The organism is Epilithonimonas sp., from assembly GCF_056329745.1.
In genome coordinates, this window is the sequence record NZ_JBWEYV010000022.1 from 1 (window position 1) to 54,276 (window position 54,276).

Consider the following 54,276-nt stretch of genomic DNA (forward strand, 5'->3'; position numbering starts at 1 on the left):
ATTATTAACAAAAAACTCTACTTTTGAGTGTGCCTAAGATGGGTGAGATTACACCCTAATCAAAAATATGAAAAATAAAAAAGGTGAAATTTTTGATGCTTTTATTATACTGGATGATTATAAAATAGCAAGGTTTAAATTTCCCTAAAAAGCAAAAATAATAATTGGTTTCATATGAATTACAAATTTTTCTTATGTTAAACGCAATTACTCATTACATTTTTGTTCTTAACCTACTTACACCTTGAGAATTTACAGTTTTTGCTATTAACAAATATTACTTTTCATTAATACTGATTGCTTTAGCTTTGGTGGATGACAGTTGTAAGGCGAAGTTTACATTTTTTGCAAAAAGATTTATGAATTTTGCTTGTAATATATACATTTGCAACATAAAATCAGACTTTGAATAAAATCTTAATCATAGACGACGAAGAAAAAATCAGGACTTTACTTTCCCGGATTATTGGTTTGGAAGGATTTGAGGTTTTTCAGGCCTCGGATTTGAAAAATGCCGCAAAAAAACTGGAAGTTGATGATATCGATGTAGTCATCAGTGATGTGAAGCTTCCGGACGGCAGCGGTGTTGCGTTTTTAAAAACCGTAAAAGAAAAGTATCCCGCCTCTGAAGTGATTCTCCTCACGGCTTTTGGGAATATCCCCGATGGCGTTCAGGCGATTAAAAACGGAGCGTTTGATTACATCACTAAAGGCGATGATAACAACAAAATCATTCCGCTGGTTTACAAAGCCATCGAAAAGGTAGCGCTGAATAAACGCGTCTTACAGCTCGAGAAACAACTGGGCGACAGGCAGTCCTTCGGCAATATTATCGGAAAATCGATGCTTATAAAGTCAGCCATTGATTCAGCCGGGAAAGTAGCTGGCACAGACGCAACCGTTCTATTGACCGGCGAAACAGGAACCGGAAAAGAAGTTTTTGCACAGGCCATTCACAACGCAAGCCATCGCAGCAAGCAAAACTTTGTTGCCATCAATTGTTCTGCATTCAGTAAGGAGTTGCTGGAAAATGAACTGTTTGGTCACAAAGCCGGTGCTTTTACCGGTGCGCTGAAAGATTCTAAAGGGATTTTCGAAGAAGCCAATAACGGAACTGTTTTTCTGGACGAGATAGGAGAGATGCCAATGGACTTGCAGGCCAAATTACTCCGTGTTCTGGAATCTGGCGAATTCCTAAAAGTGGGCGACAGCAAGCCCACAAAGGTCAATGTAAGGATAATTGCCGCTACAAACCGTGATTTGCAAAATGAAATCGACAAAGGGAACTTCCGGGAAGATTTGTATTACAGGATTAATATTTTCAGTATCATCCTGCCTTCTTTGCGGGAAAGGTCTGGTGATATTGAGGAGCTTGCTGCTTTCTTTTTGAGGAAATTTAGCCAGAAAATAGGCAAAAAAATAACCTCCATTTCCAATAACTATAAGGAAGCCTTGAAAAAACATTCATGGAAGGGTAACATTAGAGAGCTCAGAAACGTGATTGAGAGAAGCGTTATCCTGGAAGAAAGCCCGGAATTGTCGTTTGAAAGCTTACCTTTTGATTTGCAGCAGATTTCGGCCGCTCAGGAACCAGCAGACAAAACCCTATCGGCATTTTCTATGGCAAGTGCAGAAAAACTCCACATTCAGAAAATCCTGAATTATACCAAAGGCAACAAAGCAGAAACCGCCCGGTTATTAGAAATCGGGATTGCCACGCTTTACCGCAAGGTAGAAGAATACAAATTATCATAAAAATCTTATCATATTGATAACGAGCCTATCATTTTGATAGGCTTTTTTGTGTCCGAAAATCCCGGAAATAATTTTATCAGTTTGATTGATAGTTGTTTATATCTTTTCAATTCTCATCGGAATACATCTTGGCATTAGTGATTCAAAACCAATATAAAAATGAATCACACAGAAGCCATACAGGAAATCATCAAAGTAGCGCCCGAGGCTGAAACAGATTTTAAAGAAACGTACAAGACCAAAAACTCTTTTATGGTCATCAATGTCTTTACAAAACAAATCCAGAAACTCATTAGGAAAAAGGAAGAGAAGCTTCTTGTCAAAAGTTTGAAAAAGATGAATGAACTCTATCAAAAAGGAGATGCAGCCCTCAAAAATGCCATAGAATCTGTCTTTGTCTATTCTTTGGACAGCCTGACGTTCGGCTGCGATAATGCTTACAAAAATTTAATCTTCAAAAAAATACCCACCAAACTTCATCAGGCTTACCTGTATCAGGTTTATAAATCCGGAATTTAAAATGAAAAGAAGAATCTTCAAACAAGACTGGGAAGAATTAGAAACTACCCGTCACAGACATAATCTCGTCATCGTAACCGTGAATGTTGCTGTGATTTTAGGTGTCTTCGTAGCAGCAGCAATTATTCAGTTCACATAAAAAATAAAAAAATGACCACAGTATTACTCCTCACAGGAGCGGCCTTGTTCGCCCTCTTTTTTCTAACGGTAAAATATTTTGAAAAGATATGATAGCATTATTCATCATCGCCATCGCCGTATTTGCTTATATGTGCTATGTGCTCGTAAAACCGGAAAAATTCTAGAATAGCAACACCAGTTTTTATGGCAGCTTTTCCGTCCTCCGTTCCCGCTTTTTTTTATGTCATTGCGAAAGAAGGGAAGTCCATCCACTAGAACATTTCTACTATCGCAATAACAGAAAAAGAGCTCAACTCAGGCCGGGCTGCGAGCAATTCGACGTTCCGGTTATCAAGAATTAAACAAAACAATATTCAAAAAAAAAATGAACTCAGAAATTTTAGGAATTATACTAATGTTTGCCCTCGTTGTAGCCCTTGCCATCCCATTGGGAAGATACATCGGGAAAATATTCAGTAATGAGAAAACCTGGCTGGACAAACTATGGAATCCGGTAGATACATTATTTTATAAACTTTCAGGCATCAATCCCGAAAAAGAAATGACCTGGAAACAGCATCTGATTGCATTGCTCACTATCAATCTGGTTTGGTTTCTGGCAGCAATGTTTGTTTTGACCAATATGGGCTGGCTCCCGATGAATCCCGACCATAATCCTTCGATGGGTGGCGATTTGGCATTCAATACAGCAGTCAGTTTTGTCACCAATACGAATCTCCAGCATTATTCCGGAGAGACAGGGATGTCCTATCTTGGGCAATTGATATTGATGTTGTGGCAGTTTATCAGTGCCGGCTGCGGAATGTCAGTTGCGGCAGTCGTTTTTATGGCGATGAAAGAAAGAACTACCGAAAAATTAGGAAATTTTTATTTCTTTTTTGTCCGAAGCTGCACCAGGATTCTGCTCCCGATTTCAGTTTTGGTCGCATCTTTATTAGCATTTAACGGAGTTCCGATGACGTTTGAAGGGAAAGATGCTGTCACCAATCTCCAAGGCGACAAAATAGAAGTCAGCCGTGGACCCGTTGCCGCATTTGTAGCCATTAAACATTTGGGAACTAACGGTGGTGGATTTTTCGGTCCCAACTCGGCGCATCCGCTGGAAAATCCGAATTATTTTACCAATATCGTTGAGATGGTCACCCAGATGCTGATTCCGTTAGCAATGATTTTTGCGATGGGCTATATTGTCAAGAGACGAAAACTGGCCTGGACGATTTTTGGCGTGATGACCATCGGCTTTCTGATTCTCACGGTTCCTACAATCATATCTGAAGTCAACGGCAATCCTGCGATTTCAAAAATGGGAATTGCCCAGACAATGGGAAATATGGAAGGGAAAGAAGTCCGTTTTGGTTCAGCAGCATCGGCGTACTGGAGCATTGCGACAACCGTTATCTCTACAGGAAGCGTCAATGCGATGCACGATAGCTTTATGCCGCTCAGCGGAATGAATCAGTTGCTTGGGATGATGGTGAACTGTTTCTATGGCGGCGCAGGCGTAGGCTTTCTCAATTTCTATGTTTTCATCATTCTGGCGGTTTTCATCAGCGGACTGATGGTAGGTAGAACCCCCGAGTTTCTGGGCAAGAAAATAGAAGCCCGGGAAATGAAAATCGCAATGATTATCGCCCTTCTCCATCCTTTATTGATTTTGGCAGGAACAGCAATAGCTAGCTACACTTACGCCCATAATCCCGAAGCTTATGCAGGCTGGCTCAATAATCCGGGCTACCACGGCTTCAGCGAAATGTTGTATGAGTTTACATCATCCAGTGCCAATAACGGAAGCGGTTTCGAAGGTTTGGGAGACAATACCCCGTTCTGGAATATTGCATGCGGAATCGTAATGCTGATGGCACGATACCTTCCCATCATCGGTCCTGTGGCAATTGCCGGAAGCCTGGCTGCTAAAAAATACATCCCGGAAAGTGCCGGAACACTGAAAACCGATACTTCAACCTTTGGATTGATGGTGTTTGCAGTTATCGCATTGGTGGCGGCCTTATCATTCTTCCCGGCGTTGGCATTGGGTCCGATTGCAGAATATTTTTCACTTAAATAATAAAATTTGAAATGAAAGGAAATAACAATAATTTGTTTCAGGCAGATTTGATTAACGAAGCATTGAAACAATCTTTTATAAAACTGCATCCTGCCAAGATGTTCCGCAACCCGGTAATGTTTATGGTGTGGGTGGGAACTTTGGTAATGGCAGGCGTCTGCATCTGGATTGCATCAGGAGAGCAGAATCAGGGCAGCTTAACCTATAATATCATTGTAACGGCAGTGCTGTTTATCACATTACTGTTTGCCAATTTTGCAGAAGGGATTGCAGAGGCCAGAGGCAAGGCACAGGCAGATTCTCTCAGAAAAACAAGAGAAGAAACCCCTGCGAAATGGATAAAACCAGTTGGAGAGATTTTTAATGATGAAATCACAATAGTTCCGTCTTCTCAACTGAAAAAAGGCGATGTCTTTCTTTGCGAATCCGGCGATATTATTCCTTCAGACGGAGAAATAATAGAAGGTCTTGCCACGATTGACGAAAGTGCCATTACCGGCGAAAGTGCACCGGTCATCCGGGAAGCAGGAGGCGATAAAAGCAGTGTTACAGGAGGAACCAAAGTGCTTTCTGATATGATAAAGGTAAAAGTGACCACAGAGCCGGGAGAAAGTTTTCTGGATAAGATGATTGCTTTGGTAGAAGGTGCTTCCAGACAAAAAACACCCAACGAAATCGCTTTGACGATTCTTTTGGCAGGTTTCACACTCGTTTTTATCATCGTTACAGTAACGCTCAAACCTTTCGGGGATTATGCACATACACCAATTACGATTGCGGCCTTCATTTCATTATTTGTTTGTCTGATTCCGACTACGATTGGCGGATTGTTATCAGCCATCGGGATTGCCGGGATGGACAGAGCACTGAGAGCCAACGTGATTACAAAAAGCGGAAAAGCAGTAGAAACTGCCGGCGATGTGGATGTTCTTTTACTGGACAAAACAGGAACAATCACCATCGGAAATAGAAAAGCAACCCATTTTCATCTGGCAGATGGGATTGATGAAAAACATTTTACAAAAGCAGTAGTACTAAGCTCGATGGCGGATGAAACGCCGGAAGGTAAATCAATCCTGGAGCTGGCAGGTGTCAATCCTTTGAGTTATGAGGTCAATAATCCTAAATTCATCAGTTTTACGGCAGAAACCAGAAGTTCCGGGGTCAATTTTGATAATATCAGAATCAGAAAAGGCGCATCCGATGCTATTAAAAATATAGTTGAAAAAGCAGGCAATCCTTTCCCTGCAGAAATGGCAGAAGCGGTAAGAATCATTTCCAGCAACGGCGGAACCCCTTTGGTAGTTTCCGAAAACGAAAAAGTACTGGGAGTGGTAGAGCTGCAGGACATCATCAAACCGGGAATACAGGAGCGTTTTGAACGTTTGAGAAAAATGGGAATCAAAACGGTAATGGTAACAGGAGATAATCCTCTGACTGCAAAATATATCGCAGAAAAAGCAGGCGTGGACGATTTCATTGCGGAAGCAAAACCCGAAGATAAGATGAATTACATCAAAAAAGAACAGGCCGAAGGCCGATTGGTCGCAATGATGGGAGACGGAACCAATGATGCGCCGGCTCTTGCACAAGCCGATGTAGGTGTGGCAATGAACAGCGGAACACAGGCCGCCAAAGAAGCAGGAAATATGGTGGATTTGGATAACGACCCCACCAAACTGATTGAAGTGGTGGAAATCGGGAAGCAATTGCTGATGACCAGAGGAACGTTGACCACTTTCAGTGTTGCGAATGACGTAGCAAAATATTTCGCCATTGTTCCGGCTTTATTCATCGCTTCAATTCCGGCTTTGCAGGGGCTTAATGTTATGAACCTTCATTCTCCGGAAACGGCCATCCTGTCGGCAGTTATTTTCAATGCGATTATTATCCCGATGCTGATTCCTTTGGCTCTGAAAGGCGTAGCTTATAAACCCATCGGTGCCAGCGCATTATTGAGAAGAAATCTCCTGATTTATGGTTTGGGAGGCGTGTTGATTCCCTTCATCGGTATCAAGATTATCGACCTGATTGTATCACTATTTATTTAAAATTTAAAAGAAATGAAACAGAATATTCTTCCTGCAATACGACTGACTTTGGTTTGCTTATTGGTTTTTTCAGGATTTTACACATTAATGATTTTCGGTGTCGCCCGGTTTTCTGCTAACAACGGAAAAGGTGAAATACTCAACTTCAACAACAAAACATACTATACGAATGTAGGTCAGAAGTTTGACCAGGACCGCTATTTCTGGTCACGCCCTTCCACTGTAGATTACAACGCAGCAGGAGCGGGCGGAAGCAACAAAGGCCCTTCCAATCCCGATTATCTGAAAACCGTCAAAGAAAGAATCGACCAATTCATCAAGCATAATCCGGGAGTGCAACTATCAGAAATCCCGTCTGACCTGGTGACCGCCAGCGGCAGCGGACTGGACCCCAATATTTCCGTTCAGTCGGCTGATGTCCAGGCAAGAAGAATTGCAAAAATCAGGAATATCAATGAAAATGAAATTCAGGAATTGATAAGCTCTAACACAGAAAAACCGCTTTTGGGATTATTCGGGACAGAAAAAATCAATGTTCTGAAACTCAATGTTGCTTTGGACGGTTTAAAACAATAAAAAATTATAATTTAGAAATGAAAAATTCTACTTTTAAAATCTTAGCAGTGTATTTATTAGCATCTGCTTCTGCATTGGCACAAAAAACTACAGATTCTATCAAAGTTAATTCGATAAAAAAAGATTCCGTCATCGAGCCCTCGAAAATTCCATTTGATGGCTACGATTTATCTTGGGTAAACGGGCAGAACAGGCAAACAGATTTTCCTCTGACCCTGAAAGACAAAGACGGAGAAACTATCCTAACCGGTGTTGCTTATGTAGATACTTACTACAATTATAATTTCAACAGGCCGAAGGATAATACCCAGACCATCTCCTCTGCCATAGGAAGAACCAATGAGTTCAACATCAATATGGCAAGTGTGGGACTGGAAACGAACTATAAGAATGTAATTGGTCGCCTTTGGCTTCAGTTTGGCCAGATGGGATCTATTGTTCAGGATTTGGATGGAACCGTCAATCACGGAAAAAATACGAATACCAGCAATTTAAAATATATCCGGGAAGCGGCGGGAGGCTACCATTTCAACTTGATGCACGGCCTGAATGTAGAAGCCGGTATTTTTATGAGCTACATCGGACTGGAAAGTTATGTCCTGAATGAAAACTGGAACTACCAGAGAAGTTTGGTCTGTGATTTTACGCCGTTCTATTTTCAGGGTGCAAGAATCCAGGCTTATCCTTCAAAAAAATTTAAAACAGAAGTCTGGGTTATGAACGGCTGGCAAAGCTACAACTCCTGGAACACAGGGCTGTCTATCGGAAACTCCAACTATTACCGTCCTAATGAAAATATACAATTGGTTGCCAATTTTTATCTCAACGGAAAAGATACAAGAAATAATCCGGGCGTAAGAAGATTTCATCACGATAATAGTATTGTGGCAAGATATTACAACAGAAAAAATAGCAAAGGTCTTTCACAGGCCGCTTTCAGCCTGAATACCCATTACGGGTTCCAGTCAGGGCCAGGTGTTAGAGCTAAGGATAACTATATGGCAGGAACATCTTTGGCTAACAGATTATGGTTCTATGAAAATAAACTGGCATTAACACTTCGTGGAGATGTGGTTACTAATCCCGGAGCTTATCTTGCATTTTCACCTTCACCAGTTACGAACAATGATTTTAATGATGCTTTGGCGGCGGGTAAAAATCTGAAAATGTTTCAGGGAACGGCGACAGTAGATTATATGCCTAACCAATTTTGTACCTTTAGGCTGGAATATGGTTTCAGAAAAAGTAATCTTCCTTATTTTGCAGGCAGTGGGGGAACTACCAGTCCGGACGGATGGGCAGATACACCCATCAATAACTGGAGACCTGATCTTAGAAAATCGGATAGCAGATTGACATTAGCTGTCATTTTCAGACTCTAAAAAAATGATTTTTATTAATAATTAATATCATAAAATTATTCCTGATGCGGAGATTCTGTGTCAGGATAATTGTTTCTACTGATTAAATGCCAAATCCAATGAAGCCATCACATACAGCAGAAGATTTTCTTAACCTCATAAAAAAATCAAGGCGGGGAAAATTCAAAATCTACATCGGGATGAGCGCTGGTGTAGGAAAAACCTATCGTATGCTTCAGGAAGCGCATTCGCTTTTGTCCAACGGGATTGATGTAAAAATCGGCTACATCGAGACGCATCATAGAAAGGAAACGCATGCTCTGCTGGACGGACTTCCCATAATCCCCAGAAGAACCCTGTTCTATAAAGGAAAGGAGTTGGACGAGCTGGATGTGCAGGCGGTCATCAGCCTCCACCCGGAAGTGGTCATCGTAGATGAGCTGGCACATACGAATATCGCAGGGAGTAAAAATGAAAAACGCTGGCAGGATGTGATGGAAATCCTGGAATCCGGTATCAATGTCATCAGCGCAGTTAATATTCAGCATATTGAAAGCCTGAATGAAGATGTAAAATCGATTACGGCCATTGAAGTAAGAGAAAGAATCCCCGATAGTGTTTTGGCTCAGGCCGATGAGGTGGTGAATATCGACCTCACCGCAGAGGAGCTGATTGACCGTCTAAAAGCTGGCAAAATCTATGGCCAGTCCAAAATCAATTTGGCACTCAGCCATTTCTTCAAAAGTGAAAATATTCTTCAGCTTCGGGAACTGGCTCTGAAAGAAGTGGCCTCTCAGGTACAAAGAAAAGTAGAGTCGGAGGTTTCGCCCATCAAAAATTTTCGCAAAGAAAAGATTCTCGCCTGTATCAGTTCCAATGAGAAAACGGCAAAAAACGTAATTCGAAAAGCCTCCAGGCTGGCCAATTATTACAACAGCCAATGGTTTCTTCTGTATGTGCAGATTCCGAGAGAAAGCGCCGACAAAATTGCGCTCGATAAGCAGCGGCATCTCATTAATAATTTTAAATTAGCAACGGAATTGGGAGCGGAGGTTATCAAGGTAGAAGGTTCCAATGTGACCCATACGATTATGGAACAGTGCGAAGAACGGAAAATCACAACGGTCTGTATCGGGAAACCCCACCTTAACCTTTGGAAAATAATTGTGGCTACAGATACTTTCAACTCCTTGCTCAACAAATTGTCAAAAGAAAATATAGATTTAATTATTCTTTCCTGATGAAAATTAAAACAAAACTTAATATAGGCGTTGGTCTGCTATTTATAATGATAATCGTATTGTCCGTTTTAAGCGGATGGTATATCAACCAACTGAAAAAAGATACCAGCAATATCCTGAAAGCCAATTACAACACGCTGCAATATTCACGCAATATGCTTCTGGCGCTGGAAGAAATCAATACAGACCCACTGGCATTTAACGTATTCGAAAAACATCTGGAAAAACAGCAGAAAAATGTGACCGAGCCGGGAGAGAAGGTGGCTACCGACAATATTGCCGTTCATTTTCGTTCATTAAAAAAAGATTCGGAGAATGTGGCGCAGCAGTCATCTATCAGAAAAGATATTGCCGAACTGATGCAGCTCAATATGAGTGCCATTGAACATAAAAGTAGTATCGCCGATTCTACTGCCAAAACTGCGATAATGACCATTTCTGCCACCGGAATGATGTGTTTTATCATTGCATTCATCCTATTGGTGAACCTGCCTTCCAATATTGCGAACCCAGTTAAAAGTTTAACCGAAAGTATTAGGCAGATTGCCAACCAAAATTACAAGGAACGGGTTCATTTTGAAAGCAGGAGCGAGTTTGGCGAGCTGGCAAAATCCTTTAACACGATGGCGGAGAAACTTCAGGAATATTCCGAAAGCAGGCTCGATAAAATCATCAGAGGCAAAAAGCGCATCGAAACATTGATAGACAATATGCACGACCCCGTTATCGGTATTGATGAAAACAAAAAAGTTCTTTTCGTGAATGACGAAGCACTGAAAATCACCGGGCTGAAGAAAGAGCATCTGGTCGGGAAATTGATTCAGGATGTTGCCGTGAGCAATGATTTAATCCGGGATTTGATTAAAGAACTGATATTTCCGGGAGATAAAAATCCGGGTAAAGAACCGATGAAAATTTATGCCGATGGCAAAGAAAGTTATTTTGAAAAAGAAATAGTAGACATCAATATTATCCCAACCGGAGAGCAGGAAAGCCGCTTCATCGGGCAGGTAATTATGTTGAAGAATATTACGCCTTTCAAAGAGCTGGATTTGGCCAAGACCAATTTCCTGGGAACCGTTTCGCACGAGTTCAAAACACCAATTTCTTCCATCCAGATGGGATTGCAGCTACTTGAAAATGAGCAGATTGGAACTATGAATGACGAGCAGAAAAATCTCGTCAGCGGAATCAGGGAAGACTCTAACCGGCTGTTGAACATCACCAAAGAATTACTGAATATCACGCAGGTAGAAAGCGGTTTTATCCAGCTGAACAGTAAACCGTCTACAATAAATGAAATGATTGATTATGCGGTCAATGCCAACAAATCTGCTGCAGAGCAAAAGCATATATATTTTAAAATCACTATAGAAAACGGGCTTACAGAAGTACTTGCCGATGAAGAAAAAACCTCGTGGGTGCTGAATAATCTCCTGTCCAATGCGGTGCGCTATTCTTACGACCATTCTGAAATCGATATCAATGTCAGAAAAGAGAACGATAAAGTAAGGTTCTCTGTAAAAGATTATGGCCGCGGAATAGAAGGTCAGTATCTGGATAAAATTTTTGAAAAATACTTCAAAATTCCCGGTACCAAACAAGAAGGAACAGGTTTGGGCTTGAATATCAGTAAACAATTAATTGAAGCGCAAGGTGGTGAAATTACTGTTAAAAGTGAATTGGGCGCAGGAAGTGTTTTTATATTTAATTTAAAAAAAACGATAACTTGTTAACTCGATTTAAATGAAAAAACAAACCGCATTTTCCCAACATTAGAAACTATCAACAAATCTTTAAAAACTCTTATTGTATTTTCAACACTATTGGAAGGCGAATTCATCCTTTGCTTACTATAGCTGTTAATTTTTTAAATTTGCTTTTCAATTGAAATAACCTTCTAAGTCTACCCTGAAAAGCATTAATGTTTTTCACTTTCACCTTTCATTTGTAAAAACGTGGCAAGCCCTTTTTCTATTAATTTAAAATCAGATTTTTGAGTTGTTCATTAAGGACTAATTTTTACATCCATTTTTAGCCATACTTATTTTCAATTACAATAAGCTAAATATGTCAGAACTAAAGCAATTAAAGCGGGTAGACCTTGCATAAAAAAGATTTTTTTAGAAGCAGAAATCGCTCCATAAATCCCTGCTACAACAATACACCCTAAGAAAAACATTCTTACGTTGAAAGCCCACTCTGGTGCATCAATCAAAAAGGACCAAACAATTCCTGCTACTAAGAACCCGTTATAAAGGCCTTGATTTGCAGCCAATCCTTTGGTTGGTTTGAATAATTCTGTGGGCAAAGATTTTCCAAAAACTTTTTTACCTGCTGTTTCCCAAGCAAACATTTCCATCCATAAAATATAAATGTGCTCTACTGCTGAGAAAACAGTAAATATAATTGCTAAAGTTGACAACATCGTTAATCGTTTGTTACGTTAAGGGTTACTTCGATATTACCTCTTGTTGCATTAGAATAAGGACATACTTGATGTGCTTTTTCTACCAACGATTGTGCTTCTTCCAAAGTTACACCATTCACATTCACATTTAAAACTACAGCAAGGCCAAAACCTCCTTCACCATTAGAACCAATGCTCACTTCTGCTTTTACTGTAGTCACCGTAGCCGCAGATTTTACTTTACCGATTACCAAATTCAAGGCGCTATCAAAACAGGCGGCGTAGCCACCCGCAAATAACTGTTCTGGATTGGTATAATCGTCATTCGCTCCACCTAATGCTTTTGGAGAACGAACATCTAAATTCAAAATGCCATTATCTGATTCGACATGACCATTTCTTCCACCTTTTGCTGTAACCACAGCGGTATACAATGCTTTCATATTATATTGTTGTTTATTATTTTTAATAAGTTATAAGTAATCGCTCTTAGTCTTCACCAGTTTTAATAAATTGGATCCAAAGCGATTTCAAATTATTTATTTTTTTCTATTTTATTTAAAACTTTAGATACTGAATTTTTTAAATCTTTCAAATCCTGAATATCTATATCCAGTTTATTGATTAATTGTTTTGGAATGTCGCAAGCGGCATTTTGCATCACTTTCCCTTCTTCCGAAAGAAAAATTTGAACCACACGCTCATCTTCTATTTTTCGTTGACGCTTCAAAATACCCTTTGCTTCCAGACGCTTCAATAAAGGCGTAAGCGTACCACTATCCAAAAAGAGTTTTTCTCCGATTTGGTTAACTGTGGCTCCATCATTTTCCCATAACACCATCAACACCAGATATTGAGGGTAAGTAATACCCAAGTCTTGCAAAAGAGGACGGTACATCCCAATTATTTCTTTTGAAAGTGCATAAAGCGGAAAGCAGATTTGATTTTTAAGCAACAAAGATTCGGAAGATTCCATCATTAATTATTTGTGAATTATAAATTCATCCATTGGAATTCTCACTTTTTTCATTGAAGCCATCCAATCTTTTGCCTCATCTCTATAGCCCAAATAAAGAAGAGAGACACTCTTTAATCCTAATTCTTTAAGATTCAAAACCTCATCTACCACTTCATTACTAAAACCTTCGGCTGGTGTACTATCCACTTTTATTTCTGCAGCTTGCGCCATTGCTAATCCTAAAGCAATGTAAGTTTGACGGGCAGTATGAGCAAAATGCTGCTCTGGAGTTTGTGCCCTAAAAATTGATTTTAATTTATCGGTATAACTTCCGAAACGACCTCTCGGCAAATCTCGTTCGTCTGTTGTAAAATCATAAACTTCGTCTATTTTTTCGTCAGAATAAGAATCCCAAGCTGCAAAAACCAAAATGTGAGAACAATCTCTCATTACTTCTGGATTTAATGCTCCAACAACTAATTTTTCTTTAAAATCTTGGTTTTCTACAACAATCACACGAAAAGGCTGTAGACCTGATGATGTAGGCGCTAAACGCGCTGCTTCAAGAATTAGATTTAAATCTTTTTCAGATACTTTTCTTTCGGAATTATATGCTTTTACAGCATGTCTCCATTTCAAATCTTCTAATAATGACATTTTTTTATTTATTTGAATTTTATTTTGTAAACCAAGCCCAAAGTAAATATTTGGATTGTTGCAATAATCTATTGAATCTTTTTTTCATGTGTATTCATACCAAAGAAAGCTGTTAAAATTTTAGCAAGTGTACATTTTTGCTCTTTATCGTCTAAAAGCAGTCACAGCTACATACCAGAACATTATGCAATTTCTGCATCTCCGAAATATTTTACCACCTTATCTATAGCAACTGGCAAACTATCAGGCATGACATCTTTAAAACATTTTTTCATTTTCTTGTTAAAGAGTATTTTTCCAGCTTGAATTAAAAAGATTACAAAACCAACTATTTAAACATCTTCTGCTTTTATTTTCCTATCACAATACTTAATGATTGAAAAACTGTCTATTTGTTTGACTCTGCAAATTTAGCATAAAATTATATTGCACGCAATTTAATTTTTAAAAATTTATATTGGCTAATTAGAGTAAATTCTTTCAATATATAATTTTGTCATTTTGATCTCAAAGCATATATATTTTAACGAGATATCTGATTAGGGAATGGCATCAATAGTGCTTGTATCTCTTAAAAAAGTATTGTGGAACGTTTGACTAAAAAAGTATTTATCAAAAATTTATTGTGGTAAAAATTCAAATTTACTTCAACAAAAAATGCCCATAATAATTTGGAATTTCACTTTCAAAAATAGCTTTAGCTACTTTTTTTATGGGATACTTAATCTTAATGATTTCGGCATCGATTCTATCGTCAGAAATTGTTACAATAGCATACGAAGCCCTTCTATCTTTCTCTTTAGTTCTCCCAACCGATCCACAATTTATTAATGTTACGCCATTTGTTTTTTGTATGTAAGATAAATGCGTATGTCCCATTATTACGACATCAATTCCTTTCAAAGACAATTCTTTAATAAAATCTTCTTTTGGATCAGATTCGTGAATGTATTCATCATTGCTTTTTAAGCTAGCATGCACCAATAGTATTTTTTTAATCTTTTTACCAATTTTAAATCCAAGTTCAATATTATGGGGAAGTTTGCTCATCCATTCTTTGTTTTTTTTGGATATAGTTGCTTTGCTATGCTCAATGGCAAGAATTCGCATAGCTCGCTCTTCCCCAGATTGGTGAGATAAAGATAAGATGGGGAGGTCTAATGAGACACGCTCATCATGATTACCCTGTAAACATGGTATTTTTAAATTTCTAATTCTTGTTACCACCTCATTGTTCCAAGGTGCAAAATCTATTAAGTCACCAAGACAGTAAGTTTGATCAATTTTTTTTGTACTAATATCCTTCAATACTTCGTCAAGAGCTAAAATATTGCCGTGGATGTCACTTATAATTGCTAAACGAATGGTCATTAAAATAAGGCAAAGGTTAGAATTCTTTTAAATTTACTATCTGATCATTTTTATATTTACGTCATTTTCTGCGGCTAAAAAGATTAAAATTTACAATGACAGTTTAATATTAACAATTTTTAGATTATATTTTTTACCATCCAAATATTGCAAGAAGTATGTCCGGATTTTCCCAAAGCATTTTCAATTCTTCTAAAGCCTGCGCTTTCATAGAGTGATATCGCATTTTCAAATTGAGGTAAATTTTCGAGATAGAGATATGAAAAAGTTAGCGCTATTGCAGAATTTAATGCCGCAATCAACTTTTTCAATACTCTTTCCTCTGGCATCTGGTGACAGGTAAAACTTTATAATTCTGCATAGCCCGTCGGAAATCCGTCAGTTGGATATATTCCGCAACATCCAAAAAATTGACCATTTTCTTCTGCAACCCATAGTACGGACTGCGGGTTTTCAAACAAATCGAAAAGATTATCTGTGGTAGGATCAAAAAAGGCAGTCCCAATTAATGGAGCATTATATTCCTTAAATATTTTTCTTGTAAGCTCTGCCAAAAATTTATTATCATATTTTTCTATATTTCTTAATATCATAATTTTATAATTTTTTATTAATCAATCATAAAAAACTAAAAAGTCTGCTGTTTTAGCACGTTTCTGCAAATTATACTATTTGCCAAACAATGTTTAGAATTGTTACTACTAATTAGCATTAAAATAAATATTTTTTTTTATTAAATAGTATATAAGATGATATAATTTACTACAATTTATCAATTAAATCATCATAATTTCAAAAAAATTATTATTGGTTTTTCTTCTTAAATATTATAATACTAGAGCAAAAATGACTAGAAGAAAACTACATTTAGAGAATTTATATTCTTCAATTCATTTCCGTATCTTGCGACATAAATCCTTAATGATGTCAAAGTTATGAATGAATTATCGGTCTTGAATATTCAACTTTTTCAATCTAAAAATGACAATACTGACTTTTATTTCAGTTCACTGAAAGATCATCTGAGAACCAGTCACAAATATATTGAAAAAGCACATCGACATAACTTCTATGTCACCGTGTTTTTTACTGAAGGGACGGGGATTCATGAAATTGATTTTACCAAATATGAAGTGAATGCGGGATGCCTTTTTTTTCTTTCTCCTGGACAAATGCATAGCTGGATACTTTCAGATGATATTGACGGATACATATTTTTTCATTCACAGTCTTTTTATGAACAACATTACATTTCTGAAAAACTTAAAACTTTCCCCTTTTTTAGTTCTATCCAGTTCACCAGAAAACTAAGCTTAAACTGTGAACAGCAGGACATAATCCTTTCTTATTTTTTACAGTTAAATATGGAAAACTCAACAAGCAATCTTTATAAAAGCGGTTTTATTTGTTCTGTAATTTTTCTAATATATGTCACATCGTTGAGGTTCTATGCTGGCAAGGTTAGTCTTATCAACAACCTAAAAAAGTCAGCATATGTCACACATTTTCAATTCTTTGAAGAGCTTGTTGATCTTCATTTTCGGAATAAAAAATCAGTACAGCAATATGCCGAAATGATGCAAATTTCTTCAAAGCATCTTAACAGAATTACCCAGACAGTTGTGGATAAAACTGCTTCCGAAATAATTCTAGATAGAGTAATTTTGGAGGCGAAAAGAATGCTGATTTACTTAGATGAGAGCCTTTCAGATATTGCATTTATTTTAGGTTATGAGGAATATTCTTATTTTGTTAGAATTTTTAAAAAAAGTTCTGGATTAACGCCAACACAATTCATCAAACATTATAAATAATAATTGTAAAAATCTAATTAAAACTGATATGTGAACGGACCTTCAAAGTAAGTGTCGTACGAATCTAATAGATCTCCATTTTCATCATAAACACCAATTTCTATGTTTTGCTTGTTAAGTTTCATGGCCTCTTCCGGAAAATTTATCCTAATATGTCCCTGCAAAATTTGATTTCTTTTAAGTATAATTTGATCTGAGTATCCCCCAAAAGAAATTTCTCCGTTATGGGGGGTAATAACTTTTATAGTAATTTTTTTTGATTCATTTGATTTATTAATGAAAGTATAATCATAAGCATTGGATATTATACCATTTTGTACAAGATAAGTGCTTCCAGGAGATTTAATAAATTTTGCCTCCATTGTTCCACGATTACTAAGTAGGAAAAATAGAAAGCCTGTCAATAATGTAAGAAAAACTGCCGTCACCCTCATTCTTGTTGTAAACTGAAACTTTGTTTGGGACTCAATTTCCGACTGGGTTGCATATCTTACTAAACCTGTTGGAAGTCCCACTTTATCCATTATTTCATCACAGGCGTCGATACAGGCAGTACAATTGATACACTCAAGTTGCTGCCCATTTCTTATATCGATTCCCGTGGGACATACAACAATGCATTGTTGGCAGTCAATACAGTCGCCTTTACCCGCTGAAGCTCTATTTTCACCGTTTCGCCATTTTGCCCTACCTTCACCTCTTTTAAAGTCGTAGTAGACGTTAATGGTTTGTTTGTCAATCAAAACCCCCTGTAGTCTTCCGTATGGGCAAACAAGCGTGCAAACTTGCTCCCTAAACCATGCAAAAACGAAATAGAAAGCTGCTGTAAAACCCGCCATACTAACAAAATATCCTAGTTTCTTAATAGGGCCTAATTTTATGATATGCCATGTTTCTTTATAGCCCACGATGTACATAAACATAACGTGGGTAATGATCAATGATACCACAGCAAAAACAAGATATTTCAATCCTCTTTTCTTTATTTTTTCTGCATCCCATTTTTGACGATCTAATTTTATCTGTTTATTTCGATCACCTTCAATTAAGTATTCAATCTTTCGAAATACCATTTCCATGAAAACAGTTTGAGGACAAATCCACCCACAAAAAATCCTTCCAAATACAACTGTGAACAACATAATAAATATTAGAGAGCATACTGCTCCCAATGCCAAAATGAAAAAATCCTGAGGATAAAAAGGATTACCTAAAATAAAGAACTGTCTGTCGATTATATTAATAAGTAGTATAGGATTGTCATTAATGTTGAGGAAAGGAATTATGAAAAAAATTACAAGCATTAAATAATTAACATAATTTCGATAATTAGTGTACTTACCTCTTGGTTTTCTTGGGAAAACCCATTTTCTTTTTCCTGCTTCATCCATCGTATTCACAGAATCCCTAAATGCTTCCCCTTCTTTGCCAGGAGTTAATAAATGATTTGATTGATCGCTCATGATAGTTCTATTAATTCTTTTAGATTAAAAAGAATTGTTTCTGCAAAATTCTAAAACCTTGCTATAAGAGAATAATATAATTTACTTATAAAATTGTACAATTAAGACATTCAAGGTGGCGTCAAAGCATAATGGCTTTAAAATTTATATTTGTAAAAATATCTTTGCTAAAAATCATAGACTATGGCCAATCATTTATTTCATAATATGATTATTTATTAGGCAAAATTTCCAGTTAAAGTTAAGCATAAACCCTAAATTTTAATTTATGAAACGAGAGAGAAAAATCTACGATCCTGCTTTTAAAACCAAAGCTGTCCAATTGAGTAATGAAAGAGCTAATATCTCAGAATGGCCAGAGAATTGGGCATCAAACAACGTTATGGTAGTCCAAGGATTACTTTTGAACTCAATGCTTTGGTTACAAAATATCTCGGATCACGGTTGCAAAATATATGAAGGAGCTGGGTTTGAAGAGCAAGTTGAGCAGAAAATTTAAAGTCACTACCAACTCAAAACACAATTACTTGATTGTAGAGAATGTATTAGAAAGGAATTTTTTAGTAACAGAACCATCAAAGGTTTGGCTCTCAGACATCACCTACATTCGAACCAAAGAAGGATTTTTGTATCTCACTACAATTATCGATCTGTACGACCGAAAGATCATTGTTTGGAGTTTGAGTAATGGAATGAGCACTGAGGAAACAAGTTTTGCAGCGTGGAAAATGGCAGTAAGAAACAGAAAATCTAGTAATGGATTAATTTTTCACAGCGACAGAGGTTTACAATATGCGAATAAGAAATTTGCTAAAACAGTTGAATCTTATGCCGTTATCCGAAGTATGAGTCGTAGAGGAAACTGCTGGGATAATGCGGTATCGGAGAGTTTTTTCAAATCTTTAAAAACGGAATTGATCTACGGAAACAAACTCATCACCAAAGAAAAAATTGAACTTGAGATCTTTGAATACATCGAAATCTGGTACAACAAAAAAAGACGACATAGCACCCTGAATTACATAACAATCCAGGAATTAAACAATCGAAGCAAAATCTATCAAAATGTAGCTTAACTTATACTGCACTTTTTATTTGCATATCCAATTCTACATCAAGGTCAAGAGAGAGTAGGAAGATTGACGAATAGGTTATGGATTCAAATTAAAGACTTCAGACGAGCAGATAGAAGTCTATAGAAAAGGGGAAACAATAACAGATTTCTGAAACGTAAAAAAAATGGATTTCCTATTTTACATTGTTAAAGTCATTTTTCACTACAATCCTCGCCTATTTAGTTTCTAGTATTTTCAATAGTTTTGGGTTAAGGTATAATTTTTCTTTTCCAACTTTCACGGATTGAAGAATACTATTTTTCTCTAACGCCATTAAATAGTTCCCCACAGTTTTTGCGTTTCCTAGATTTTCATCGATTAAGTTTTGACGTTTGGTATACGGTAGCCTAAACAATAATTCCACCAAGTCTTTTGAGTACATTTTTGGGAGTTTAGTTTTTATTTCGGTCGTCATTTCATCTATTGCCGTTGTTATTTGATATAATCGTTCTAATCCTTTTAAAGCGGTTTGTTCAATCATATCCAACATATACAAAATGTAATCTTCCCAATTTTCGTTTTCGGTAACGCCTCGTAGTTTGGTGTAATAATCCGCTTTATTTTGGATGATATATTCACTCAAATAGATAGCTGGTACTTCTAAAAGTCCTGAAAGTTTTAAATAGAGAAGGAGCAAAATTCTTCCCGTTCTTCCGTTTCCGTCTGCAAATGGATGGATAGCTTCAAATTGATAGTGCAATAAAGCCATTTTGATCAAAGGGTCAATTTCGTTTTCTTCATTAATAAATCGCTCTAAATTGGCTAATTTTTCTCTAATGATAGTTTCTCCGCTTGGTGGTGTGTAAATAATTTCTCCTTGATTATTACTCAATGTTGTTCCTGGAGTAACTCTTATAGATGCGTTATTTTCTTTAATACATTGTACAATTTTTATGCAGAGATTTGTTGTAATGAAAGGTTTTGTTTTTAGTTCTTCCAAACCCAACCAAAGTGCTTCTTTATAACTCAAAACTTCTTTAGTTGATGAATTTTCTATTTTTCTATCGGCAACAAAAGACTTATAAAGTTCATCATTGGTTGTAATTATATTTTCGACTTCGGAGCTTGCTTTTGCTTCTTGTAAATATATTGTATCTAAAAATAGGGTTGGGTTAGGCAAGTTTAAAAGCGTTCCGTTAAGTTGAGCCAAAGCTCGACCAGCAGCAATGGTTTTACGTAAAATGTTTTTGGTCTCTATATCCGTTTGAGGAGGTAATAAAGGCAAATCATTAAATGGAAGTTTGCTGTCAAATTTTGTCATTGTATCGAGTGTAAATCTTACTGCTATTCTGTTTACGAGTGTAAAAATAATAAAAAATTACTCTTGTTTTGCTTTTCAGTGTAAAAATTAATCTTGTTGGTGTTTTAATATGTGCTCGGCTGCTCCTGTATCAAAGCGAATGCGAGTTTGCTGGTAATGCTCACGGATGGGATGCGGAGTTTTGAGCGTTCGGGACAATTGTGCAGTTATGCTGGTTTAACGCCTGTTATTCGGGAATCGGGTAGGAGTGTACGTTCCCGTCCAAGGATCAGCAAGATGGGTAATGGATTGCTGAGAAAACATTTGTTTATGTGTGCGTTCAATGCGATTGAGTATAATTCGGTTTGTAAATCGTTATACGAGCGTATCACAGGGAAAGGCAAGAGTGGAAAAGTAGCGATCATCGCAGTTTGCAATAAGCTGCTCAAGCAATCGTTCGGAATCCTGAAATCTGGGAAACCGTATTGTGAAAATTTTTCGCTAATTTCTGCATAGAAAATTTGGTTTTTACCATAGTTCTATGTTAGCTGTAGTCTCTATAATATATTATTTCAAAGTCCATTCCACAAAAGAATTCATTACTTCTTCCCAATGTGGTTTTTCGTGATTTGGATTTCCGTTTTCATCTATTTCAAAGAAATTATGTTCTAAATTCAAATATCTTTTATAAGTCAAATTAGTTTTATGCTCTCTTATAAAGTACAAAGGAACTAAATCGCATAAATCACTAGCAATATCATTGGTTGCATAAGCTAAATAAATTGGTTTATTTATTTTTAACCAATCATCAAGTAATGGTTCCGAAAAGGATTTCCAAGTATGTAAATTTGGATTTTCTTTTATTTTTTCTGGTGTATTTGCATCTTTATAAAATTGATATTGCTTTTCTATCCCTTCATCTGCTTCTTTCCAAGTAATTTCTCTTTGTTCGGCTTCTTTTCTATATTCTCTTATATCTTGGTCTATTCTACCAAAAGGATTTGCACCAAATAAACCTACTTTGGTTACTTTTTTATAGTTTAATGCAATTTTGGTTGCTACTTTTGAGCCTTGAGAATGTCCCGCAATAATGAGTTTTGAATTATCAATCCAAGGTTGCTTCTTTAAATATTTTAAAACTTTTATAGCTCTGTCTACATAATTTTCTAAATAATCAGCTTTATTGAATTCTTCAGTTACAGAATTTTTGTCTTTAGAGTTTCCAAAATACCAATATTGTTCATTTATTTCATTTTCGTTTGCAATAACTGGAGTTTTAGGCATTGAAATAATTACTAAATGATAATTTTTAATAATTTCTGGTACATCAAAATTTGTTATTCCACCACCAATCATCCAAATTCCATCTTTAGAATTTACATAAAGTGGATATGGAAGCGAACCTTGACACCAAAGAAAAATTGGTTTTTTAGTATCTAGTTTTACATCATAAATTATAAAATCTATTTTTTCATTTTTTCCATCAATTTGGAAATATGTGGATTCGTTATTAATAATACTTTTTTTCTGTGCAGAAATAATCGATATATTAATAAAGATTAGAAAAAAAATCAATTTTACTTTAATTCTATTTAAGGTCATATTTTTTTTGAGATTACAGCTAACACCCAATTATCGGTAATTACTTTGTAGATGCTTGTAAATGAAGGGGTTTAGCTTACTTTATTTTTAGAAGTACAACATAAGTACAACTTTTGAGAACCTTTTTACTTTACAAGTATTTACCGTATAAAAATAGTTAATTACTGGCATTGAAACGCTATACATTTTTGTTTTTTATCCCTATTTCTTCTACCAATTGCAGATTTAATTCAAACACTTTTGTGTTTTCGGTGCGTTAGCACCGTATTACACTGCATTACAACACCTTGTGTATTGTCGATAAAAACGAAGAGAGTGAACTTTGTAAAAGCTGCAGCAAAGTATTTATTAACTCTTTAATTTTTAGTAAAATGGCAAGACAAAAAGGACTTATGAAGTATGTCGGAACGATTGGCGATGTACGACACTTCAAGATAAAAGGTCAAAAAGGATTTTTCGCCGGAATGGTTGGCGGTCCCACCGCTGAACAAATTAAAACTGCTCCCGAATTTGAGCGTACCCGTGAGAATATGAACGAATTTGGCGGATGTGCCAGAGCTGGCAAATCGGTTAGAACCGCTCTTTCTTCGCTGATGTCCAAAATGGCGGATAGTAAGGTTACAGGACGTTTAACTTCAGTAATGAAGAAAATCAACTTAGAGGATGGAACGGAAGCCAGAGGCTACCGTAAAGTCGAAATTTCAACTCAAAGAACTTATCTGTTAGGTTTTGAGTTCAACAAAGGAATTTCTCTGAGTACGGTATTCAATGCTCCGTATGATGTGGAACACACCGCAGGTCGTGAAAGTGCCGATTTTATCGTTGCACCGTTCAATCCTGTGGATCTGATTGCTTCGCCAATTGGAGCTACGCATTTTCGTTTGGTTAATGCATTAGCGGTTGTTTCCGATTTTGTTTATAATGCAACTACAGGAACATACGATCCTGATGACATTGTAAACAACGAATTGAATATCGTTGAATATTCGGCTTATATTCCCTTGAATGCAGATTATGCAGGCGGAACATTGACAGCTACACTTCCCGGAACTCCAACACTTGGTGCGAACGTAACGGTTATTCAATGCATCGGTATTGAATTCTTTCAGGAAGTTAACGGCACTTATTACACGCTTAACTCCGGTAACAGTTTACGCATAGAAGATGCCTTTTAAGTAAACCAATCAAAGCCTTCTATCCAGAGGGCTTTTTGTTTAACCCTTAAAATCAAATATGATGCGTACAAAAATCATAAGAGTTGCCGAAGGCAAGCAAAGTACATTGAGCCAGTTGTACATTGATGATATCTTTCAATGCTACTTACTGGAAGATAAAATCCGAGATGTGAAAATACCAAAGCAAACTGCGATTCCAAAGGGAAACTACACATTAAGACTCAACACTTGGGGCGGAATGAATGCTGAGTATCGGCAGAAATTCCCAAAGCTTCACAAAGGAATGATTGAGATTAACGGATTGCCAAATTTCAGTTTTGTGTATATCCATATCGGAAACTTTTACCGACAAACAGCAGGCTGTCCGCTCTGTGGTTTCGGTTTTGAAATGGTCAATGGCGATTACCAGGTATTACGAAGTAAAGATGCTTATCAGATGATCTATCCAAAGCTTTTAGCATTAGCCCAGGATGAACAGAATGGCATCAGTATCGAAAATAATTTTCAATTTTAAAATTCAAGACAATGAAAAAAGATAGTTTAAATTTTGTGGAGCGTGTGAAAGCTCCAACTCCGAAATGGTTTAAAATTATTCGGAATGTGGGAATTACATTAACAGCCGTAGGCGGTGCAATTTTGGCGTCTCCGGTGGCTTTACCTGCAACGATTGTAATGGTAGCAGGTTATGTATTACTAGGTGGAACGGTGGCGACTGCGATTGCTCAAACGGCTATGAGTTCCGAAGATAAAGAAAAAGAAATTCCTGAGTAATAAGATTTGATTTTCTGAATGTTTAAATCCTGTCCAAATGGACAGGATTTTTCATTGCATTACTTTTATAAATTTGGAAGTTCTTTTAATCAAAATCTGTTTACTGTGTAAAGTATTTTGTTATAAAGTCTAAAATGGAAATTCCGTTTTCCGAATCCCAAATAGACGAACCTATGTTAAATCGAACGTTAGTATCTTCTATATTTACAGATACTCCATCTAGTCCTTCTATTAGCTGATTTTTTTGATTTTCTAATGTATTGTAATTTCTCATGACTTTCAAAAGCTTATATCCTATTTTATCAACAACTTTTGCATTATTTCTTACATATTCTAAATTGATAACTGAGCCATCTAAAGGAACAACAACTAAAGCATACTGTTCTTTTTTTTCAGTAGCTCTTTCTGCTTGTAAAGAAGTCATAGCTGCATAATTTTTACCGGTAGCTTTTAGTTCGATCAGCCAATCGTTTATATTAAAAAGTTCTTCTTGATTATTATCATTAACTAAATCAGAAGAATCTTCTGTCAGTAAATAATCACTCCCAAAAGGTTTTCTTTTAATATTAATACTAACTCCTTTACTCTGTAAATCAAGGATGAACTCTTTAAAACACTTTTCAACAAGGGCTCCTATTTCTTGATTTCGATTAATCAATCTTCTATTTTCCAGCCTCTTTTGGTATTCATTTTGAATCATAGGATCACTAAAGATTTCTTGAGCTAGCTCTGGTTTAATACCGCTTGTAATCATGGTAGTAAGTGCTTTATCCCAACTTATTTTAATCTCCTCTGTTTTCAAAGTATTTCTTATAAGATCAGATACCCCAACTTTAATTTTAGATAAAAATGCAATTTGCTTTTCTCCACGAATGGTCTTTATTAATTCGTCATTTCCTTTAATAAGTTCTGAAAGATTCTTTGATGAAGGAATTTCTTTCACAAATTTATTAGGAACTTCTGATTCAATATCTTTTACATTAACCCATTGAATATTTTTTGCTCTTTTTAACCAAAGTGTTTTATCAAAATTGATAGATTGACCACTTGTTGTAACTGCCTCTACACCGATACTCATAAATTGGTCTTTCAATGCTGCCTCATTAAGTAAAAAATCAAATATTTTTAAGCTAGATGTGGTTGTTGAATTTCTATCATAAATATGTCCTTCTGATGTTGTTAAATAAGCAAAATCACTATATTCTAATTCAATATCTTCAATCAATTTGCCATCATCATCCCTCAAATCATTTAGGTCTTTGCTATTTTGAATTAATAATTCGAGGGTTTTAGAATCCAATTTTTCCTTTCTTTTTACTAAGGGAGAATAATGAATAAATCCCCAATCTCTAAGCTTTTCAAAATCTTTCGCATCCAATTTCGTCGTATATAAAGGATGCATACAATCTTTGTCTCGTACTATTTCTGAATATTTTGGAAACTCTTGATTAAAAAAACTTTTAGGGGGTAGCAACAAATGTTTCCCAGACGGAAAAACTCTATATGATATATTAGAGCCTTCTCTTTTGTCAAATGACACTATTTTTAAATCTTTGATGATGTCATAACGAGAATTGTCAATAAGCCATTTCAAAAATATGGCATTAGCTTCTACTTTATTATCTAAAGCATATTCAGATTCAGAAAACTGATTTAGTTTGTTTATTATTTCCTGAATAGCTGATTCTTTATCAAAGTTTTCAACCCCAGTGATTTCAAATTTAACAATATCATTTGAAATCAATTTTTCAGAAAAATTTAAATCAATTATATTGGAAATTTTAATTAGTATTTCATCTTTTATTCCATCCCATTTTAGTGCTTCTGCTTCAACAAAATTGTCCTTTTGATTTAATAATATTTTTTCATTTAATGGAAATCTGCTCAAATCTTTCTGAACAAAAAAATATAAGTTATTTAGCCATTCGTGTACATCAATTTTTAAATCTTTTTGAAGAATATTTAGTTCTTTCATCGATGATATATAATTCATCAATTTATTACAACCTATAATATTGCCTTCTGAAAAGACATCATTATTTTTTAAGTCCGCAAAATTTTCAGCTATAACAATCCAATCATTTTGTTCAGTAAATGGAATTGTAGAAAATGTTTTTGAGTCATTTACAAGTTTCCATACCTTTTCTAATAAGTTGCTATCTTTCGAATACGGTATTTTTAAATTACTATACTTATAATTTACATCTTCAAAAGAAATAAATTCTTGCTCTATAAGACTTTCAATAAGTGTAAGCTTTAAATTAGTAAACCAATCCTCGTCAATCCAGCTATGATCTTTTTGCTTTGAGAAGTTAAAGAAATTAAAGTGTGCCTTGATCTTATTTTTCTTTATAATTTCAGGAAAAACGGATGTTGCAACCGATAATGATTGGGATAACAAATACTTATTTCTATTAATATTTTCATCATTCTTTTCATTATTTTTTAAGTAAATCCCATCTCGCTCAATCTTGGGATCAAACTGTGTAGAATTAACAATAAAAGGAATACCAATTGCCTCTGTTCCGATAAGTGGAAAAGTAAAAAAGAGTTTAGGGTATTGATTAGATAAATGTTTTAGATATTCAACTCCGTCTATTGTCTCAGTTATAAATACAATATCAAACTCATTATCTTGGATTAGATAAGCTTTTAACTCATCATCAGAATTAGATGAGTTTAACGCCCATTCTTGAATTCTATTTTGCTCAAGTTTGTATTCACTAATCTTATTCTTCGTATAAGTTACTGATTCCTCGTTTTTAATAGCAGTAATTGAATCAATTTGATTATTAAATATCTGGGTAAAGGGGATGAGTGCATTAAGGCTTTTCAATCCTTTCTCTGCTGTTATTCTTCCCTTTTCATCTAAAATATAAGTAAAACGAGTCTGAAATCTATCATCTCTAACGTAACTAACTTCATTAATAGAATTTATAAATTTATCATTAGCATCTTTTTGAAGGTGAAAAAATGCTTTTATTGCATTGGTATCTTTTATATCACTAACATGACGATTCAAATTAAACTTAAAAAAAACTCCCGAATTCTCTAATTGTCCAGATATTTCAACTTTTTTAGACAACAGATAAGTAGTCATGAAACCTGTACCAAATCTCCCTGTTTTGTTATCATCTTCTATTTTGGAAGAACCTTGGATAATTAAACTTAAAATCTCATCGACTTTAAAAGGATTTCCAGTGTGAGAAAACGAAACTATTGAGTCGCTAACTTCAACTTTTGCATCTACCTTGTTGTTAATTTCAACAGAATCTTTTGCATTTTGTAGTAATTCCCAAAACCATCTCTTTTCATAAATTGTTCTTTCTTTTTCTCTTGCTTGAATATCTCTGTAAACACTTCCTGCATGAAGTTCCTCCGCATATTCTTTTCTTCTTTCTTCTAGATGTTTTTTGTCAATCATTATGGCTATTGGATTTTGCGAGAACAAGATTTTTTCAATCAAAATAGAAAGGAAATTATTTTTTGAATATAAATCCTCTCGCTATTTTTTATACTTGTAAATTTATGAAAAAGAAAAGTGATAAAAATACGGAAAACCATAAAGAAAGTATGAGGCACAGCACTTAGTAACTTTTTCTGTATCAAAAAGTAGTAGTATTTCAAATCATGCTTAATTCCTTCTCTAAATCCTGTACAAACCCAAACGGGTAGGATTTTTTGTTTTGCTTCACCCGTTTTTCCATCAGATGCGGTTATGTGTCCTTTATATGGCTTACATTGTGCTTATAAAGGGTGAAACAAAAAGCTATCTCTTCAAATGCCTTGCAATGTAAATACGTTTCAATTCTGAAATCAAAAGTAGTTGCTCATACATTGCACGCTCTTTTTGCTCTAAAGCTTTCACTTTCTGAATATCATTTTTTTTGCCTTGTATGTGTTTGATTTGCTCAAAAACGAAGTTTTTAAAATCGGCAATACGGATGAAAGGGATAACCGAACCGACAAAGAATTGATGAAATGCTTTTGACTTCCATAATCCAAACAATAAACTACGGTAAATATCCAATTCCTGTGCATTACAGTAGGAAATAACAAAGCAATTCGGGCAAGGGTTATCTAATGGCTTGCCACTATTTAACCCTTTGGAAAGGGCATACAATTCAAATTCTGATTTAGAATGTTTCGGGTTGTAAGTAAAGATTTTAACGGCTTTCATATCACACAACTTTTGAGATTAGCTCCGCTTTATTCCTTGTTGTGGCTGAAAACCAAAACTTTTTTACAAAGAAAAAAACAGAAAAAAAAAAGAAAGCCATTCAACAGGTGGCGTGGCAAAAAATCCAAAAGGAAACGGAATAAGTCCCGAAGTGTGGCAAGGCAAAAAAACAACTTGGCGAAGCCTCCTTAAATGCCTTGCCATTATGCCGTAGTCTTTTGGATTTTTTATTGAGCGTTGGCATTGAGCGTAGCCACCTACCTTTGCTTTCCTTTTTATTCTTTTTTCTTTTGGAAAATGTCTATTGACTTCCTTTTATTCCTTTGAAAAATCGCCTTTGAGCGTTGGCAATGGGGCAAACACTCCGCAGTAAAAAATAAAGCATACCATAATTTGAAGCGTTGGAAAAAAGCAAGGGTATGCGTTTCGCAATACGCTTGCTGTGCGGTGGTGAGGCTGTTGCAAATCAAGCAAAGTGCAATGCAATGGAACAATGCTGTTTGCAACTGCCACAGGCACTTGGGATATAAAAAACTAATGCCTTTTTATTCCTGCACCGCTGAAATGGGTGGTGGGGAGCGTGGCAAGAAGCGTGGGCAAGGCGTTGGGGAGAAAAAAGACGGCTTCCGATACCCGAAAAATATCAGCGTTGGCATTGTGCGTTGGGATATTTTTTCGGGTAGCGGACTATGGCATTGGCTATTTTACATAATGTTATTATAGGACATTTTTGCGTTGGCATAGTCGCCTATAAGCGTGGGTAAAATGTACTATAATGCCACATTATGTAACTTAGCTTCCACCGATTTGCATACTGGCATAAACGGAACGGTGGTGGTGGTTGGAGTGCAGTGTCTTTTTGCTTTGTTTTTTTGAGGTTGGGACAGCTCTTTGCCACCGCAGGAACGAGGATGGCAATGTGCTGTGGAGCTTTGGCAAAAACAACGCAAAAAGTATGACAGTTGCAAATCGGGGGCAATGCCATAGCAGACAGGCTAAGCGTTGGGCTTGTGCGGTTGGAGCCTGGCTAAAGCCGTATTTTTACTTGGCGTGGGCAGAGCGTGGGATTTAAGGAGGTATATTTCATAAAAGTTCTTATTCATTTTTCTATTTTTGCAACTACAATATTTACACTTCATATTATGAGTATTTCCATTTATATAGAGCCGATTGCAAACGGAGAAGAGTTGGTTAAAAAATTATTACAAGATGAATTTGGTATTAGTGAAACTAACGCTGGAATACTATTTACAAACTTGGTGAAACCGCATTTTGATAATTTCAAGGATAATACTTTCATTTTAGCTGAAACTAATTATGTAGATAAAGTTTATCGAGATAGTTATTATCATTATTATTCTTCCAAATTACATAAATATAAACGAGATAGTATCAGATTATCATTTTTTGAAGAAGCAATATCAGACACGGACTTTTTTGATGGGGCACAACATAGTACTCTCCAGGAAAAATATCGAGGCTTCATTGTTTTGAGACCTATTGACCCATTTATTATAGGAAGAAGTATTATTTCTCCTCATTTGATGAAAACAAATAATTTCCTTGTTTGTGCGAGTAAATTTCATACCACAGTTAATGGCGTTAAATTTACCGTAAAAGGGTTCCCTCACTCCTCGCAAGACACAGAAACAATTAGCTGTGCAGAAACTAGCTTATGGGCAATTATGGAGTATTTTAGTAATAAGTATTCCGATTATCAGCCCATATTGCCTTCTAAAATCATTAGAACGCTTAATCAAGTGTCTTCCGAAAGACAAATACCTTCTAAAGGTTTGAATATCGCTCAAATGTCTTATGCATTGAAGGAATTTGGATTTGGTACAAGAATTTACAGTAAACAACAGTACGCTACAGAATTTGAAGGTTTGTTGAGTTGTTATATTGAGAGTGGGATACCAATTATTGTAGCTATTGACAATAGACATAAAGGAGGCAGTATTGGACACGCACTATTAGCTATTGGTCATAGTAAAATAGAAAATGGTCAGATAGATGCTTTGGCACCATATACGACACCAAATGCTACGTTGACAGCAGCTTTGGCAGCTAAGAATATTAATTTATATGATTATGATGCTATAACTAAGGACCTTATTTTTATTGATGACAATCATTCCCCTTATCAAAAAGCATCTATAGCTCAACCAGCAAGACATTATAATGCAGAATGGCAGAACTGTGAAATTACGTATTTCATTGCACCTCTATATCCAAAGATATATTTAGAAGCTTATGAAGCAAAGAACTATGTAAGGAATTTTATTTTAACAGGCCCAGAACCACTGAGTAATGATAGTCAGGTTTTACTGAGATTTTATCTTGCATCCAGTCGTTCTTTTAAAGATGCAATAGCTAAAAACGATAGTTTTCAAGAAGATTTAAAAAGTATACTAATTGAAACTTCTATGCCTAAATTTATATGGGTGGCAGAAGTAAGTACAAGAGATTTGATAAAAGAAAAGAAAGCTGATGGTATTATTATTGTAGACGCTACTGAAGCGAATATTTACTTTAATAAGCCTTTGATTTTAGCAGCATATCAGGATAAACTAATACTTTTTGATGAAATTAGTGGTAATTTAGAAAGCAATATATTACCTTTGCAGGACTTTCGAATATTCGAACACAACCTTAATGATTTCGAATTATGATAACAAAGATAAGTAGAACAGAAGCTATTAGAGCTAAAATGAAACAGGAGGGTAAAGTTACCTCTCTTAATTCGGCACAACATATTGCTGCCATTACAACTATGAATAAGCAACTGGAAACAGTGAGAAGAGAGTATCAGGTGAAAGATAGAAATTCTCAAATTACTGCTGCAACTGTAATTCTGACAGCTTAGAAATTAAATTATTCAGTATATAAAAAAAGGAGCTTTTAAGCTCCTTTTTTTGTTTAAAAGAATTTTGTCCTTCAATTTCTGACTTGGTGGCAAAGCGTGGGTTGTGTAGATTGTTCGTAAAGTAATCTACTACTACTTTAATATTCCGATTTTCAGAAATAATATTCCGAATAAATATGCTTAAATAACGATTTTTGTAAAATTATTACACTTTTTGAATTTAATTTTACAATTTACTTGTTTTTATTTCCAAAAAACAATATCTTTGTATCACAAAATGTAACTTACAATCGAAATATTATGTACACGGAAATACTAAGGATAATTGAAGGCGGGCTGAATAAGGACACTAAAAAGGTTTTAAATTATTCAAAAATGCTTGCTGAAAAGCTAGACGGCGATGGCGACCAAAAGCTGGCTAAACTTATCCTTAAGACTATAGATAAAGGTCCTGCAACAACAGTAACTATGGACGAATTGCTTACAACACCTGTTGACCAAGAAAGTCGCCTAAGTATTGTTGATGTGGAAGTTCCGTCTAAAGAGAAGAATTTAATTGTGTTGCCTCAACTTGTAGAGAACAAAATTGGCGACTTCATCAATCTTGTAAAACATCAAAACGAATTAATTAGAAGTGGTATTGAAACTTCTAATACATTATTACTATTCGGAAAGCCTGGAGTTGGAAAGACAAGCGTTGCAAGATATATTTCTGAAAGCACAGGTCTTCCATTGGTAATAGCAAGATTTGATGCTATAGTATCATCTCTTTTAGGAAATACAGCAAAGAACATTAGAAAAATATTCGAGTTTGCTGAAAATAAACCGTGTATTCTTTTTCTTGATGAATTCGATGCAATAGCTAAAGCAAGAGATGACCAATATGAATTAGGCGAATTGAAAAGAGTTATCAATAGCCTCCTTCAAAATATTGATGTCTTTGCTAAAAACAATATACTTATTGCCGCTACTAATCATCCGGAAATTTTAGATAAAGCAATTTGGAGAAGATTTAATACTGTTATCGAAATTGGTGCTCCGCAAGAAAATGAAATCGAAGAGCTTGTTAAAAATTTTGTTGACGACTTCAAAACAGATTTCATAAATGATGAAAAAAAGAAAGACAGGTTAGTGAAACTTTTTGAAGGAAAAACTCCATCAGATATAAAGGCTATCATTAATAATGCAAAAGCACACACCATTATTCATAACAGTGATACCTTATCTTATGAAGATATTATTATTGAACTGTACGAATTTAATAATAATGGAAATATTACTATAGAAAAGCTTGTTGAGTTCCTAAATGAGAATGGAGTACCGCAAGCAACTATCGCTGAGCGTATGAAAGTATCTTTAAGACAAATTAGAAACTACTTAAACAAACAAGCCTAAGCTATGGAAAATAGAAATTTACCAATCAAATTCTTTCAGAAAAGACAGAAAGATGAAATGGGAACTGAAGCTAGTGGAGGTCAAACAATTCCCAAATGGGCATCCCAAGGACAGCTAAGAGAGAAATCAGAATACATTAAAACAGTCTTAGCAAATGTTTCCAATTCATTAGCCGAAAAAGTTAAGAAGAATAACTATATACCTTCAGTTGTCAAATTAAAGGTAAGTGGCGATGCTTTAGCTAAAACCTACAGAAAAGAAATTGGTAATCTTTTCAACGTTGGTAAGCTAAACATAATTGGTGTGAGCGGTGAGGATGAAGTATTGATTAAGATTGATAATGAAGCTGACTTGAAAAATATTTTAAATCGTTTTTCTGATGCTAAATTAGCTTTTCCTAATTACACAACGCTTGTAGGTATATCAGCTATTAATAACATAGAAGAATTTAAGCCTCAAATCGAAATTGAGGAAGAGGACGAAGAGCAAGTTTATAAAGTAAAACTGTTCAATTATGGCAATACCGATTTGAATAATATCCTTATCAGAAGCTTTGAAAAATACTGTAGGGAAAACAATATTGATTTTGAAAAAGCTGAATATTCAGAAGAATTAAACATTTTCAGAATTAGCAAGGTAACTACTGATGATTTTGAAGAACTACGTGACTTTGACGGTATTCAGCTAATAACAGAAATGCCTACTTATAGCCTGACTTTGGATGAATTTACAGAGGAAAATGTTATTGAAATAAAACAGCCAAAAGAAGGTGCTAATTATCCGGTAGTTGGTGTTCTTGATACAGGGATTTCAAACATTCCACACCTTACTCCTTGGCTGCACGATAAAAGCTTTACCAAATATCACGAAGATTATATCAATAAAGGACACGGTACTTTTGTAGCCGGCGTTTTATTATATGGCGATAATTTAGAAGGTAAAGACTATACTGGTTTTGAAGGATGTAAATTATTTGAAGCCATAGTAATGCCCGATTTGAGTAAACAAAAAATATTTGAGGACGAATTAATTGAAAATATCAGAGAAGCAATTACTGACCATAATGAAATAAAAATATGGAACCTATCTCTTGGTACGGACAGAGAAGCCGATTTATATGAGTTTTCAGATTTTGCAAAGGCATTAGATGAAATTCAAGAAGAAAACAATGTTTTGATATGTAAATCTGCCGGTAATTGTAATAATTTTAAAATCAATGCACCTAAAAGTAGAATAGCCAAATCTGCCGATACCGTTAGAGGGCTTGTAGTTGGTTCTATTGCTCACGACAAATTGGAAACAGATTACGCTGAAAAAAACAATTTATCTCCTTTTTCAAGAATTGGACCAGGTCCATCAAATTTGATAAAACCTGATGTAGTTCATTTTGGAGGAAATGCAGGTTTGGACACTAACAATAAACTTGTTATTAATCCTGTAAAGTCTTTTTCATCAGATGGAAGTTTAGCAAAACAAGTGGGGACTAGCTTTTCTACACCTCGTATTGCAGCTATAACAGCAGGAGTTCATTCAATGCTAAGTGAAGAATTTAATCCTTTGCTTTTAAAAGCCCTTGTAATACATTCTGCAAAATATCCTGAAGAGATGAAAATGACTATTGCAGAAAAAATTGATGCAGCAGGATTTGGGATGCCATCAAATATCAACGATATTTTGTTTAATCAACCCAACGAGATTACATTAATTCTTCAAGACAATATAGAGAAGGGTTCTTTCATTGATATTCTTGATTTTCCATTTCCACAAAGTATGATAGATGATGAAGGCTATTTCTATGGAGAACTAACAGTAACACTTGTAACTTCTCCAATTTTGGAAGTTTCTCAAGGAGCAGAATATTGCCAATCAAATATAGATGTCTATTTAGGAAGCTATGATGAGAAAATTGAAAAGGATATAACTCAGCCAAGGGTTAAAAATCCTATTGGTGCAGATGGAAGACAAAATGTTTTAGCAACAAGCGTTTATAGCAAAAAGGCTATGAAGGATTTTGAGACTTCGTTCGCTAGTGAAAGAATGTTGCTTTCTTATGGAGATAAATTCCAACCTGTGAAGAAATGGAGTGTAAATTTTGATGATTTTACACCTACCAATAAAGATAAGTTTTTAAAAGCACCTAAAAATTGGTACTTAAAACTTGAAGGGCTTTTCAGGCATTTTACAGAAAGTAAGTGCGAGATACAAAAAACTGTTCCGAGCCAAGAATTTTGTCTGGTCGTAACAATTAAGGACACAAAGAAAAGAGGAAATATTTACAATGAAGTTACGCAGTTATTGAACAATTTTAGTTTCGTTCACAGCAACGTGAAAATAAGAGAAGAAGTAAGAATTAGATTAAATGGATAAAAATTACCAAGAAAAAAAGACAAAAAAATGTCTTAAAAGTTGCAGCTTTTAAGACAATAATTTAAACCGGAATGTAAAAAGCAGTGTGTAGCTTATCGGGGTTGGTAACCCTTTGGCATTCCAATATTGAAAAGTTTCGTTTTGCAAAAGTAAATGTTTATTTTAATAAACATAGCTTTTAATTAGTTTTTCAATAAAAGTACGCACCGGGTAGAATTCCTAACTCCGTAAATGTAGAGGATAAGTTTTTAATAATTTAAAATTACATTTTATGACGTTCGAAGGAGCAGTAATAAAAGAGCAGGGTGTATCATTTGCTATTGTAGTAGTAAAAGAACACGTATTGAATAGCTCTTCAGAGTGTAACAATGCTAGAAGTGGTTTTCAAACTATTTTTCCGGGAATGCCGGTTGTTTTGATGGCTCAAAACAGCCGTGGTGTTCCAAGATACCAAGGAAGAACAGATATTGTAAACTTCTTAGCAAAGGTTCATCCATCCAGAATACCTTGGAAGAGGTACAATTACAATTGATTAACTAATTAAAATTTTAAAAAAAATGTCAAAGTACATAATTCGTAAAACGTCCAACGGACAATATTGGTGGGTTTTAAAAGCTTCTAACGGAGAAACCCTATTAACAAGTGAAACTTATACTACAAAGCAAAACTGCCAAGGCGGTATTGCAAGTAGTAAAGTTAGCGTTGCAGACGCTAATTTTAAGAGACTGACATCGGTTCGGAATGAACCTTATTTTACTCAAAATTCTAATAACTATCAAGTATTAGGTACGAGTGAAATGTATTCATCAACTTACAACCGAGACAATGGTATAGAAGCGGTCAAACGATACGCTCCAAATGCCGTAATTGAAGATTTATCTTAATTATTAATTCTAAAATTTAAAGAAAATGGCAACTAATCCTCCTAAAGGTGACGTGCATAGAAATGGTGCTGTAAAAGACAGAAGCCAAACGCATAATCCAAAAACTGATACTTGGGTAAAAAGAGACAGTGATACTGGGCGTTTTATGGATGTCAAAAAAGACGGCACACCATTTAAAGGTGTTCGCAAAGAAAAATAAGATGGAACTTATTTTTGTAAACCAAAGAGGCTATTCTGAAATAAGGATAGCCTCTTTCTTTTTAAGTAAGTAGGATAACAACATTTCCGCAAAACTTATTTTTTGTATTTCGTAGAAATATAAAAACCGATTTATCGGGATGATTGGAAGCAAAGCAACGAAGTGCTTGTTTCGGTTTGCACCTAAAAGGTGCAAAGTGGCTTGTTTTTTATCGCAGATAAAAAAATGAAAATATTTTTGCTGAAAAAAGGTTATCCTACTTATCCTCTTAAAATAAAGTAATGAGGTGCAGAATGCACTGATATTTTAAGACAAAGCGAAGCTTTATAAAGCAGGTATTTGCCTAAGGCAAAACCTAAAAGGAAATTGAATGTAAAATCATAAAGTAAGTAGGATAAGTAAGCTTGGCCAAAAAGATTATTTTTTATTTCGCAGAAATAAAAAACGGATTTATTCGATTAGAATAGTGCAAAATAGTAAACCGCAGGTTTCTATTTGCACTCAAAGGATTTGTTTTGGCTTGTTTTTTAGCGAAGCTAAAAAATGAAAAATATTTCTTACCAAAAATGCTTATCCTACTTATCCACTCCAATGAATGAAAAAAGGTGCAAAATGCACCTTTAAGAATTATCAAAACGAAGTTTTGATTGCTCGGGTGGTGGCGGTGGTTCTGGCTTGGGTTCTTTCTCTCGGTTGCTGTTTTCCACTTCATCCCAACTCAATTCACGAACTGCATAGACATAACCGTTCTTTTTGGATAGTCTTAAATAGCCGTGTTTCTTTAATGCTTTGCCCAATTTCATTACCGTTCCGTCTGTTACATTAAGCTTTGCTTTGTCTGCTAATTTGGCTGCGATTTGTGTGGTGTTCAGGAAATTATTAGCGGTTTCTCTGTTGGCTATATCAAACCAAGTTAATAACAATTCTTCTTCTGGACTTCGGATCTGGTATTGTTCGTTGTTCAGATCTATTTCTTTGATTTCTTCCTGATTGAACCAATAACGGAAACCATTCTTATATAATTCGATTGCCTGTGCATAGACTAGGTTAATGTCGATGTTATGCGTGTATTCGATATGCTCTACTTCGAAACAAAGAAATCTCCTCGAACCTGTAGTGTCATTCAGAAACTGAGCGGTGTTTACACTTCCTGCAAATGATGCTCTTCGTGGTAAGGTTTCATTGTTGTGTCCGTACGCTTTTCTCATTCGGATGTGGGTTTTAGTAATGAGTTCTTTCAGAGTTCCGATTTCGGTACGGTTCAGGTTTTCGAGTTCATCCAGATTGATCAGCATACATTCAGCCAAATGTATTAGTGTGTCTTTGTTGTTGGGATTGATAGTTCCTGAAAACATATATTCTTTGAGCTCTCTCGGAATCAATCGTTCTATCCAGGTTGTTTTTCCTACTCCTTGTTTTCCGCTGAATACAATAACGGTTTGATTGATGGCTTTTTCGTTCGTTACACAAGCGACCATTGCCACAAACCATTTTTTGAAACAGATTTGCCATAATTCCTGCTTCGTGGTTTTAACTGTATTGGCTAATTGATGGATGTAATCAACCTCATCCTCATTGGTTTCTAAACTTTGAAAATAATCTCTGAACGGATCGTATTGCTGACAATAATCGGAATGCAACAAATTTCGCAAAGTGTTGATGTTGCATTTTACTTTTGCTTTGAGGATTTCTCTCAAAATAGAGTTTTCGACAAAATCGGTAATGGGTTTCCAGAGATTGGCTTTAATGGTTTTGTATTCGAGCTTTCCGGTTACGATATTGTACCGAAAGTTATACCGATAATCCAGAAATGTTTCCAAACGGTCAATGTAACTCGGTTTTTCTTCTTCCTCTTCGATATCCTCATTTTTCGCTTTATTGTTTTCTGATTTTGAAATGGTTGGATTACTGTTTTTGCTGTATTCGTTGGTATTGCTGTACGCACTTTTTACGGTTGTCATTACTTCACTAGTATCATAACCGTAATCGGACAAAATATATCCTGTAGCTACTGCCAACGGAACGCCTTTACGATTGAGATTATTTGCTAAAAGATGTACAAAATTATTCCGATTACCATTGATATAACTTTCCTTTTTCTCTGTAAACCGAATGCAATGTTCATAGACTGCTAAATAATCATTGTTGATAGGTTCTGTTTTAAATGATTCGTTTGTAAACGCTGTTTGTATTGGTTCTTGCTTTACTATTGGATAGACTTCTGCTTCATCATTCAAATACAAATCGGTATCATAGGAAACGAAACATAATCTTGTAACGTCTTTTCCGGATTTATCAATAGGCAATTGAAGCAATTCTTCATAATACTTTTGTAGTAGTAAAAATGCTTCTTTGTGGTTTTCCTGTGATGAATTGACTTTAACCAAAATCTTCAACCCATTGCCTGACGGACTTGTAAAGCAAGAAAAGGTATAAGGAGTTTCTTTTGCCAATGCTTTAGCATTAGTCAATTGCTCTTTTGAAAGTTTATCAATATCCAAAACCAACAAAGGATTGTAAGCGGTTAGATATTCAGGTTTTCGTCCACCTTTAAAAGTTGCTGATGGAGTGAAAGCAGGCAAAGATTTCTTTGCCCTTTCATACGCTTCCATTTTGTTTTCGGCTAATGATTTCCGTAGATAGGTAATCACATTGATGTATTTACCTGTCTTGATGTCGTAGAGTACCTCAATGATTTTTTGGTTTTGCACCACCTCATTGAAGTTCTGAAAGATACTTATTACCATAATTCTGATGTTTTGAGATTAGCACTATTTTTTAGCAAAAGCTTTGTTGTAGTGTTCCTGCAGGAGCTTTTCCACATCAGAGAGTTTGTAGTAAATCTTGTTTCCGACCTGTGAGAACGAAATACGACCTTCATCTCGCCAGGTTTGAGCGGTGCGTTTGGAAATCTTCATCAGCAATAGAAATTCCTGATTGTCTAAGAACGTATCTTTCTTAGGTTCATTTTTCGCATCGATACGTTTTACGAGTTCGTCCAGTTTTTCGATGATTTCGGTGTACTGGTCTTTGGATAAAATTACTGCTTCCATTTTCTTTAATTTTTAAGATTATGGAAGCAAAGGACTGCAACAGTACAAAGTCAAAAAATCCCGAAATGGTCTTTCGGGATAAAATTTATTTACAGTAATTTATCAATGTCTATCCGCTTATGAGGTTTCGGATGTTTATCTGATTTTGAAGGCGTGATAACGGTTTTGATGGTTTCGGGACTTAATTCCTGTCCGTTTTTATCTACGAATGAATTTACGATGACTGCAACAAAATCATTGATATTTCCATCCAGAATGGGTTTGCCGTTTACAAATAACTCTCTGTGTAACTGGTAAAATATATCAACGAGCTGATTGATGTTGCAATTGATTTTTAGTTTATTGAACGGAATGCCCTCCGCATTTTTTCTCATTTGCTGTTTAGAAAATTCATCGGTTAAACGAATTAAATGCTGTATCTGGTCTATCTCCTTTTGACATTGGTCGGAATAATCGGGTAATTTTGGGTTGATGAAATCAATACTTGCCTGTTCGTAATCGAACTTTTCATTGGTCAAAAACATAATTTTTTCGGTGTAATCTTCCATACCGTTTACTTTACTTTTTACTTCCCGGAATGAAAAATACCGCTCTTCACATTCGGCATTAATATACTGCATTGGTGGTTTTCTCTGTTCGTGGCGGTTTCGTGTAATCTCTAATTCTTTTCGTTTGCTCTCAATAATGGTGTAGCATTTCATCATCCGTCCACGCATTGTTCTGTTCACAAACAATTCTTCGTTCTCTGAAATCAACTTTTCAACTTTGTTTATCCATTTTAAAGGATCAGATACAAAATCGCAATGATGCGAAAAGAAATCGGGAAGTTGTGCATAGGGTAGTTTCAGAATTTTATTGATGAGTTCTTTACAATATGATCCATTATCTTTTCCATTTCAGCAAAATATCAAACAAAGCATTTTCCGACTGTTCTTTTGGAACTGCCGTTAGTTCAGTAAACTGCACGATGTGATTTATTTGATAAGGTTGTGGCATAAATTTTATTGGTTGCTATAACAATGCAATTAGTATTATTACTTCCCTTGTTCCACACGTTTCAATGCTTCATTATCTTTAGTGTCAAACTTGAAATTCTGGAAATCTTTATCTGTGGGTATTTCCAATTCAAAGCTTTTCACTTCGGCAATCTCAATTTTCAGGTTTTTTCCAGTGAAGTCCAAAACGTGTCCGCCTTGTTTTTTGTCCGATGAAAGGAAATGAAAATGGAAACCTTTGCTGTTGATGCCGTTCAAGTATTCGGGAAGATGATACCCGATTAATGTTCCTTCGGTATCGGAAAAATCAAAGAATTTCTGTGTATTAAAAATGGTTGTGATAACAGAGAAAGGCTTACTTTTTACAGGCGGAAAAGCTCTTGTTCTCACGTGGTCAAATTTTCCTGTTATTTTAATGGTGTACATTCCGTTTTTGTTTGTTAGTTTTTCAGATAATTGTGCCAAAAGTGCCTTCTCGTCTATCGGATTTTCAATATTTAAAACCGTATCAGCTTTAAAGAAGGTGGTGAAAAACATTGACGTTTTAAAATCATTATCGGGTTCAACGGTTTCGCCTGTTGCTTTGGTCTGATATACTTTTCCGTTCAACATTGTCAATTCTCCGTCCAACATATCAGGTGCTCCAAGCCCGAAATCTCCTTTTAGTTTTACATCTTTCAAGGGCAAAGTTCCTTTGTATAATCCGCCAACAAAAGCATCAGCTACCCCGTATTGATATAGCTTGTTGTATTTCTCTTTATTTGTCATTTGCAATTCTTTTAGATTTGAGATAATTACCTTGTTTTTCAGCATTTGTGGCATATAGATTTTTTGAGTAGTGCGGTCATAAAAAATATCCGCAATGCTTTCTTCGGTCAAAAGCATTTCTGATTGTTGGGTTTTCAAATCGTAAACCCAAAGTTTGCCATAGCCTTTGGTCGGGAATGTAACCCAATCCGAAATCAGTAAATGGTTATCATCTATCCATTCTATGCCATCAAAAAATCCGTTGGCAATGTTGGGCAATTTCTTAAAATCCTCGTTTCCATTTTTGACGTAAACCGAACCATCACCCAAATTTATCCCATTGGTACAAACGGCAATTTGATTGGTGTTTTTGTTGAACGAAATACCGTTTATAGTTGGGATATTTCCAATAATTTCAAAGGATTTATTTTTGGTATTTACTTTGTAAATATTGCCCGAATAAGTGTCTGTAACACCGATAAAACCATTTTCTAAACGGCAAATATCATTCAGTACGGTTGCCTGCGGAATAGCCAATTCAAAAACCGTTTTCCTGTTGTTGATGTCAAAGCCTACGATACGTTCAAGGTCTGCCACGTACAAAGTATTGTTTTCAATAGCCATTCCTTTAGGAGCGTGTAACACACCTTTGGTAGGGGCAAACTTCAATTCTATCAGTTTACTGTCTGCGGAAATTTCACTGATAAATCCGTCACTATCCCTGCTACTGAAATCCTGTCCCTGATTGGAAACGAAAAATCGTTTGCCGTCCGATGTTACGCTTTCTGGAGTAGCAAAACCATTGATCACCTGTTGTGAAAAACTGCTTAATCCAATGCAGATAAATATTGCTGTTAATATGCTTTTTACTTTCATAATTCCGATTGTTTTAAAATTTGATTACTACTTTACCGAAAGCATTGCCCGATTTAAGCCTTAAAAAAGCTTCCTGTGTTTGGTTTATGGTGTAAACGCTGTCTATAACAGGTTTTAGATTATTCTTTTCAATAGCATTTACTAACTCGTCCAAATCCTGTGCATTGCCTACGGAATAACCCTGCAAGCGGATATAGTTCATAATAAGCGGTAACACGTCAAAAGACAGTTTACTACCCGACATAAAACCCACTAATCCCACAAAGCCGTGTTCTTTTACAGAAAGAATACTCTGCTGAATGGTGTGTTGTCCTGCCACATCGAGTGTAACATCTACGCCTGTGCCGTTGTTCAGCCGTTTTACTTCACTGCTCCAATCAGGAAAGTCTTTATAATTGATAACTTCATCAGCTCCCAAGTCTTTTAGCTTTTGCTCTTTTTCCTTGCTTCCTGTGGTTGCTATTACTTTCAATCCCGAAATTTTTGCGATTTGCAGGGCAGATAAGGAAACGCCACCGCTTCCCTGTATCAGAATGGTCTGTCCTGCTTTGATACCTGCCTGCATAAGCATTGCCCAAGCGGTAAGATCTGCAACGGATAGCGATGTGGCTTCTTCATCGGTAAGGTTTTGAGGTGAACGGACAAGGGTGTTTTCAGGCTGTATGGTAAACTCTGCCAATGTTCCCGAAGTTTGCAAACCTGTTCTTAAAGCATTATGATAAGGCGTATTTTTTCCTGCTTCCCAATTTGTAATGAACGGGATAAGCACACGGTCGCCTTTCTTCCAACATGTTACATTTTTGCCAATGGTTTCCACGACACCCACACCCTCCGAAACAGGAATGAACGGAAGTGGTATGTTTAAACCCACCGTATTTTCTACGGTAAGCAAGTCGAGGTATTGAAGCGAAACGGCAGTAGTTCTTACCAAAACTTCATTTTCGCCAACTTCGGGAGTTGCCACTTCGGCTAATTTCAGATTTTCTATACCGTAGTTTTCTAATTGTATTGCTTGCATAATCTTTTGAATTGAATAAGAAATTAAATTAATAGCGTTGTCCTCCAATAGTCAAACCTCCGTCCACTAGGATGCTTTCTCCTGTAACAAAGGTAGCTGACGGGCTACTTAACCAAGCGACCAATTCAGCAACTTCTTCGGGATTTCCGAAACGACCAAGCGGAGCGTGTTTTTTCGTTGGCTCTTTTAATTTGTCGGCTTCTTCTTTGGGGAAGGGATAAAAGCGGTCAAACATCGGGGTTTGAATATAACCAGGCTGAATGCTGTTTACTCTAATTCCTGCTGGTGCGGCTTCAACTGCCAAAACGCGAACCAATCCGTCCACGGCAGCTTTACTTGCGGAGTATATTCCTGAACCTGCAAAGGCTCCTCTTGAAAGCCACGATGAAGTATTTACAATAGTTCCTCCTGAACCTTGTTTTTTGAATTGTTCAATTTCGTATTTGCAGGATAGCCAAGTGCCTTTGATATTGATGCCTACAACGGTATCAAATTCTACTTCGGATGTTTCGTCAATTGGTGCGAAATGCCCCTCAACACCTGCATTATTAAAAGCAATATCAAGTCTGCCAAAGATGCGGACAGTTTCGGCAATAAGATGTTTCACTTCCTCACTTTTGGAAACATCGGTTTTCACGAAATGAATATCAGAGCTTATTTTTTGCAGTTCCGTAATTGCAGTATTGCCCTGTTCTTTTCTTCGTCCGGCAATAACAACTTTGGCACCTTTTTGTAAAAACAGTTTTGCAGAAGCTAAACCTATTCCCGTTGCACCACCGGTGATTAGAGCAACTTTTCCTTTTAAATTTTCTTGTACCATAATTTTAAATTTTATTATGGTACAAAGTTGTCTAGATTGGTTTTTTAAAAGTTATGCAAATCAAACAAATGATTATGCATTATAAACATTTTCTTTTCTAAAATGATTAGGAGTTTCATTCGTCTGTTTCTTAAAAAAATTGATAAAATTTGACGAATGTTCAAAGCCTAAACTATATGCTATTTCTGCGATGTCCCAATTACTGAATTGCAATAATGCTTTTGCTTCTTTAGCTATTTTTTCAGCTATCCATTCGGTTGTTGTTTTACCTGTACTTTCTTTCAAAGCTCTGTTTAATGTATTCGTATGAACGTTGAGCTGTAAGGCAAATTCGTTGGCTGTTTTTAGTTTCATCGTCTGGCTTGGTGCGTCAATAGGAAACTGCCGTTCCAACAATTCCAAAAACAAAGTGCTGATACGCTCCGAAGCATTGGCAGGTTGATAAAAGGTTTCGGGCGGTTGTATTTTCATTGCTTCGTGTATAATGATTTGCACGTAGCTTCTCAATAGATCGTATTTGTTGGCATATTCAGAATTGATTTCACGAAACATATTTTCGAAAACACTTTGCAAAAGCTTCAAACTTCCCTCACTTGGAAAAAACACGTGATTGCCGCCAACTTTAAATAACGGAGATTGCGAAAGGCTTTCATTCTTCAATGTTGCATTTACAAAATCTTCAGTGAAAAGACAGAAAAAGCCTGCTTGGTCTTCTGAGGTAGGTTGCCAAGCGTAAGGAATGAGTGGATTTAGAAACGTAATGGATGGCTTGTCCATTTTGATAGATTTATCAGCATAACTCAAAATACCTGTTCCTTTTGTAGCGATTGAAATTTTATAAAAATCCCTACGGTTTGGTGGTAGCGAAGTACTGTCGCAAGCAAATTCTTCCCTGCGATAAATGTTGAATTGTCCTGTCGTTGGATATTCTTGTCCGTGATTAGTGTAAAACTCTTTTATTGTTTCCTTGCGTTTCATTTTACAAAGTTATGAAATTCAATCATTGTTAGGGTATTTGTTAATTGATATACTTATCTACCGCATTATCTAATTCTTCACTTACAATTTTTGCATATACCTGTGTTTGCTGTATGGTAGCATGATCAAGCAACTTACTTACATACTCTATACGCATACCGTTGTTCAAAGCATTGGTAGCAAAGGTATGACGGCTTAAATGGAAGTGCAGGTTAAAAGGTAGTTTCAAATCTTCGCCCATTTTCTTTAAATGCACATCGCCTAATCTTACTTTTGAACGTATGCGGGTACTCTTGTACACTTCATCATTAAATATTCTTTCTGGATTTTCTAATACAGGAAATATAAATGCTTCGGGATCTATTGTTTTCGGTTTGTATTTGTTGAGTATGGCAACAGATTTGGCTCCTAATTTAAAGCTATGTTGCTTCTGTGTTTTTTGAATAACTTTTGTAATCTTTTGTGTTTCTTCATCGTAACATTTCCACTGTAACAGCATTACATCACTAATACGCAAACCACCACCAAAGGCACTAAACAAAAACATATCTCTGTGAACTACGGCTTTTGGTCGTTGGCTTAAGTCTAAGTTTTCTAAATCTTCTATCTGCTTTTTGTTGAGGTACAGACGTTCTACTTTACTTTTTGGAATGTCTATTTTGTAGAATGGGGAAGGGACTAACGGTATCAATTCTTCTTCCATTGCATCGTTATAAAAGAAACTCAATATTCGCAGTGAGGTAAAGACAGTTGTATTGCCATTGCTTAATTTCTTTTTGCAGTAGTTAGCATAATCATTCAAAATACCTACGTTGATATCAGAGAAATAGAAATCTCTATATCCCAAAAAGCGTTCGAATTTCTTGATATAACCCTCGTAAATGACCGTAGTACGATAAGAAACAATGCCTTTGAGAACTTCTAAGCGTTTATCGCAATAGTCAAAGAAATTCGGATCTGCTTTTCCTTTGATGGCTTCTTTTAGTTTTCTTGCTGAAACTGATTTTTTGGTTCTTTCGTGGTCGGCTACCTGTGCCTGTGCATCGGCTACCTTTTGAGCAAGGAAGGCATTCATCCTGGCACTGTTGGGGTAATTCTTTTTGAGTTTCTGCTTTGCTTCGTCCCATTCACTAACTTTTGCTTTTACTCCAGTTGTAACAAACTTGGCTTTGCGATCTTTGATTAGCCTGATGTAGATAGGGCTTTGTCCTGTTGCATCTTCCTGTTGTGTACGCTGTACTAATTTTATTGAAGCCATAATAAAACTGTATTTGGATTGTTGTACTATTAAATAAATCCGATGCAAAACAGTGAAAGCATTGATTTTATTGCTATTTCAAAGCGGTGCAACGTGATACTAAGGTACAACTTTTAGTACAACAAAACAAGTATTTACTTGCGTTTTTGTGCTTTAATCTGCATAATTATATTTTATAACTACTTAATATACAGCATAATTAAGTGTAAATTGGTTTTTGGGAAATTGTATTTCGTATAACAACCAAATGTACGCAATTATCACATAATACCAATAATCTCTAAAACTACATATATCGCTGTTGGCGAGTACATTACATTATTTATTATACGTTTGTAAACATTTACAAACTACTATGCATCTTTCTGATCTATAGAAAATACGCAACTACAAATTATGACAACGTCAGGATTTGTAGTTCAAATAGAAACAGATCAAAAGCTAAAACCTATTTACTAACAGCCGATTAAAAGTTTTGTGAAAATTTTTTTCGTTAATTTCTGAATAGAAAACGTAGTTCTATGCTATCTGTAGCCAAATTATTCATTGATTATTGCGTATAGCACATGGTTTTGATATTCTCCGTTTTTGAAAGTATGACATTTTATAGCGCCTTCTTTCTTCATTCCTGCCTTTTCCATTACTCTTCCTGAAGAGGTGTTAAAGTCAAAATGAGTGGCAAAAATCCTTTTTAGTTTAAGGTCCTCGAATCCAAATTTAATTATTGCTATAACGGCCTCTGTTACCAATCCCAGATTCCAATATTTTTCATCCAGCCAATATCCTAATTCTGCTTTATTAAACCTGTTATCAATTCCTAAGTCAATTCCCCCAACTAAATTCTGATTTTCAGCAAGTCGAATAGCAAAAATATACTGAGTTTGATTTTTAAATCCCTTATCGGCTAGATCAACCCAAAATTCTGCGTCGTTCCTAGAATAAGGAAAAGGGATATTAATAGTATTTTTTGAATAAACTGGATTATTCAATAATTCTGTAATAATTTCTAAATCATTTTTATTCGGTTGATTTAGAATCAATTTTTCAGTTCTTATTTCTGGAAACTCTCTTTTTATCACGGCGTCTTATTTCGATTATAGCTACTAACCAAATTTAAGAAAAACCGATTAATCACCATTAGCTTGTTTTAGTTAATAGTTGCTTTATTAAGCCGAGGTCGGTTGAATTATCTTTTTTAACTGTCAAGAAATATTTTGTCTGCCAAAGTTGGGTTTTTTCTGCCTGCTTGTTCGTTACGATGTCCCAGGGTGGATAAACTCTTATTCCTCGTTTACCCTCTTTATCGTTTCTTGTTATAATTCCTTTATCAAGTAACACAGATTTTGGGAAAATAAACTGTCCAAAGTGGTTATCACTTTTTGATGTGATTATTATAAAATCTAAGTCATCTGATATGCTGAATGGTCTTGTAATTCCCTCCTTGTTCCTTTTCCAAATGGTCACGAACTGACCCGTTTTTGTTGGTGTGATCTTAGACACACGATGTTGGATTGTCATTCCATCAAGTTCAAATGAACAAGCTCCATATTCTATACTTTCCGAATTTTGCTTAAAGTTCGACCAATTAAAACTACATTGGTCATAAACCAGCTCTTTTACAAATTTTAAGTCGCTGGGGATTTGGTTAAGTGTGGTTAAAGTGTTTTCGATCATCATATTGTATTATTGATATCCGATTTTGTTTCCAAAGGCTGTTAGCGAAAAAAAGTATTGATGAATTGCGTACTTACATGAAGATCAAGTTCAGCTACGACCAAGCAGCGGCAATTAATTATTGGATGACAATTTACTCATTATTGGTCATTCTCCTTACAATTTCTTATAAAAGAGAAAAGTCTTGCTAGATTTTAATCCAGATTTTTTTCGGTTAAGAATGTCACCACGTTATTACAGATCATTGTCTTTATTTTGGTAAATGAGCAACCAGTTCTACCTCTAATGGGGAGGGAAGAGGGAAGAGGGATGGAGAGCTGTTAGGAGGGCAGTTTTTTAAGGGATGGTTATTTTCTTTTTTATATTGTTGTTTTTATTATCTTTGGTTTACGCTATCCGGATGCTGCTATTTTACAGAGGCTTTGGTAGAAAATTCTACGAGATGGATGTGATCTTCTGGTTCTCTCTCATTTCATTATTTTTGTTTTTGGGGTTGTATTTTTGTGAATTTGATTGCCAAGTTCTCCCTCTTTTTTCATGCACTATACTAGGGTAGGCTATGGAGTATCCATGGCTTATCTATGAATGAGGTATTGATAATGGATGGTTGGTTTTATTGTGCTTTCTTTAAAATGGTATTGGCTGATCTTAATACCCATAAATGACGATACTTCTTCAATTTTATAAGAACCTTTTACATATAACCTAACAGCCCCATCATATTAGACTGAAGGTCTCGAAGCCCGGCATCCCTCTTCCTCTACTTATCTACTGCCAGTTCACATTTAGGTCCCTGAACTCTTGTATAGATCGGGTGCCAATACTAGAAAAATCCTCGGGTGTATTACTTGTGTTAAATTTAAAAAGCTTAATAACTTCAGGCTCATCAACAAAATTCTTAAAGACAAACTTTATCTTAAGCGGAACATTTAGAGTAAGCTTAGGAGACGGGTTGGAGGATTGATTATAATCAAAATCAAAGGCATTACCTTCCAGATCGATAAGGGTAGAATTGCTGAAAGAGGCTGTTTTATTCTGATCCTTAGATTCTGCCAAAAAGGTGACGGTGACGGTTTTGTCTTTTTTAGAGCCTACTACACTGGTTATACGGTATAGTGTGTTATCTTTGTTTTGTTCCACAATTGGCGCGTTTACATCCACGACTTTTTTCAGGTAGGTGTTCTGCATAATCACAGCCTGTACTTGCTGCTTCACGGTACCCAGATCGATTTTAATCTGGTTCAGATCATTTTTTAGATCTGTATTGGTTTGCCCGAAACTTATTGCCGAGGTAAGTAGGGCAGGTAATAATAGTTTTTTCATAATTCTTATTTTATGTTTATTAACCACCAAATTTAAAAATCCCGCCGAACATAGCCTTACGGGTTTCCGTAAAAGGGCAGATACCCATAATAACTACAAATTGTTCATTATTACTTCCTGTATTAAAACCTAATTCGTAAAAGAGCTTTGCTACATTTCGTAAATAAGATCAGGAATTTAATTATTTTTTTTGCGGGATTTTTTAAATTAACTAAAATTCAGTGGAAAAAACTCGCAGATGGCATGCTTGATTTTTGATGAATTTTTTGAGGTTTGCTATTTGAAAAAATAGACATTGACTAGTACCTTAAAGTTTGATAACAGATCATGACGCAACCAGTACTACAACCACTTCTTCAAGAATAAAACCGCTCAGAATAAAATCGAAATTCCATTATGACCCAAGTCATAAAGTTCTTGTCGAGTTCTCTCTATTTTTGATGTTATTAATAACGAACTATGATTAACTCAACGGTAATGCATAACTCACATCAAATCATTATTATACTTCAAATTGACCAGATAGTTTAATCCACATATTTAGTCGTCAAGAGATTTTAAAATAGTTAGGGAGGAGGTTAGATTGATATGGTTATTGAGGAAAGTATCATTAAGCTATTCGGAGGAAAATTGAAGCAATATAGACCGTCAGAAATCATTTTTGCGGAAAAAAGCACTGCTAATTACTACTACCAGATTATTGAAGGTGAAGTTAAATTGAACAACTTTAATGAGGATGGCAAAGAAACGATTCAAGCTATTTTGAAAACAGGGGAGAGTATAGGTGAGGCTTTACTGTTTATTGATAAACCTTACCCTGTAAACGCTATTGCGATTACGCCTTGTAAAATTATCTCATTATCTAAGGCCAAGTTTTTTCAAATCCTCACCAAATCTCCTGAGAATCAATCCAACATTATCAAAAGCTTATCTCATTCAATGTATTTTAAGTATGTTATGGGGGAAATTTTCTGTTCACAAAACCCTGGAACCAAGCTTCGACTCTTACTGGATTACCTTAAAAGCTCAGAAGATAATCTTACTGCTTTTTCCTTTCAAGTTCCCCTGACAAGACAACAGATGGCCAATCTTACAGGGCTTCGTGTTGAAACAACCATTAGAACACTAAAAACAATGGAAAAGGAAAATGTGGTAAAGATAAAGAACCGAAAGATTTTTTATTAAGTATTTTCAATAGAAGATTTTACCTTTAACAATCTTAAGTAAGCCCTCATTTTCAAGTTTTTTAATATGCCTTATCACGGTCTCGACTCTTAAACCTGTCATTGCTGCTAATTGTTGCCTGGTTAAGGGCAACTGAAATGAGTATTTAATACCTTCTGGGCTAAAACTTTTATGATAATCCAAAACACCTTTAATTCTTACATGGGCGTGTAAAGAAGAATTATTTTCCAGCATGATGTATTTTTGGTAAAGTCGTTCCGCTAGAAATTTATTGACCTCTATTGAAATATGTGGATGATCATCCAACAACTTTGTAAATTTTGATTTTGCCAATTTTAAGACTTTTGAATCTTCAAAAACGATTGCGTTTACGGGAAAAGGATGGTCAATAAATAATAACATCTCACAAACACTCAGTCCGTTAGTTAGAATAGCAAATATCAATTCTTTGCCCTCTTCATTGTAATGATTAAGCTTGATACTGCCAGAAATAATTTGATAATAATTTTTAGGGGTTTCGGACTCGCTGAAAATAGCTTCACCTTTTTTGTAGTTTTCTACTGTTGCGCCATATTTTAAAAGGAGGTCTTCTGGAATCAGCATAGTTTAATTATTGATGGTTTATAAGCTAATTTACAAAGTAATATTTATGCCGAAAAATTAAATTATCAAATTTTATATTATGACTCAAATCATAAAACTGATGGAGATATAACTTTAATTTTGTTTGATTAACGTAGTATTTTTCCATGAGCGAAAATTTATCAAATCCGATGGGTAGGAAGAAAATCTTAATCTTTGATGATGATGCTTCCATACTTGATGTTGTATCTATTATTTTCGAGGAAGATGGTTACGAGGTTCAAATCTCAGAAACTGCAGATGACATTATTGCAAAAGTGGCTATTTTCTTACCTGACCTCATTATTATGGATATATACATCCCAGTAATTGGTGGAGTTGAAGCAACCAGATTATTGAAAAATCATAGTCTTTACAATGAGATACCAGTTATATTTATCACAGCTAAAAATGATGTGGCATTTATCTCTTCGCAATCTCATGTTGTTGACTATTTATCAAAACCCTTCGATATCTATGAATTAGAGAGGAAAGTTGAAAAATGGATCTCTTGAGTTTCAATACAGTTACATACTACTGTATTTGTTAAAATCATTGCTTTTTAAGAAAAGCTAATCCCTTAATAGGCGATTTTAAAAATATTATTGTAGAAAAAGAGGCGAGAATTGCAACGCCTAATAAATGAACAGTTTTGTAAATTTAGTTTAAACTTCTCACAAATTTCTGCAACAATTCAGTAAACGTTTCAAACTCATCGGCTGAAAACACAGTTTGAAATTGTTCTGCAACTTTCTTTCGGAAATCTTCCGAATTATCAATGATGAATTTCCCCTTTTCAGTAATCAACAAATAAAAAACACGCCTATCCTTCTCGTCCTGTTCCTGTACTATCAATTGATTTTCAATTAAAAATTTCATTTGCTTTGAAATAGCAGCCTGGCTGACATTGAATGCTTTGGCTAATGTCTTGCCTGTAGGTTTATCATTCCGGTAAATATATTCAATGATGTTATAATGCGTGGCTGTTACACCATTAATGTTACCTCTGTTCATATGGGCGAGGATAAAACATTGAAAATCTGTGTATGACTCAAAAAAATCTTTACTTATATCTTTCATTTCAGATAAATGATTAACTTAGTTAAATATTTTCAAAGTTAAGTAAAATAATTATGAATGACATTATCATTACCAATGCACGACAAAACAACCTAAAGAATATTTCATTAAAAATTCCAAAAAATAAAATTACCGTATTCACCGGTGTTTCGGGTTCAGGGAAATCTTCGCTGGTTTTTGAAACCATTGGTGCGGAGGCGCAAAGGCAAATCAATGAAACACAAAATTCTTTTGTGAGAACACGGCTTCAGCATTATGGTATTGCCGATGTCGATAAAATTGAAAACCTCAATGTCCCCATCATTATTAACCAAAAAAAATTAGGAGGAAACGCCCGTTCAACCGTAGGAACGGCTACAGATATATATGCTTCCTTGCGGTTGCTATTTTCGAGAATAGGCAAACCTTTTGTGGGTTACTCCAATGTATTCTCATTCAATAATCCACAAGGGATGTGCCCTGAGTGCGAAGGCCTTGGAGTTGTTCAGGACATTGATATAAATGCTTTGATTGATCAGGAAAAATCGTTAAATGATGGGGCGATCCTATTTCCTACTTTTCAGCCTGGTGGCTGGCGATTAACCAGATATACACTATCCGGCTATTTTGATAATGATAAACCGCTAAAATATTTCACTGACAAAGAATGGCAATTGCTACTTTATGCACCAGAACATAAGCCAGCTCATCCGGCTAAAGAATGGGGTAGAACGGTGAAATATGAAGGGATTATCCCGCGAATTGAAAGAACGTTTTTAAAAAAAGATTCTCAGGAAAATACCATAAGGAAAGAAAATTTAAAAAATATCACAACAAGCAAAACTTGTCCGGCATGCCACGGTAAAAGACTGAATAGTACGATTCTTTCCTGCAGGATCAATGATAAAAACATTGCAGATTGCACCGCTCTTTCAGCAGATGAGTTGCTTGATTTTATACAGTCGATTCAATCTACAACCTATGAGATCATTCTCAGGGAACTCACTAAAAAATTACAGAATATCATTAATATAGGATTACAGTATATTACGCTTGATAGACGCACTGATACGCTCTCCGGTGGCGAATCTCAGCGGATAAAAATGGTGAAAAGCTTAGGAAACAGCCTTACGGATCTTCTGTATATTTTTGATGAGCCCAGTATTGGCCTTCATCCAAAAGATTTGGAAAACATTTCATCCATCATCAAAGAAATAAGGGATAAAGGAAATACTGTTTTGATTGTAGAACATGATCCTGATCTCATAAAAATTGCAGACTGGATTGTAGATATGGGACCGGCTTCAGGTAAAAATGGTGGGGAGATTATATTTGAAGGTTCGTTTGAAAATTTAAAATATTCGGATGGAAAAACGGGACAGTATTTTTCTAAAACTTTTGAAATCAACAAAACACCAATAAAATCAGCCGATTATATTGAAATTCAGAATGCGAATACGCACAATTTGAAAAATGTATCTGTACGCATCCCAAAAGGTGTGATGACCGTAGTAACAGGCGTTGCTGGTTCAGGTAAAAGCACCCTTATCAACAGCGTTTTACCAAAGTTTGAAAAAGAAACAACTGTAATAGACCAGTCTGCTATTATTGGTAATAGTCGTTCTAATATAATAACCTACCTGGGTTTATCAGATAAGATCAGGAACCTATTCGCAACAGCCAACAAGATTAGCAACAAATTTTTCAGCAGAAACAGTGAAGGCGCCTGTAAAAACTGTAAGGGTTTAGGGTTTGAAAAAATAGATCTGGCATTTTTAGATGATATCGAGCAGCCGTGCGAAGTTTGTGGCGGATCTGGCTTTGCACCAGAGGTTCTAAAATACAACTATAAAGGCAAAAATATTATTGAAGTGATGGACATGACCGTACCAGATGCGCTCGTGTTTTTTAAGCATATAATACCTATAGAAAATTTGGAAATTCTGGTTAAATTAGGTTTGGATTACCTCAGTTTAGGCCAACGGTTGAATACCCTTTCAGGAGGAGAAAGACAACGATTAAAATTATCAAAAGAACTAAAAACTTTTAACAAAACACTCATTATGGATGAACCAAGTACAGGGCTTCATCCCATTGATGTACAAAAGTTATTGGTTTATTTTAACAGCCTGATCAGTCAAAATAATACCCTTATTGTCGTAGAGCATAACTTAGACATTATCTCCCAGGCAGATTGGATTATTGATATAGGTTTAGGTGCCGGTAAATATGGTGGAAATATTGTTTTTGAAGGTACGGTAACACAGCTTTTAAAAAATAAAATATCATATACTGCCCAATACCTGAATAAACACTTAGAATACAGTTACAGATAAGATAAATTGCTCTTTCATAACCATCATTTATCAATAGATGATTTATAAATTCTAACGAAAGGAAAGTTACATTTTAAGATTATAACGATGGTTATAGAGGGAGTGTAATCTCACCCATCTTAGGCACACTCAAAAGTAGAGTTTTTTGTTAATAATT

General features: G+C 35.5%; 52 protein-coding genes and 1 pseudogene. 28 read left to right on the forward strand and 25 right to left on the reverse strand.

What is annotated here, in order from left to right:
* The first annotated feature begins 405 nt into the window (after positions 1-405).
* The 10 genes from AC00Y6_RS13655 to AC00Y6_RS13700 all read left to right on the forward strand — a co-directional run bounded on the left by AC00Y6_RS13655 (position 406) and on the right by AC00Y6_RS13700 (position 11,445).
* A complete protein-coding gene (locus AC00Y6_RS13655) occupies positions 406-1,755 on the forward strand; it encodes a sigma-54-dependent transcriptional regulator (protein WP_474491166.1) in 1,350 nt (449 codons plus the stop codon).
* 159 nt (positions 1,756-1,914) lie between these two features.
* Positions 1,915-2,274 carry a DUF7674 family protein gene (locus AC00Y6_RS13660; protein ID WP_474491167.1) on the forward strand — a complete coding sequence of 120 codons (360 nt, stop codon included), beginning with the start codon at positions 1,915-1,917 and terminating at the stop codon, positions 2,272-2,274.
* 1 nt (position 2,275) lies between these two features.
* On the forward strand, positions 2,276-2,413 hold the full coding sequence (locus tag AC00Y6_RS13665) for a hypothetical protein (protein ID WP_474491168.1): 138 nt from the start codon (positions 2,276-2,278) through the stop codon (positions 2,411-2,413).
* Positions 2,414-2,501: 88 nt separating this feature from the next.
* Positions 2,502-2,579, forward strand: coding sequence for a potassium-transporting ATPase subunit F (locus AC00Y6_RS13670; RefSeq protein ID WP_474491216.1), 78 nt, complete (start codon positions 2,502-2,504; stop codon positions 2,577-2,579).
* Positions 2,580-2,779: 200 nt separating this feature from the next.
* Positions 2,780-4,480 (forward strand): potassium-transporting ATPase subunit KdpA, encoded by a 1,701-nt coding sequence (gene kdpA / locus AC00Y6_RS13675; RefSeq protein WP_474491169.1) that lies wholly within the window; start codon positions 2,780-2,782, stop codon positions 4,478-4,480.
* 11 nt (positions 4,481-4,491) lie between these two features.
* Positions 4,492-6,531: a potassium-transporting ATPase subunit KdpB gene (kdpB, locus tag AC00Y6_RS13680; RefSeq protein WP_474491170.1), complete on the forward strand. Its 2,040-nt coding sequence runs from the start codon at positions 4,492-4,494 to the stop codon at positions 6,529-6,531.
* 12 nt (positions 6,532-6,543) lie between these two features.
* Positions 6,544-7,107, forward strand: coding sequence for a K(+)-transporting ATPase subunit C (locus AC00Y6_RS13685; RefSeq protein WP_474491171.1), 564 nt, complete (start codon positions 6,544-6,546; stop codon positions 7,105-7,107).
* A 17-nt stretch (positions 7,108-7,124) separates the two neighbouring features.
* Positions 7,125-8,489, forward strand: a complete 1,365-nt coding sequence (locus AC00Y6_RS13690; protein WP_474491172.1) for an outer membrane beta-barrel protein — start codon at positions 7,125-7,127, stop codon at positions 8,487-8,489.
* A gap of 98 nt (positions 8,490-8,587) precedes the next feature.
* Positions 8,588-9,709 (forward strand): sensor protein KdpD, encoded by a 1,122-nt coding sequence (locus tag AC00Y6_RS13695; protein ID WP_474491173.1) that lies wholly within the window; start codon positions 8,588-8,590, stop codon positions 9,707-9,709.
* On the forward strand, positions 9,709-11,445 hold the full coding sequence (locus AC00Y6_RS13700; RefSeq protein ID WP_474491174.1) for a sensor histidine kinase: 1,737 nt from the start codon (positions 9,709-9,711) through the stop codon (positions 11,443-11,445). The genes AC00Y6_RS13695 and AC00Y6_RS13700 overlap by 1 nt, the downstream gene beginning before the upstream one ends.
* A gap of 314 nt (positions 11,446-11,759) precedes the next feature.
* Here the strand turns inward: AC00Y6_RS13700 and AC00Y6_RS13705 are convergent, their stop codons facing one another.
* The 7 genes from AC00Y6_RS13705 to AC00Y6_RS13735 form a co-directional block, all read right to left on the reverse strand.
* Positions 11,760-12,134 carry a DUF1304 domain-containing protein gene (locus AC00Y6_RS13705; RefSeq protein WP_474491217.1) on the reverse strand — a complete coding sequence of 125 codons (375 nt, stop codon included), beginning with the start codon at positions 12,132-12,134 and terminating at the stop codon, positions 11,760-11,762.
* Between the two features lie 5 nt (positions 12,135-12,139).
* Complete coding sequence (locus AC00Y6_RS13710; protein WP_474491175.1) at positions 12,140-12,562, reverse strand: organic hydroperoxide resistance protein; 423 nt, start codon at positions 12,560-12,562, stop codon at positions 12,140-12,142.
* A 92-nt stretch (positions 12,563-12,654) separates the two neighbouring features.
* The gene (locus tag AC00Y6_RS13715; RefSeq protein ID WP_474491176.1) at positions 12,655-13,098 is read right to left on the reverse strand and encodes a MarR family winged helix-turn-helix transcriptional regulator; all 444 of its coding nucleotides are present in this window, start codon (positions 13,096-13,098) and stop codon (positions 12,655-12,657) included.
* A 3-nt stretch (positions 13,099-13,101) separates the two neighbouring features.
* Positions 13,102-13,734 (reverse strand): NAD(P)H-dependent oxidoreductase, encoded by a 633-nt coding sequence (locus AC00Y6_RS13720; protein ID WP_474491177.1) that lies wholly within the window; start codon positions 13,732-13,734, stop codon positions 13,102-13,104.
* Between the two features lie 642 nt (positions 13,735-14,376).
* Positions 14,377-15,105, reverse strand: coding sequence for a metallophosphoesterase family protein (locus AC00Y6_RS13725; protein WP_474491178.1), 729 nt, complete (start codon positions 15,103-15,105; stop codon positions 14,377-14,379).
* A gap of 119 nt (positions 15,106-15,224) precedes the next feature.
* Positions 15,225-15,434, reverse strand: coding sequence for an N-acetyltransferase (locus AC00Y6_RS13730; protein WP_474491179.1), 210 nt, complete (start codon positions 15,432-15,434; stop codon positions 15,225-15,227).
* Positions 15,435-15,452: 18 nt separating this feature from the next.
* Positions 15,453-15,698 (reverse strand): hypothetical protein, encoded by a 246-nt coding sequence (locus tag AC00Y6_RS13735; protein ID WP_474491180.1) that lies wholly within the window; start codon positions 15,696-15,698, stop codon positions 15,453-15,455.
* A 342-nt stretch (positions 15,699-16,040) separates the two neighbouring features.
* Here AC00Y6_RS13735 and AC00Y6_RS13740 point away from each other — a divergent pair, with 342 nt between their 5' ends.
* Positions 16,041-16,919, forward strand: coding sequence for an AraC family transcriptional regulator (locus tag AC00Y6_RS13740; RefSeq protein WP_474491181.1), 879 nt, complete (start codon positions 16,041-16,043; stop codon positions 16,917-16,919).
* Positions 16,920-16,936: 17 nt separating this feature from the next.
* On the opposite strand, the gene ccoG is transcribed toward AC00Y6_RS13740, so the two are convergent.
* Positions 16,937-18,382 (reverse strand): cytochrome c oxidase accessory protein CcoG, encoded by a 1,446-nt coding sequence (ccoG, locus tag AC00Y6_RS13745; protein ID WP_474491182.1) that lies wholly within the window; start codon positions 18,380-18,382, stop codon positions 16,937-16,939.
* A gap of 268 nt (positions 18,383-18,650) precedes the next feature.
* Between ccoG and AC00Y6_RS13750 the strand changes: the two genes are divergently transcribed.
* Positions 18,651-18,881, forward strand: coding sequence for a hypothetical protein (locus tag AC00Y6_RS13750; protein WP_474491183.1), 231 nt, complete (start codon positions 18,651-18,653; stop codon positions 18,879-18,881).
* A complete protein-coding gene (locus AC00Y6_RS13755) occupies positions 18,838-19,458 on the forward strand; it encodes an IS3 family transposase (protein ID WP_474491184.1) in 621 nt (206 codons plus the stop codon). Before AC00Y6_RS13750 ends, AC00Y6_RS13755 begins: the two co-directional genes overlap by 44 nt.
* A gap of 214 nt (positions 19,459-19,672) precedes the next feature.
* Here the strand turns inward: AC00Y6_RS13755 and AC00Y6_RS13760 are convergent, their stop codons facing one another.
* A complete protein-coding gene (locus tag AC00Y6_RS13760) occupies positions 19,673-20,758 on the reverse strand; it encodes a Fic family protein (RefSeq protein WP_474491185.1) in 1,086 nt (361 codons plus the stop codon).
* Positions 20,759-20,899: 141 nt separating this feature from the next.
* Between AC00Y6_RS13760 and AC00Y6_RS13765 the strand changes: the two are divergent.
* Positions 20,900-21,253: pseudogene (locus AC00Y6_RS13765) on the forward strand (transposase); the annotation flags it as partial.
* A gap of 51 nt (positions 21,254-21,304) precedes the next feature.
* Here the strand turns inward: AC00Y6_RS13765 and AC00Y6_RS13770 are convergent.
* A complete protein-coding gene (locus AC00Y6_RS13770; RefSeq protein WP_474491186.1) occupies positions 21,305-22,339 on the reverse strand; it encodes an alpha/beta hydrolase family protein in 1,035 nt (344 codons plus the stop codon).
* Between the two features lie 392 nt (positions 22,340-22,731).
* On the opposite strand from AC00Y6_RS13770, the gene AC00Y6_RS13775 reads away from it, so the two are divergent.
* From AC00Y6_RS13775 to AC00Y6_RS13785, 3 genes are read left to right on the forward strand one after another with little or no spacing between them, the layout of a single operon-like run.
* Positions 22,732-23,514, forward strand: a complete 783-nt coding sequence (locus tag AC00Y6_RS13775; protein ID WP_474491187.1) for a hypothetical protein — start codon at positions 22,732-22,734, stop codon at positions 23,512-23,514.
* Positions 23,515-23,572: 58 nt separating this feature from the next.
* Complete coding sequence (locus AC00Y6_RS13780; protein WP_474491188.1) at positions 23,573-24,028, forward strand: DUF5675 family protein; 456 nt, start codon at positions 23,573-23,575, stop codon at positions 24,026-24,028.
* Positions 24,029-24,039: 11 nt separating this feature from the next.
* Complete coding sequence (locus tag AC00Y6_RS13785) at positions 24,040-24,285, forward strand: hypothetical protein (protein ID WP_474491189.1); 246 nt, start codon at positions 24,040-24,042, stop codon at positions 24,283-24,285.
* Between the two features lie 100 nt (positions 24,286-24,385).
* Here the strand turns inward: AC00Y6_RS13785 and AC00Y6_RS13790 are convergent, their stop codons facing one another.
* Positions 24,386-27,709: a sacsin N-terminal ATP-binding-like domain-containing protein gene (locus AC00Y6_RS13790; RefSeq protein WP_474491190.1), complete on the reverse strand. Its 3,324-nt coding sequence runs from the start codon at positions 27,707-27,709 to the stop codon at positions 24,386-24,388.
* Between the two features lie 345 nt (positions 27,710-28,054).
* Positions 28,055-28,465, reverse strand: coding sequence for a DUF6943 family protein (locus AC00Y6_RS13795; RefSeq protein ID WP_474491191.1), 411 nt, complete (start codon positions 28,463-28,465; stop codon positions 28,055-28,057).
* A gap of 393 nt (positions 28,466-28,858) precedes the next feature.
* On the opposite strand from AC00Y6_RS13795, the gene AC00Y6_RS13800 reads away from it, so the two are divergent.
* The 8 genes from AC00Y6_RS13800 to AC00Y6_RS13835 all read left to right on the forward strand — a co-directional run bounded on the left by AC00Y6_RS13800 (position 28,859) and on the right by AC00Y6_RS13835 (position 36,176).
* On the forward strand, positions 28,859-29,188 hold the full coding sequence (locus tag AC00Y6_RS13800; protein ID WP_474491192.1) for a hypothetical protein: 330 nt from the start codon (positions 28,859-28,861) through the stop codon (positions 29,186-29,188).
* 419 nt (positions 29,189-29,607) lie between these two features.
* Positions 29,608-31,137 carry a hypothetical protein gene (locus tag AC00Y6_RS13805; RefSeq protein ID WP_474491193.1) on the forward strand — a complete coding sequence of 510 codons (1,530 nt, stop codon included), beginning with the start codon at positions 29,608-29,610 and terminating at the stop codon, positions 31,135-31,137.
* Positions 31,138-31,175: 38 nt separating this feature from the next.
* Positions 31,176-31,331, forward strand: coding sequence for a hypothetical protein (locus AC00Y6_RS13810; protein ID WP_474491194.1), 156 nt, complete (start codon positions 31,176-31,178; stop codon positions 31,329-31,331).
* 300 nt (positions 31,332-31,631) lie between these two features.
* Positions 31,632-32,726: an AAA family ATPase gene (locus AC00Y6_RS13815; protein ID WP_474491195.1), complete on the forward strand. Its 1,095-nt coding sequence runs from the start codon at positions 31,632-31,634 to the stop codon at positions 32,724-32,726.
* Between the two features lie 3 nt (positions 32,727-32,729).
* A complete protein-coding gene (locus tag AC00Y6_RS13820; protein WP_474491196.1) occupies positions 32,730-35,093 on the forward strand; it encodes a S8 family peptidase in 2,364 nt (787 codons plus the stop codon).
* A gap of 271 nt (positions 35,094-35,364) precedes the next feature.
* Entirely contained in the window at positions 35,365-35,625 is a 261-nt protein-coding gene (locus AC00Y6_RS13825) for a hypothetical protein (RefSeq protein ID WP_474491197.1), read from the forward strand.
* A gap of 25 nt (positions 35,626-35,650) precedes the next feature.
* Entirely contained in the window at positions 35,651-35,977 is a 327-nt protein-coding gene (locus AC00Y6_RS13830; RefSeq protein WP_474491198.1) for a YegP family protein, read from the forward strand.
* A gap of 25 nt (positions 35,978-36,002) precedes the next feature.
* Positions 36,003-36,176, forward strand: coding sequence for a hypothetical protein (locus AC00Y6_RS13835; RefSeq protein WP_474491199.1), 174 nt, complete (start codon positions 36,003-36,005; stop codon positions 36,174-36,176).
* Between the two features lie 620 nt (positions 36,177-36,796).
* On the opposite strand, the gene AC00Y6_RS13840 is transcribed toward AC00Y6_RS13835, so the two are convergent.
* From AC00Y6_RS13840 to AC00Y6_RS13890, 11 genes are all read right to left on the reverse strand, one after another.
* Positions 36,797-38,923: a virulence-associated E family protein gene (locus AC00Y6_RS13840; protein ID WP_474491200.1), complete on the reverse strand. Its 2,127-nt coding sequence runs from the start codon at positions 38,921-38,923 to the stop codon at positions 36,797-36,799.
* 24 nt (positions 38,924-38,947) lie between these two features.
* On the reverse strand, positions 38,948-39,229 hold the full coding sequence (locus AC00Y6_RS13845) for a helix-turn-helix domain-containing protein (RefSeq protein ID WP_474491201.1): 282 nt from the start codon (positions 39,227-39,229) through the stop codon (positions 38,948-38,950).
* A gap of 89 nt (positions 39,230-39,318) precedes the next feature.
* On the reverse strand, positions 39,319-39,984 hold the full coding sequence (locus AC00Y6_RS13850) for a hypothetical protein (protein ID WP_474491202.1): 666 nt from the start codon (positions 39,982-39,984) through the stop codon (positions 39,319-39,321).
* A 279-nt stretch (positions 39,985-40,263) separates the two neighbouring features.
* Positions 40,264-41,847 carry an acetolactate decarboxylase gene (gene budA / locus AC00Y6_RS13855; protein ID WP_474491203.1) on the reverse strand — a complete coding sequence of 528 codons (1,584 nt, stop codon included), beginning with the start codon at positions 41,845-41,847 and terminating at the stop codon, positions 40,264-40,266.
* Between the two features lie 13 nt (positions 41,848-41,860).
* Positions 41,861-42,865, reverse strand: coding sequence for a zinc-dependent alcohol dehydrogenase family protein (locus tag AC00Y6_RS13860; RefSeq protein WP_474491204.1), 1,005 nt, complete (start codon positions 42,863-42,865; stop codon positions 41,861-41,863).
* Positions 42,866-42,893: 28 nt separating this feature from the next.
* A complete protein-coding gene (locus AC00Y6_RS13865; protein WP_474491205.1) occupies positions 42,894-43,685 on the reverse strand; it encodes an SDR family NAD(P)-dependent oxidoreductase in 792 nt (263 codons plus the stop codon).
* A gap of 72 nt (positions 43,686-43,757) precedes the next feature.
* A complete protein-coding gene (locus AC00Y6_RS13870) occupies positions 43,758-44,663 on the reverse strand; it encodes an AraC family transcriptional regulator (RefSeq protein WP_474491206.1) in 906 nt (301 codons plus the stop codon).
* A 40-nt stretch (positions 44,664-44,703) separates the two neighbouring features.
* A complete protein-coding gene (locus AC00Y6_RS13875) occupies positions 44,704-45,921 on the reverse strand; it encodes a tyrosine-type recombinase/integrase (RefSeq protein WP_474491207.1) in 1,218 nt (405 codons plus the stop codon).
* A 539-nt stretch (positions 45,922-46,460) separates the two neighbouring features.
* Positions 46,461-47,000 (reverse strand): GNAT family N-acetyltransferase, encoded by a 540-nt coding sequence (locus AC00Y6_RS13880; protein ID WP_474491208.1) that lies wholly within the window; start codon positions 46,998-47,000, stop codon positions 46,461-46,463.
* Between the two features lie 58 nt (positions 47,001-47,058).
* Positions 47,059-47,598: a MepB family protein gene (locus AC00Y6_RS13885; RefSeq protein WP_474491209.1), complete on the reverse strand. Its 540-nt coding sequence runs from the start codon at positions 47,596-47,598 to the stop codon at positions 47,059-47,061.
* Between the two features lie 765 nt (positions 47,599-48,363).
* On the reverse strand, positions 48,364-48,918 hold the full coding sequence (locus AC00Y6_RS13890) for a transposase (protein ID WP_474491210.1): 555 nt from the start codon (positions 48,916-48,918) through the stop codon (positions 48,364-48,366).
* 630 nt (positions 48,919-49,548) lie between these two features.
* Between AC00Y6_RS13890 and AC00Y6_RS13895 the strand changes: the two genes are divergently transcribed.
* The gene (locus tag AC00Y6_RS13895; RefSeq protein ID WP_474491211.1) at positions 49,549-50,103 is read left to right on the forward strand and encodes a Crp/Fnr family transcriptional regulator; all 555 of its coding nucleotides are present in this window, start codon (positions 49,549-49,551) and stop codon (positions 50,101-50,103) included.
* Between the two features lie 6 nt (positions 50,104-50,109).
* Here the strand turns inward: AC00Y6_RS13895 and AC00Y6_RS13900 are convergent, their stop codons facing one another.
* Positions 50,110-50,706 (reverse strand): Crp/Fnr family transcriptional regulator, encoded by a 597-nt coding sequence (locus tag AC00Y6_RS13900; RefSeq protein WP_474491212.1) that lies wholly within the window; start codon positions 50,704-50,706, stop codon positions 50,110-50,112.
* Positions 50,707-50,852: 146 nt separating this feature from the next.
* On the opposite strand from AC00Y6_RS13900, the gene AC00Y6_RS13905 reads away from it, so the two are divergent.
* Positions 50,853-51,239: a response regulator gene (locus AC00Y6_RS13905; protein ID WP_474491213.1), complete on the forward strand. Its 387-nt coding sequence runs from the start codon at positions 50,853-50,855 to the stop codon at positions 51,237-51,239.
* 145 nt (positions 51,240-51,384) lie between these two features.
* Here AC00Y6_RS13905 and AC00Y6_RS13910 read toward each other — a convergent pair whose 3' ends face one another.
* Positions 51,385-51,804 carry a MarR family winged helix-turn-helix transcriptional regulator gene (locus AC00Y6_RS13910; RefSeq protein ID WP_474491214.1) on the reverse strand — a complete coding sequence of 140 codons (420 nt, stop codon included), beginning with the start codon at positions 51,802-51,804 and terminating at the stop codon, positions 51,385-51,387.
* A gap of 53 nt (positions 51,805-51,857) precedes the next feature.
* On the opposite strand from AC00Y6_RS13910, the gene AC00Y6_RS13915 reads away from it, so the two are divergent.
* Positions 51,858-54,119 (forward strand): ATP-binding cassette domain-containing protein, encoded by a 2,262-nt coding sequence (locus AC00Y6_RS13915; protein WP_474491215.1) that lies wholly within the window; start codon positions 51,858-51,860, stop codon positions 54,117-54,119.
* Positions 54,120-54,276 lie beyond the last annotated feature (157 nt).

Bases quoted from the DNA above. Each gene is read 5' to 3' on its own strand.
- AC00Y6_RS13780 (WP_474491188.1), top strand. From the start codon at position 23,573: ATGATGCGTACAAAAATCATAAGAGTTGCCGAAGGCAAGCAAAGTACA.
- AC00Y6_RS13875 (WP_474491207.1), bottom strand. From the start codon at position 45,921: ATGGCTTCAATAAAATTAGTACAGCGTACACAACAGGAAGATGCAACA.
- AC00Y6_RS13815 (WP_474491195.1), top strand. From the start codon at position 31,632: ATGTACACGGAAATACTAAGGATAATTGAAGGCGGGCTGAATAAGGAC.
- AC00Y6_RS13885 (WP_474491209.1), bottom strand. From the start codon at position 47,598: ATGATGATCGAAAACACTTTAACCACACTTAACCAAATCCCCAGCGAC.
- ccoG (WP_474491182.1), bottom strand. From the start codon at position 18,382: ATGAGCGATCAATCAAATCATTTATTAACTCCTGGCAAAGAAGGGGAA.
- AC00Y6_RS13750 (WP_474491183.1), top strand. From the start codon at position 18,651: ATGAAACGAGAGAGAAAAATCTACGATCCTGCTTTTAAAACCAAAGCT.
- AC00Y6_RS13755 (WP_474491184.1), top strand. From the start codon at position 18,838: ATGAAGGAGCTGGGTTTGAAGAGCAAGTTGAGCAGAAAATTTAAAGTC.
- AC00Y6_RS13715 (WP_474491176.1), bottom strand. From the start codon at position 13,098: ATGATGGAATCTTCCGAATCTTTGTTGCTTAAAAATCAAATCTGCTTT.
- AC00Y6_RS13720 (WP_474491177.1), bottom strand. From the start codon at position 13,734: ATGTCATTATTAGAAGATTTGAAATGGAGACATGCTGTAAAAGCATAT.
- AC00Y6_RS13670 (WP_474491216.1), top strand. From the start codon at position 2,502: ATGATAGCATTATTCATCATCGCCATCGCCGTATTTGCTTATATGTGC.
- AC00Y6_RS13665 (WP_474491168.1), top strand. From the start codon at position 2,276: ATGAAAAGAAGAATCTTCAAACAAGACTGGGAAGAATTAGAAACTACC.
- AC00Y6_RS13810 (WP_474491194.1), top strand. From the start codon at position 31,176: ATGAAACAGGAGGGTAAAGTTACCTCTCTTAATTCGGCACAACATATT.
- AC00Y6_RS13870 (WP_474491206.1), bottom strand. From the start codon at position 44,663: ATGAAACGCAAGGAAACAATAAAAGAGTTTTACACTAATCACGGACAA.
- AC00Y6_RS13830 (WP_474491198.1), top strand. From the start codon at position 35,651: ATGTCAAAGTACATAATTCGTAAAACGTCCAACGGACAATATTGGTGG.
- AC00Y6_RS13725 (WP_474491178.1), bottom strand. From the start codon at position 15,105: ATGACCATTCGTTTAGCAATTATAAGTGACATCCACGGCAATATTTTA.
- AC00Y6_RS13690 (WP_474491172.1), top strand. From the start codon at position 7,125: ATGAAAAATTCTACTTTTAAAATCTTAGCAGTGTATTTATTAGCATCT.
- AC00Y6_RS13740 (WP_474491181.1), top strand. From the start codon at position 16,041: ATGAATGAATTATCGGTCTTGAATATTCAACTTTTTCAATCTAAAAAT.
- AC00Y6_RS13735 (WP_474491180.1), bottom strand. From the start codon at position 15,698: ATGATATTAAGAAATATAGAAAAATATGATAATAAATTTTTGGCAGAG.
- AC00Y6_RS13700 (WP_474491174.1), top strand. From the start codon at position 9,709: ATGAAAATTAAAACAAAACTTAATATAGGCGTTGGTCTGCTATTTATA.
- kdpB (WP_474491170.1), top strand. From the start codon at position 4,492: ATGAAAGGAAATAACAATAATTTGTTTCAGGCAGATTTGATTAACGAA.
- AC00Y6_RS13865 (WP_474491205.1), bottom strand. From the start codon at position 43,685: ATGGTACAAGAAAATTTAAAAGGAAAAGTTGCTCTAATCACCGGTGGT.
- AC00Y6_RS13905 (WP_474491213.1), top strand. From the start codon at position 50,853: ATGAGCGAAAATTTATCAAATCCGATGGGTAGGAAGAAAATCTTAATC.
- AC00Y6_RS13685 (WP_474491171.1), top strand. From the start codon at position 6,544: ATGAAACAGAATATTCTTCCTGCAATACGACTGACTTTGGTTTGCTTA.
- AC00Y6_RS13770 (WP_474491186.1), bottom strand. From the start codon at position 22,339: ATGACCTTAAATAGAATTAAAGTAAAATTGATTTTTTTTCTAATCTTT.
- AC00Y6_RS13695 (WP_474491173.1), top strand. From the start codon at position 8,588: ATGAAGCCATCACATACAGCAGAAGATTTTCTTAACCTCATAAAAAAA.
- kdpA (WP_474491169.1), top strand. From the start codon at position 2,780: ATGAACTCAGAAATTTTAGGAATTATACTAATGTTTGCCCTCGTTGTA.
- AC00Y6_RS13710 (WP_474491175.1), bottom strand. From the start codon at position 12,562: ATGAAAGCATTGTATACCGCTGTGGTTACAGCAAAAGGTGGAAGAAAT.
- AC00Y6_RS13890 (WP_474491210.1), bottom strand. From the start codon at position 48,918: ATGAAAAAACTATTATTACCTGCCCTACTTACCTCGGCAATAAGTTTC.
- AC00Y6_RS13785 (WP_474491189.1), top strand. From the start codon at position 24,040: ATGAAAAAAGATAGTTTAAATTTTGTGGAGCGTGTGAAAGCTCCAACT.
- AC00Y6_RS13775 (WP_474491187.1), top strand. From the start codon at position 22,732: ATGAAGTATGTCGGAACGATTGGCGATGTACGACACTTCAAGATAAAA.
- AC00Y6_RS13660 (WP_474491167.1), top strand. From the start codon at position 1,915: ATGAATCACACAGAAGCCATACAGGAAATCATCAAAGTAGCGCCCGAG.
- AC00Y6_RS13910 (WP_474491214.1), bottom strand. From the start codon at position 51,804: ATGAAAGATATAAGTAAAGATTTTTTTGAGTCATACACAGATTTTCAA.
- AC00Y6_RS13730 (WP_474491179.1), bottom strand. From the start codon at position 15,434: ATGCCAGAGGAAAGAGTATTGAAAAAGTTGATTGCGGCATTAAATTCT.
- AC00Y6_RS13915 (WP_474491215.1), top strand. From the start codon at position 51,858: ATGAATGACATTATCATTACCAATGCACGACAAAACAACCTAAAGAAT.
- AC00Y6_RS13840 (WP_474491200.1), bottom strand. From the start codon at position 38,923: ATGGTAATAAGTATCTTTCAGAACTTCAATGAGGTGGTGCAAAACCAA.
- AC00Y6_RS13795 (WP_474491191.1), bottom strand. From the start codon at position 28,465: ATGAAAGCCGTTAAAATCTTTACTTACAACCCGAAACATTCTAAATCA.
- AC00Y6_RS13790 (WP_474491190.1), bottom strand. From the start codon at position 27,709: ATGATTGACAAAAAACATCTAGAAGAAAGAAGAAAAGAATATGCGGAG.
- AC00Y6_RS13825 (WP_474491197.1), top strand. From the start codon at position 35,365: ATGACGTTCGAAGGAGCAGTAATAAAAGAGCAGGGTGTATCATTTGCT.
- AC00Y6_RS13805 (WP_474491193.1), top strand. From the start codon at position 29,608: ATGAGTATTTCCATTTATATAGAGCCGATTGCAAACGGAGAAGAGTTG.
- AC00Y6_RS13760 (WP_474491185.1), bottom strand. From the start codon at position 20,758: ATGACAAAATTTGACAGCAAACTTCCATTTAATGATTTGCCTTTATTA.
- AC00Y6_RS13900 (WP_474491212.1), bottom strand. From the start codon at position 50,706: ATGCTGATTCCAGAAGACCTCCTTTTAAAATATGGCGCAACAGTAGAA.
- budA (WP_474491203.1), bottom strand. From the start codon at position 41,847: ATGAAAGTAAAAAGCATATTAACAGCAATATTTATCTGCATTGGATTA.
- AC00Y6_RS13860 (WP_474491204.1), bottom strand. From the start codon at position 42,865: ATGCAAGCAATACAATTAGAAAACTACGGTATAGAAAATCTGAAATTA.
- AC00Y6_RS13845 (WP_474491201.1), bottom strand. From the start codon at position 39,229: ATGGAAGCAGTAATTTTATCCAAAGACCAGTACACCGAAATCATCGAA.
- AC00Y6_RS13835 (WP_474491199.1), top strand. From the start codon at position 36,003: ATGGCAACTAATCCTCCTAAAGGTGACGTGCATAGAAATGGTGCTGTA.
- AC00Y6_RS13820 (WP_474491196.1), top strand. From the start codon at position 32,730: ATGGAAAATAGAAATTTACCAATCAAATTCTTTCAGAAAAGACAGAAA.